Below are 57,671 nucleotides of genomic sequence, written 5' to 3'. Positions count from 1 at the left end.
GCATACGATCCCAGTAGTCCGATTGGGTGCTTCCTGAGGGAGTTGACGACGGGATGAACAAAGAGCAGAAGCGGGACGTCCGGGCGGCCATGGCCAAGGCGCAGCAGGCTGCCCAGCCGCCGCGCTCCCCGGGTCACGGCTTCGACGGTCCTGTACGGAGCAAGGTCAAGGGCGGACCGCACACCAAGGCGGCTCTCAAGCGGGCCGGCACTCCGCAGGGCGACCGCATCGGCGAACGCACCAGTGGCCTGAGCTGACCCCTCGCAGCTGCCCTTCCGGCCCCGGCCGGGAGGGCTTCGTGCGTCCTGCCGCCGTCGGCTTGCGCCTGCCGACGCCGCCGGGTCGTCCCTCCGCTCGGGCCGGAGCGCAGATTCCGCTCCCGCCTCCGGATCGGCTTCCGCCGGTGGCGCGCGAGCGGGTCCCGGTCCTGCTCCGGCTCCCGGCTCCCGGCCCGGTCCGGCCGGATCGCGTGGACTCCGGCCGGATCCCGCCGGTCACCCGCCGGGTCGGGCGCATTACCGTGACCTGACCATGAACGCATTGCAGCGCACAGCGCGGCGGCGGCCGCGCCCGCGGCTGCCCGCCTGGACCTCCACCCTGACCTGGAAGGCCGCGGTCTTCATCACCCTGATGTGCTGCGGCCTCGCCGCGCTGCTCGGCTGCCTCGTGCACGGTGCCATGACCCGGCAGACCGTGGGCACCGCCCGGGAGAAGGCGCTCACCAAGCTGGAGCGGTCCATGGCGGCCTACGAGACCGGCGCGCGCCTGCCCCGCGGCGAGGGCATCGACCCCGCGGGCCTGCCCCCGCAGCTGCGTGCCCTGGCGCTCGCCGGCAAGCGCGGCACGGCCGTCGGCAGCCACCGCGGGCGCCCGGTGATGTGGGCGGCCGCGCCCGCCGAGCGCGGCACCGCCCTCGCCGTCTTCGTGGACTTCCGCGGGGCCGAGCGGACCATCGCCGATCTCGACCGGGCCATCCTCGGCTCCTCCGGCCTCGCCATCGGCGTCACCCTCCTCATCGGCGCGGTCGGCGTCACGCGGATCACCCGGCGCCTGCACGTGACCGCCCAGGTCGCCCGCCGGATCAGCGCCGGCGATCTGGACGCCCGGGTCGGGGACCGGCCCCGCCACAAGGACGAGGTGGCCGCCGTGTCCCGGGCCCTGGACACCATGGCGTCGTCCCTCCAGGGCAGGCTGGAGGCGGAGCGGCGGTTCACGGCGGACGTCGCCCACGAGCTGCGCACCCCGCTGACCGGCCTGAACGCGGCCGCCGAGCTGCTGCCGCCGGGCCGCCCGGCCGAGCTCGTACGGGACCGGGTGCAGGCGATGCGCTCGCTCACGGAGGACCTGCTGGAGATCTCCCGGCTGGACACGCGCAGCGAGCGCGTGGAGCTGGACTCGTGCGACCTGGCCGAGCTGGCGGCCCGCACGATCCGGGCGTCCGGCACCGACACGGCGCTGACGGTGCTCGCCTCCTCGCGGGTGGAAACCGACCGGCGCCGCCTGGAGCGGATACTGGGCAACCTCGTCGCCAACGCGCACCGCCACGGTGCCGCCCCGGTCACGGTCACGGTGGACGGCCCGACCCTGACGGTGACCGACGCGGGGCCCGGCTATCCCGAGTACCTGATCACGAGCGGTCCGCAGCGGTTCCGTACGGAAGGCACGAACAAGGGCCACGGGCTGGGCCTGACCATCGCCGCCGGCCAGGCCCGTGCCCTCGGCGCCACCCTGGCCTTCCGCAACCGGCCGGAGGGCGGCGCCGAGGCCCGCGTCGTACTCCCGGGTCCCGCGGCCCCCGAACCGCCCGACCCCCTCGCCGACCGGGCCGCACCCCCGGCCCCCGGCCCGTGCCCGCACCGGGCAGGCTGACGCCCGCAGCGCCCACCACGCACAGAGGACCCCCGGCCGCAGTACGCGACCGGGGGTCCTCGACCGTGCCCTCGGCAGGATTCGAACCTGCGACACCGGCTTTAGGAGAGCCGTGCTCTATCCCCTGAGCTACGAAGGCGGGGGCCTTCGGCGGAGACCGCCTCATGACCGCTGACAGCCTAGCGGATCGTGCTGCGCGGATGCGCCCCCATAAGGGGCGGTCACTTGGGGCCGTGCCCCGGGAGGGGTACGAGCGGCTCCCGGGGCACGGTCGTGGGGGCGCGGGGCGCCCGGCGGATCAGTTCTGCTCGTAGAGGCCGAACATGTCGACCACGAGGTGGGTGGGGTCCCAGCCGCGGTTCCAGAAGTCGATGACGCCGGTCTTGCCGGTGGTCGCCTGCACCAGGTTCGGGACGGTCGTGCCCGCGGTCCAGTTCAGGTTGGAGGAGTTCGGCGGGGTGGGCTTGGCCACGGGGCCTGCCTTGTAGTCCGCCCAGAAGTGCGGATCCGGTGCGACCGACAGGTGGCCGTCGCCGCGGGTCTCGGTCACCGTCGTGTTCAGGACGTAGGCCGTGATCCACGGCTTGCCGTCCGCGAGCGGCAGCCAGCGGTAGTCCTGGCCCGGGACCGGGAAGTCCCACTCGCGCGAGTCGTGCAGGCGGGTCGGGTTCACGGGCCGGTAGGCGGCCTTGCTGCCGGGGCTGTAGTAGCCGACGACGTCCACGATCACGTCGGCCGGGTCCCAGGAGCCGTTCCGGACGCTGATCCGGCCGTCGGGGCCGACCGGGACGATCACCGAGTTGGCAATGGTCTGGCCGGTCCGGAAGTTGACGTTCGACGTGTCCGGGGCCGGCTGTCCACTTGGGAAGACGGTCAGGTGCCCCGCGCCGCGGGGAGCCGTGGCCGTCACGTTGAGGGCCACCGCGGTGACGCCGCTCGCCGGGACCGCGCCCCCGCCGGCGACCTGGACGTCGAACGTGCTCTGCCCGGCCACCTGACCCCAAGCGCCCTGGCCCGTACGGCTGTCGACGATACGGAACGGGTCGAGCGGGGTGTAGCCGCCGGCGGACGCGGACCGGCTGAAATAGCCGGTGACGTCCGCGAGCAGGTCCACGTCGCCGAAGCTGCGGTTGACGAGCTCGACGTAGCCGTCGGCGCCGACCGGGACGATGGTCATGTTCGGCACGGTCTGGCCCGCGACGAAGTTGACGTTCGAGGTGTCCGGCTGCTCCGAGCCCGACGGGTAGGCCGTGATGTGGCCGCCGGAACGGGCGTCGACGACGGTCACGTTGAGCGCGACGGCGGTCGCGTCGGCCGGAATGCCGCTGTTGCCGCCCACCTTCACGCGCGCCACGCCGTACGGGGCGACCGGCCGGTTGCTGCCGCCGATGCCGCTGCGGGTGTCCAGCAGCCGGGTCGGGGCGTGCGGGGTGAAACGGGAGCCGAGGGCCTGGACCTCCACGCTGTTGGTGGCGGTCACGTGGTTGTCCCGGTCGGTCAGGGTGACCGTGACCTTGTGCTTCCCGACTGCCGCGAAGGTGTGCTTCGAGGTCAGGAGCCCGGTCCGGGTGACCTGCTCGGTGTCGGTCCTGCCGTCGCCCCAGTCGATGTCGACCCGGACCGCGGAGCCGGCGGCGGTGGTGATCTGCGACTCCAGGGTGATGCCGTGCGCGCTGGTGCCGGAGGCCACCAGTCCGACGGAGAGGCCCGCGCCGTTCTGAGCCGCGGCGCCGGCGGACTTGCGGACCGTGCGCTCGGCCGGGCTGCGGAAGACGGCGGACTTCGCCGCCGCGGCCGTTGCCGCATCGATCCTGGCGGAGGCGCTCCCCTGGCGCTCCGTGGGCTGGTCGGCGGCCTGGGCCGCGGTCGGTACGAAGCCGATGGCCGCCGCTACGACGGCAGCCGAAATCATGACGCGGTGACGATGCACCGGTCCCCCCTTGTAATTGAACCAGTTCAGAAGTGAAGCGCCTTCAGCCTACGCATACCGCTCGGTCGAAGCGAACGTATTTTCGAAGCGCCGGAAGACCCTGCCGTGGGGGACGACGGGGCGCGCTCCGCGGTTGCACCGCACGTCATCGCATGGAGCGCGGCGGGCGGCGGTGGCCGACGCGCCTCGGGCCCGCGGGGCCGGATGTCCGCTTCGAGGTGGTCCTCCCCGCCTCCGGTCGGTCGGTTTCAAGCCGTTTGAATATGGCCGGAACGGTGTGGGTGTGCTGGCGAGAAATAGTCGTTCGAGCGCGGGGAGAGACGGAATCGGGTCATGACGGATGAGTGTGAGAAGTGGCCGATTCGTGGGGACCGTTCGCAATGCGGTGATTCCCTCTCGACACCTCAAGGGTTCCTCAGATGAGAGATGAGTGGCTTGACTCGATCTAGGTCCCCCATGAAAGATCTAGGGGTGCGGAGGGGGGCTGCACGTTGCAGGCCAGTTGTTCGCATCCCCTTCGTGGCGAGAGATCTACCAGGGGGAATGCCGTGAAGTTCCAAGTGCTCGGACCGGTTGAGATAGAGACAGAGGACGGGGCCCAGGTATCGCCGAGAGCGCTCAAGCTCCGCTCCCTGCTGGCCTATCTCTGTGCCCACCACGGCGAGGCCGTGTCCTCGGGCCGGCTCATCGAGGCCCTGTGGTCGGGCGCTCCCCCGCAGACCGCCTCCACCGCCCTGCACGTCTACGTGTCCAAACTGCGCAAGCACCTCCAGGGCCTCGATCTCGACGCGGCCGCCCTCATCACCACGCAGCCGCCCGGATACAAACTCCGGCTGATCGGGTGCGATCTCGACGTCTACGAATTCGACCGGCTGCTCGCGACGGCCCGGGAATTCCGCCGGGACGGGGAAAGGGAAAAGGCCTCCAGGACTTTCGAGCAGGCCATTTCCCTGTGGCGCGGACAGGCCCTCGAAGACCTGCGGAGCATTCCGGCGTTCGAATCACTCGGACGCCGGCTCGACGAGCGGCGCGCATTCGCTTACGAGCAGCGCTTCGAGCTCGAACTCGAACTCGGCAATCACAAGGCTCTGGTCGGCGAGATCTACGCCCTGCTGGATGACCGGTCGACCTGGGAGAACCTTTATGCCTACCTGATGGTGGCGCTCTACCGCAGCGGCCGGACCGCCGAGGCGCTGGCCACGTACAGCAGGGTCCGGCGCAACCTGGTCGAGGACCACGGGATCGAGCCCGCCCCGCGCCTCCAGCGGCTGCAGCACGCGATCTTGACCCACGCACCGTCCCTGGACGACTGTGGCGCGGATCAGCTGGTCGGCGTGAACGCCGCATGAGGGCGGCCGGGCCGCTGCATAGGCTGGCCACGGGTCAATCCGGATCCGGGTCCGGGTCCACGGAACGAGGAGAATCACTGATGGTCGGGTCCCGCGTCCTTTCCTTCGGGCACTATCAGCCGTCAAAGGTTTTGACCAACGCCGATCTGGAGCAAATGGTCGAGACCAGTGACGAGTGGATTCAGAGCCGGGTGGGGATCAAGACCCGTCGGGTGGCGGCCGAGGACGAGTCGGTTTCGGATATGGCAGCAAAGGCGGCTGCAAACGCTCTGGCGCATGCGGGTCTGACCGGAGCGGACATAGATTTCGTCATCGTGGCCACGTGTACGGCCCAGGACCGCTCTCCCAACATGGCTGCCCGGGTCGCCGCCGCCATCGGCGCCACGGCCCCGGCCGCGATTGACGTGAACACGGCTTGTTCTGGATTTCCACACGCAATGGCGCTGGCGGACCAGAGCATCCGCGCCGGTTCCGCCACGAAGGCCCTGGTCGTCGGCGTGGAGAAGCTGACGGACTTCGCCGACTGGACCGACCGCACCACCTGTGTGCTCATCGGCGACGGAGCCGGCGCGGCCGTCGTCGTCGCCTCCGAGGAGTCCCTCATCAGCCCGGTGGTGTGGGGGTCCGTACCCGAGATGGGGCACGCCGTCCGCATCGAGGCGCCCTCCCACACCTTCTCCCAGGAGGGCCAGTCGGTCTACCGCTGGGCCACCACCGCCCTGCCGAAGGTCGCGCTGGAGGTGTGCGAGCGCGCCGGGGTCAAGCCCGAGGACCTGGGCGGTGTCGTCCTGCACCAGGCCAACCTGCGCATCATCGAGCCGCTGGCCCGCAAGATCGGCGCGGTCAACGCCGTCGTCGCCAAGGACGTCGTGGACTCCGGCAACACCTCGGCCGCCAGCATCCCGCTCGCGCTGTCCAAGCTCATCGAGCGCGGTGAGATCGAGAAGGGATCGCCGGTGCTGCTCTTCGCGTTCGGCGGCGGCCTCTCCTACGCCGGCCAGATCATCCACTGCCCGTGACCGGGAAGGACCACGTGACCACGGTGAAGTCCTCGTCCACCGCCCCCTGGTGGCCGCCGCTGCGGCTCCAGGCGGCGGAGGTCGCGCCCCGGATGCGCCTGCTGGTGTTCCCGCACTCGGGCGCCGGACCCAACACCCTCTTCCCCCTCGTCGACCCGCTGCCCGACGACGTCGAAGTGCTCGGGCTGTCCCTGCCCGGCAGGGAGCGCCGCTTCGGCGAGACCCCCGGCTGCCGCCTCGACGAGGTCCTGGACTCCGTCACCGACGAGGTGCTCGGCCGCGACCCGCTGCCCACGGTCGTCTTCGGCCACAGTCTCGGGGCGCTCCTCGCCACCCGCACCGCGCACCTGCTCGGCCCGCACTGCCGCGCCGCCGTCGTCAGCGGCCAGGTGCCCGGCCGGACCAGGCGCCGGGCGCACGCCACCAGCACCGAGGAGGACGCGGTGCGGCTGCTGCGGGACGGCGGGGGCACCCCCGAGTGGGTCCTGCAGGACCCGGACATGCTCGCCCACGTCACCCGCGTCCTGCGGGCCGACATCGACCTCAGCAGGGAGGCCGCCGCGGGCTTCGAGGACATACGGCTCGACGTGCCCCTGCACGTCCTCGGCGGCACGGCCGACCCGCTGGTCCCGCACGAACCGCTGGACGGCTGGGCCGACCACACCACGGGCCCCTGCCGGGTCCGCCGCTTCGACGGCGACCACTTCTTCCTCCTCGCCGACGCGCACCGAGGCGCCGTCGTGGACGTCCTGCGCGAGGCCCTCGCGGCCTGACCCGACCGGCGGCCGCCACCGCGGGGGACCCCCCCGCGGTGGCGGCCGCCGTCGTCACGTCCCGTCCAACTCGGCCGCCACATGCGCGGCGAGGGACACCGCCGTCGGATGGTCGAAGGCCGCCGTCGCGCCCAGCCGCACCCCCGCGTCCGTACCGAGCCGCCCGGTCAGCTCCAGGGCGGTCAGCGAGTCCAGGCCCAGCTCCCAGAAGTCGCGGTCCGCGGCGACCGCCTCCGCCCCGGCGTGCCCCAGCACCTCGGCGACCCGGCGCCGCACGACCTCGACGAGCTCCGCCCGCCGCTGTGCCGGCGGCAGCGCGCGCAGGGCCTCCCGCGGGCCGTCCGCCCCGGCGGGCCCGGCCGGTGATCCCGCGCCGCCCCCGGCCAGGCCGCGCAGCAGCGCCGGCAGCCGCCGTACGTCGCCCCGCAGCGCCGCCGGCGCCAGGGCGACCGGCGCGACGACCGCCCGGTCGCCCGCGCACGCCGCGTCGAACAGCTCCAGGCCCTGCTCCACCGAGAGCGGCGCCAGCCCGATGCGGGCCATACGGGCCAGGTCGGCGGCCCCCAGCCGGCTGCCCATCCCGGGGCCGCCCCACAACCCCCACGCCAGGGACAGGCCCGGCAGGCCCCGGTCCCGCCGGTGCCGGGCGAGTGCGTCCAACTGGGCGTTGGCCGCAGCGTAGTTGCCCTGTCCGGCACCACCCAGCACACCCATGACGGAGGAGAACAGCACGAACGCCCGCAGCGGTGCGCCCGACGTCAGGCGGTGCAGGTTCAGCGCGGCCGCGGCCTTCGCCTCCAGCACCCGCTCCAGCCGGCGCGGGGTGAGCCCCGCGATCGTCGCGTCGTCGGTGACCCCCGCGGCGTGCACCACGGCCGTCACCGGCCGGTCGGCCGGAACGTCCGCCAGGACGGCGGCCAGCGCACCCGCGTCGGAGGCGTCGCACGTCACGACGGTGGCCGACGCCCCCAGCTCCGCCAGGTCGGCGACGAGCCGGCCGGCCCCCGGCGCCCGCGGCCCGCTGCGGCTGAGCAGCACCAGGTCGCGTACGCCGTGACGGCGTACCAGGTGCTCGGCCAGCAGGGCGCCGAGCGCGCCGGTCCCGCCGGTGACCAGCACCGTGCCGTGGGGGCCCCACGCGCTCCCGGACCGCTCCAGGCCGCCGCCGTCGCCGGCCGAGGCCCGGGCCAGGGCCGGGTGCAGGACGGTGCCCGCCCGGATCGCGGACTGCGCGGCACCCGAGGCCACGACCGAGGCCAGCGCCCGCGCGTCGACGTCCTCGTCCGGGGCCACGTCGACCAGCACGAACCGGCCCGGATGCTCGGTCTGCGCACTGCGTACCAGCCCCCACAGGGCGGCGCCGGCCAGGTCGCCGACCTCGTCCGCGTCCGTCGCGGCGACGGCGCCGGAGGTGACGAACACCAGCCTGCTGTCGCCCAGCCGGGTGTCGGTCAGCCACTCCTGGAGCAGAAGCAGGGTGCGCTGGGCGGCCGACCGGGTCGCGTCGGCGGTGTCCGGGGCCTCGCCGCGGGCCGTGACGAACACGACCTCGGGGACCTCGCGGGTCGCGGCCAGCCCCCCGTCCAGGGCGAGCAGGTCCACGAACGTGGTCACCGCGACGTCCCGCGCCTTCAACGCCGTGGCCAGCCCCAGACTGTCCGACCCCAGCACCGCCCAGCGCGCCCCGCCCACGGCCGCGGAATCCGGCTCCGCCGCGGACGCCGGCGACCAGTCGAGCACGAGCAGTCCGGCCGCCGGGTCGTCCCCGGCCGGGCGGGCCCGGAACACCACGGACTGCGCCGTCAGCAGCGGCCGCCCGGCTCCGTCCGTCAGCTCCAGCGCGAAACCGCCCGCACCCGGTCCGGGCTCCAGCCGCACCCGGGCGGCACCGGCCCCCGCGCCGTGCACCCGTACGCCGCGCCACACGAAGGGCAGCGGGGTGTCCCGGGCGCCCGATTCGAGGCGGTCCACCAGGAAGGGGTGGAGGGCTGCGTCCAACAGCGCGGGGTGCGCCGCGAAGGCCGCCCCGGCGGGCCGCAGCCCGTCCGGCAGGACCACCTCGCCCCACAGCACGCCGTCGGCCCGCACCGTCGACCGCAGCCCTCGGAAACCCGGGCCGTAGGCGAAGCCCAGACCCGCCAGCCTCTCGTACGTGCCGTCCGGCAGCGCGTGACCGCCCGCCGGCGGGCCGGCCTCGGCGGTCCTTCCGCGGCCCGGCGCAGGCCCGTCCTGCGCCGCCGGAGCCTCCAGCAGGCCACCGGCGTGCTCCGTCCACGGCTCCGCGCGGTCCGCGCCGACCGGACGCGAGTGCACCGTCAGCGTCCGCGTGCCGTCCGGGCCGGGGCCGCCGACCTGGCAGCGCAGGTCCACGGTGACGCCCGGGCCCAGCGCGAGCGGGCGGGACAGCACCAGTTCGGCGATGCCCGCCGCCCCGACGGCGGCGCAGGCCTGCAGGGCGATCTCCACGAAGGCCGTGCCCGGCACCAGCACGGTGCCCCGCACCACATGGTCGGCGAGCCAGGGATGGCTCTCCGTCGACAGCCGCGAGGTGAACAACAGGCCGTCCTGCCCGGGCAGTTCGATCTGCGCGCCGAGCAGCGGGTGCGCGCACGGCCCGATGCCCGCCGCGGCCAGGCCCCCGCCGGCCGGACCCGGCAGCGGCAGCCAGTACGCGGCGCCCCCGAAGGCGTAGGAGGGCAGGTCCACCCGCCGGGCCCCGCGGCCGGCCAGGACCCGGTCCCAGGCCACGGACGTGCCGCGGACGTGGAGTGCGGCGAGCGCGCCGAGCAGCGCGGCGGGCTCCGGGCGCCCCCGCCGGGTCGCGGCGGCCAGTACGGTCGCGTCCGGCTCGGCCAGGCACGCACGGGCCATGGCGCCGAGCACGCCGTCGGGCCCCAGCTCCAGGCACGCCCGTACGCCGTCCCCGGCGAGCGCGGCCACCCCGTCGAGGAAGCGCACCGGCAGGCGGACGTGCTCCACCCAGTACTCGGCCGTGCACAACTCGGCGGCCGACACCGGCCGGCCCGCGCGGTGCGCCACGACCGGGATCCGGGGCGGGTGGTACGTCAGGGACCGGGCGACGGCGGCGAACCGCTCCAGCATCGGCTCCATCAGTGGCGAGTGGAAGGCGTGGCTGACGTTGAGGAGCCGGCCGCGCCGGCCCGACTCCCGGCAGCGCTCCAGGACCTGCCGTACGACGTCCGCGTCCCCGGACACCACCACCGAGCGGGGGCCGTTGACGGCGGCGATGCCCGCGACGGCCTCGTGCCCGGCGAGCAGGCCGAGCACCTCGTCCTCGGGCGCCTGCAGCGCGGCCATGGCGCCGCCCTCGGGCAGCGCCCCCATCAGCCGGGCCCGGGCCGCGACCAGCGCGCAGGCGTCCGGCAGCGACAGCACCCCGGACACGTGGGCGGCGGCGATTTCGCCCACCGAGTGCCCGAGCAGCCGGTCCGGGCGCAGTCCCCACGCCTCGACCAGTCGGAAGAGCGCGACCTCGAAGGCGAACAGCGCCGGCTGTGTCCACTGCGTACGGTCCAGCAGCGCGGCCTCGGCAGTGCCCTCCGCGGCGAACATGACGGTCCGCAGCGGGCCTTCGAGGAGGCCGTCGAGGTGGGCGCACACCTCGTCCAGGGCCCGGGCGAACACGGGGAAGGCCTCGTACAGTCCCCGGCCCATGCCGGGCCGCTGGCTGCCCTGCCCGGTGAAGAGGAAGGCGAGCCGGCCGGGGGACGAGGCGGCGGTCCCGCGGTGCACGGCCGGGCTCGCCACGCCCTCCGCGAGGGCCGTCAGCGCCGCCGTGAACTCCTCGTGACCGGTGGCGAGGACCACCGCGCGGTGGGCCAGGGCGGCACGGCCGGTGGCCAGCGAGTGGCCGATGTCGGCCGGTGCGGGCGCCCGCCCGCCGGACACTGCGTCGCGCAGCCGGGCGGCGGCCCCGCGCAGCGCGTCCTCGTCGGCGGCCGACAGCGGCCAGGCGACGGGCACACCGGCCGGAACCGGAACCGGTACGGGGGCGGCGTCGGGGCCGGTCGCGGACGTCGGCGCGGACGCCGGTGCGGGCGCCGCTGCGGGCGGCTCCTCCACGATCACATGGGCGTTGGTGCCGCTGATGCCGAAGGAGGAGACGGCGGCCCGGCGCGGGGCGGCCGCCGCCGGCCAGGGCCGGGGCTCCTGCAACAGCCGTACGGAGCCCGCCGACCAGTCGATGTGCGGCGAGGGGTCCTCGGCGTGCAGCGTCCGCGGCAGCAGCCCGTGGCGCAACGCGAGGACGGTCTTGATGACCCCGCCGACGCCCGCGGCCGCCTGGGCGTGGCCGATGTGGGACTTGAGGGAGCCCAGCCACAGCGGCGACTCCTCCGGCCGGCCGCGGCCGTAGGTGGCCAGCAGCGCTCCGGCCTCGATCGGGTCGCCCAGCACGGTGCCCGTGCCGTGGCCCTCGACGGCGTCCACCTGGTGCGGGGCGAGCCCGGCGGCGTCCAGCGCCGCGCGGATGACCTGCTCCTGGGACGGGCCGTGCGGGGCGGTCAGCCCATTGCTGGCGCCGTCCTGGTTGGTGGCGCTGCCCTTGACGACCGCGAGGACCGGGTGGCCGTGGCGGCGCGCGTCGGAGAGCCGCTCCAGCAGCAGCAGGCCCGCGCCCTCGCTCCAGCCGGTGCCGTCGGCGTCCGCGGAGTACGCCTTGCACAGGCCGTCGGCGGCCAGGCCGCGCTGGCGGCTGAACTCGGTGAACATGCCCGGGTTGGCCATCACCGTGACCCCGCCGGCGAGCGCCGCGTCGCACTCGCCGCGCTCGACGGCCTGCACGGCCAGGTGCAGGGACACGAGGGAGGACGAGCAGGCGGTGTCCACCGTCAGCGCGGGCCCGCGCAGCCCCAGCACGTAGCTGATCCGCCCGGATATGACGCTGGGCGCGGAGCCCGTCAGCAGGTGGCCCTCGGCGTTCCTGGGTGCTTCGTGCAGCGGCGGGCCGTAGCCGGAGGGCATGGCGCCGACGAACACGCCGGTGCGGTCGCCGCGGACGGACCGCGGGTCGATGCCCGCCCGCTCGAAGGTCTCCCAGGCCAGTTCGAGCATGATCCGCTGCTGCGGGTCCATCGCGAGGGCCTCGCGCGGGCTGATGCCGAACAGGGCCGCGTCGAAGCGGGCCGCGTCCAGCAGGAAGCCCGCCCGGCGGGCGTACGTGGTGCCCGGCCGCGCGGGATCCGGGTGGTGCAGCGCCTCCAGGTCCCAGCCGCGGTCGGCGGGGAAGTCCGACATGGCGTCGCCGCCCTCGGTGACCAGCCGCCACAGGTCTTCGGGGGAGGCCACGCCGCCGGGGAAGCGGCAGGCCATCGACACGATGACGACCGGATCGGCGCCCTCCTGCGGGCCGGCGTCCTCCGGCCGGCCGGAGGCGTCCGCGTCCGCGGGAGCGTCCGTCCGGCCGCCGTCCAGCTCCCGCAGCCGCCGCGCCGTGGCGTGGGGCGTGGGGCAGTCGAAGAGGAGGGTCGCCGGCAGCCGCAGGCCGGTGGCCGCGGCGAGACGGCGGCGCAGCTGCACCAGGGTCAGGGAGCTGAAACCGAGGTCGCGGAAGGCGGTGTGCGGATCGACGTCCGCCGGGTCCGCGTACCCGAGCAGCGCGGCCGCGTGGTCGCGTACGAGGTCCAGGGCGCCCGCACCGGTCGGGTCGGCGCCCGGTACCGCCGCCGCAGCCGGGACCGGCTCGGGCCGCTCGGCCTGCCGGACCTGCTCGCCCGGTGGGGCAGCGGCCGCCGCGGTGGTGCGCGGCCCGGTGCGCAGCCAGTGCCGGCGCCGCTGGAAGGGGTAGCCGGGCAGCTCGACCCGGCGGCCCCCGGCGGCCCGGGCCACCTCGGCCAGGTCCGCGGCGGCGCCGGCCGCGTGGGCCTCGGCCAGCGACAGCAGGAAGCGGTCCGGGCCGCCCTCGTCGCGGGCGAGCGTTCCCACCACCGTGACCTCGGCGCCTTCCGCGGCCGGCCGCGACTCCAGGGTGTCGGCGAGCCCGGCAGCCAGTACGGCGTGCGGGCTGACCTCGACGAACAGGTCGAAGCCGGCGTCCAACAGGGTTTGTGCGGAGCGGTCGAAGCGGACCGTGTCGCGCAGATTGCGGTACCAGTACTCGCCGTCGAGTGCCCGGGTGTCGAGGAACTCCCCCGTGGTGCTGGAGCAGTAGGGGATCGGGGACGTGCGCGGCCGGATGCCGTCCAGAGCCGTGCGCACCTCGTCGGCGACGGCCTCGACCTGCGGGGAGTGCGAGGCGTAGTCCACGGGCAGGGTGTGCGTGCGGACACCGCCGTCCTCGCAGGCCGCGCGCAGGGCGGCGAGCGCCGCGGGGGAGCCCCCGGCCACGGCCGACGAGGGGCCGTTGACCACGGCCAGGGCCAGCTCGCCGGGGTGTCGGGCGAGCAGCGGCCGGAGCTCCTGCGGGGACAGGGCCACCGACATCATGCCGCCGGTGCCGGCGAGGCCGACGATGGCCCGGCTGCGCAGGGCCACGACGCGGGCGGCGTCCTCCAGGGTCAGCGCCCCGGCCACGCAGGCGGCGGCGATCTCGCCCTGCGAGTGGCCGACCACCGCGTCCGGCTCCACGCCGTGCGCACGCCACAGGGCGGCCAGCGACACCATCACGGAGAACAGCACCGGCTGGACCACGTCGACCCGGTCCAGGCCGGGCGCGCCCGGTGCGCCCCGCAGCACCTGCGTCAACGACCAGTCGGTGTACGGGGCGAGGGCCCGGGCGCACTCCTCCACGGACGCCCGGAAGACCTCCGAGGTCTCCAGCAGTTCCAGCGCCATGCCCTCCCACTGCGAGCCCTGCCCGGGGAAGACGAAGACCGTACGGGCCGGCCGGCGGACCCGGCCGCGCAGGAGGCCCGGCGCCGGGCGGTCCTGCGCGAGGGCCGCGAGCCCGGTCAGGAAATCCGCCCGGGCACCCGCCACGAGCACGGCCCGGTGCTCCATCGGGTCGCGGGTGGCCGCCAGTGTGTAGGACACGTCGGCGGGGGTGAGGCCGAGGTCGGCGGCGAAGCGCTCGCCGAGGGCCCGGGCCTGGTCGCGCAGCGCGGCGGTGCTGCGGGCGGAGAGCACCCACGGCAGGACGGCGTCCGCGGCGGCCCGCCGGGCCGGAGCGGAGGCGGGCCGCGGCGGCGCCTGGCCCAGGACCACGTGGCAGTTGGTGCCGCCGACGCCGAAGGAGCTGACCCCCGCCCGCCGCGGCCCGCCCGTGCCGGGCCACGCGCCGTGCTCCCGCTGGACGGCGAGCCCCAGCCGGTCCAGGGGCACCAGCTCGCTCGGCCGCTCGAAGTTGCGGCTGCGGGGGATCTCCCCGTGCCGGATGCTGAGGGCCGCCTTGAGCAGACCGGCGATGCCGGCCGCGCCCTCCAGGTGGCCGATGTTCGTCTTCACCGAGCCGACCCGCAGCGGGCCGACGCCCTCGCGGCCGGCGCCGAACACACCGCCCAGCGCCTCCGCCTCCAGCCGGTCGCCGCGCCGGGTGCCGGTGCCGTGCAGTTCGACGTAGCCGATGTCGCGGGCCGGGACGCCCGCCTGCCGCAGGGCGGCGCGGATGACGTCGCCCTGCGCGTCCGGGTTCGGCACGCCGAGGCCTTCACCGCGGCCGTCGTTGTTGACCGCGCTGCCGTGGATGACGCAGACGATCTCGTCCTCGTCGGCCAGGGCCCGGGCCAGCGGCTTGAGCAGGACGAGGGCGGCGCCCTCGCCGCGTACGAAGCCGTTGGCGCGGGCGTCGAAGGTGTAGCACTCGCCGTCCGGGGACAGCACCCCGAACTGCGCGGCGCGCACGGCGCTCTCCGGGATCAGGTTGAGGTGCACGCCGCCGGCGAGGGCCAGCTCGCACTCGCCGCGGCGCAGGCTCTCGCAGGCCAGGTGGACGGCGACCAGGGAGGACGACTGGCCGGTGTCCACCGTCATGCTGGGGCCGGTGAGGCCGAAATGGTGCGAGAGGCGGTTGGCGACGAGTGCCCGCTGCAGGCCGGTGAAGGCGTACGGGCCGATCGCCTCGTGGCCCTGCTGCGCGAGCAGGGCCTCGTAGTCGGCGGCGATGGAGCCGACGAAGACGCCCGCGGCGCTGCCGCGGACCTGCGAGGGCCGCAGGCCGGCGTTCTCGAAGGCCTCCCAGCCCAGCTCCAGGACGAGCCGCTGCTGCGGGTCCATCGCCTCGGCCTCCAGGGGGGAGATCCCGAAGAACTCCGCGTCGAAGCCGGCCACGTCGTCGAGGAAGCCGCCGCGCCGCGTGGCCACGCCGCCCGGCCGGCGGCCGTCCTCGTCGCTGCACTCCTCGGCGCTCCAGCGGTCGGCGGGGACGTCCCGGACGGCGCTCGCCCCGTCCCGCAGGAGCCGCCACAGCTCCCGTGGCCCGGCCGCGCCCGGCAGGCGGCAGGCCATGGCGACCACGGCGATCGGTTCGGCCGGCGCGGGGTGCTCCGGGTGGCCGGCTGGGGTCCCAGGCTTGCTGCTCATCGCTCTCTCTCGTCCGATCGTCCGCGGTGGCCGGTCTGTTCGGTCGGCCGGCCCGCCCCTGTGCGCCGCCGCCCGCCGGGTCAGCCCTTGAGGAAGTCCAGGACCCTGCCGACGACCTCGGGGTCGCCCAGGATCCGGCGGTGCCCGAGCTTGCTCGTGACGAGCAGCTCCGCCCGGTCGCCGTAGCTCGCGGCCAGCCGCCGGCCCTGGTCGACGCCGACCTCGCGGTCGTCCTCGTCGTGGACGACGAGGATCCGCGCCGTGATCTCCTCCGGCCGGTGGTCGGCGGAGAAGCGGTTCCAGACGTCGTGCTCGGGGGCGAAGAACAGCTCCGAGCGGCGCCGCAGTTCGGCGGCGAGGGCGGGGCGGAGCCCCAGCTGGCCGCAGAAGGTCTCCGGCAGCGAACCGAAGTCCGCCACCGAGGACAGGGAGACGAGCCGCTCGGTGACCAGGCCGCGGCGCACCGCCAGGTAGGCGGAGGTGCCGCCGAAGGAGTGCCCGACGACCGCGTGGAAGTCGCCGTACCGCTCCTGCACCGCCGTCATGACGGCGCCGTGCTCCAGGATCGTGCAGCTGGAGCCGCCCGACGAGCCGTGGCCGGGGGCGTCGTAGGCGACGGCGGTCAGGCCGAGGGCCTCGATGCCCTGGACGAAGCCGGCGAAGTTCGCGGCGCGTCCGCCGACGCCGTGCACCAGCAGGACGGGCCTGCCGCCGTCGCCCCAGCGGTAGGTGCGGATCTCGCGGCCGCCGACGGTGAGGGTCTCCTGCACGGCGCGGTCGTGGGCCTCGCGCTGCTCGGGCCGGACCGGCGTACGCGGCGGTGCGCCGTGGAACAGCTTCCACGCGGGGATCCCGGCCGCCTTGACGGACACGTACGACACGGCGTTGATGACGTTGCGTATGGTGCTGAGGGAAGCCATCCGGCTGCCTGCCTTCTCGCTCGATCGGGTGGGCTGGTGGGGGAACAGGTGGCAACGCCCGGGCGTACGGGCTCAGTTGACCCGGCGCTCCCGGTCCTGCCAGAAGCGGTCGCGCAGTTCCCGCCGGAGGATCTTGCCACTCGGGTTGCGCGGCAGCGTCTCGATGAACTCGAAACCGGACGGAATCTTGAAGTCGGCCAGCGTCCCCTTGAGCGAGAGCACCAACTGGCGCGGTGTCACCTCGTGGCCGGGCCTGACCACGACGAACGCGTGGACGGCTTCGCCCCACCGCTCGTCCGGGACGCCCACGACCGCCGCCTCCACCACGGACGGGTGGCGGGCGAGCGCGTTCTCGATCTCGGCCGGATACACGTTCTCGCCGGCCACGATGATCGTGTCCTTGATCCGGTCGCAGAGGAACACATAGCCGCCCTCGTCGAGGTAGCCGGCGTCCCCGGTGTGGATCCAGCCGTCCACGAGGGTCTCCGCGGTGGCTTCGGGCAGCCCCCAGTACGAGAGCATCCGCGACGGCGTCCGCAGGCACACCTCGCCGACGGCGCCCGTGGGCAGCTCCCGCCCCGCCCGGTCGACGACCTTGGCCCCGAACCCCGGGTAGGGCCGCCCGGCCGCCTTCAGCCGGGAGCCGCCGGCGACGTGCTCGTGCGGCGGCAGGCACACCGCGGTGTTCCCCGTCTCGGTGAGGCCGTAGATCTGCGCGAACTCGCAGCCGATCCGCTCCAGGCACTCCTGGAGCAGGCTCTCGGAGATGGGCGAACCGCCGTAGACGATCTTGCGGAGGGTTGCGAAGTCGGCCCTGCCCGCGCCCGGTTCGGCCAGCATCATCTGGAGCATCGCCGGGACGAGGCAGGTGGTGGTGACGCCGTGCCCGCGGATCAGCCGCACCGCCTCGCCGCTGACGAACATCCGCATGGCGACATTGGTGACGCCCGCGTTGAAGCCCTGGGTCGCCCACCAGAGACCGCCGATGTGGAAGCCGGGGATGCCGATGAGGCTGACGTCGTCCTCGTGCCAGTCGATCCACGCGAGCCCTTCGGACGCCAGGGCGTCGCGGACCTTGAAGAAGCTGCGGTGCGCGAGCACCACGCCCTTGGGCAGGCCCGTGGTGCCGCTCGTGTAGATCTGGGCGACGGGGTCGTCGGGGTCCGCGGCCGACTCCGGGTCGGCACCGGAGTGCCCCGCCTGCCAGGCGGTGAAGCCGGTGCCGGGGCCCGCCGGGCCGTCGAGGGCGACGATCCGCACCGGGGTGGACAGTTCGGCGGCCGCCTTCCGCGCGACGTCCAGGAACTCGTCCTCGACGAAGAGCAGCGCGGTCCCCGAGTCGCGCAGGATGTGGTCCACCTCGGGGGCCGTCAGCCGCCAGTTGATGGGGACCAGCACCGTACCGGCCTTCGCGCAGCCGAAGAGGATGTCGTAGTAGTGCTCCGACTCCTTGCCCAGGTACGCCACCCGGGAGCCGCGCACCGCCCCGGCGGAGTGCAGCGCCCGGGCCGTCCGGTTGCTGCGCCGGTGCAGTTCGCCGTAGCCGACCTCGCGGCCCTCGCAGACCACGGCCGTCCGGTCGGGCCGCTCGGCGGCGTGGAAGGCCACCGTCCGGTCGAGGGTCTGCAACTGCGGGTGGTACATGTCCGCCTCCTCGCTCCTCAAGTCCACTGGTTGCCCTCCGGCCAGTACCGCCGGCCGCGTACGGGAGCGGGCCCCGGCGCCTGCCGCGGGGTCCCCTCCACGCCCTCCATCAGGACGTGCGCGTTGGTCCCGGTGAAGCCGAACGCGCTGACCCCGGCCAGCCGCCGCGGCCCGTCCGGCCACGGCGTCGAAGCCGTCGGCACCCGCAGCGCCAGGCGCTGCCACGGGATCGCCGGGTCGGGCACGTCGAAGCCGGGCTGCACGGGAACCGTGCGGTGGTTCAGCGCCAGCACGGTCTTGATCAGGCCGGCCGCGCCGGACGCCGTCTCCAGGTAGCCGAGGGTGCCCTTGGCCGAGCCGACGAGCAGCTCGGGCGCGTCCGGCGCGTCCCGGCCGTAGACGCCGGCGAGGGTCTCCGCCTCGATGACCCCGCCCAGCTTCGAGCCGTTGGCCTGCGCCTCGACGTACTGGACGGCGTGCGGGTCGATGCCCGCGGAGCGCAGCGTGTCCGCGATGACCCGCCGCTGGCCCAGCGCCGACGCGGCGGCCATCGCGGGCCGGTCGCCGTGCTGGTGGATGCCGCTGCCGCGGACCAGGGCGTACGGGACGTCCCCGTCCGCCCTGGCATCGGACTGACGCTTGAGCACCAGCACCCCGCAGCCCTCGCCGCGGACGTGCCCGTCGGCCGCCGCATCGAAGGGCCGGCTGCGGCCCGTCGGCGAGACCATGCCCGCGCGGGCGAACACCGCCGCGGTGAACGGCGCGAGGAGCAGGTGGCAGGCGCCCACGACGGCGAGGTCGCACTCGCGGGCCCGCAGCGCGTGCGAGGCCAGGTGCAGTGCGGTCAGCGCGGAGGAGCAGGCGGTGTCGACCGTGAGCACCGGCCCGCCCAGGCGCAGCCCGGTGGCGACGCGGGCCGCGGTGGCGCTCAGCGCGCCGCCGGTGCCCATGTACGGGGACAGACCTTCGGGACCCACCCCGTTGCGCAGGCAGGCGTAGTTGTACTCGACGGTGCTCACTCCCGCGAACACGCCGACCCGGGCGTCCGTGCCGGGTTCCGCTCCGGCGTCGGCGAGGGCCTCGGCGGCCACCGTCAGCAGCAGCCGCTGCTGCGGGTCCATGAACGCCGCCTCCTCCTCGCCGATGCCGAAGCGCTCGGCGTCGAAGAGGTCGATGTCCGCCAGGTAGGAGCCCTGTGCGAGCAGCGTGGCCAAGGGGGCCAGGTCGGGGGCGGCCACGTTCCACCGGGGGCGGCCGGCGGAGTCGACGGGTATCGCGCCGCCGCCGGCCACCACGCGGCCCTCCCGCAGCGCCTCCCAGTACTGCCGGGGGCTGTCCAGACCGCCCGGCAGGCGGCAGGCGAGGCCGGTGACGGCGATGCCCTCGCTCTCGCGCAGCCGCTGCCGGGCCAGCATCAGGACCAGCTGCTTGTGGGAGAGCCCCGACAGGGACTCGATGTACTCCTTCACCGCGTCACAGATCCATCAGCTCGGCCAGTTCGGCGTCGGCGTCCGCGTCCGACAGCTCCCTGACGTCCGCCGGGTCCCGGCGTGCGGCGCCCTCGTCCGCGGCCGGCGGCGCGATCTCCTGGTCCAGGTACTCGGCCAGCAGCAGGATCGACGGGTGGTCGAAGACGATCGACGTCGGCAGCGGCACCTGGAAGCCCGCCTCCAGGGCGTTCTTCAGCTCGACCGCCACCAGGGAGTCCAGCCCCAGCTCGGTGAACTTCGCGTCCGCCGGGACGTCGTCGGCGCCCTCGAAGTGCAGGAGCACGGCGATCCGTTCGCGGATCAGTTCGTTGACCGTGGCCCGGCGCTCGGCGCGGGGCAGGGCCCGCAGCGCCTCCAGGTCGACGGTGCGCACCGCCGCGGCCGACGCCCGCGCCACCTCGCGGTAGAGCGCGCTCACCGCGGGCCGCCCCGACGCGTACCGGTCCCAGTCGAACTCGCCGACGGTGACGTGGGACTCGCTGCCGGCCAGCGCCTTGAACAGGCACCGCGCGCCGTCCGTCGGCTTCAGGAACCGCATGCCCTGGCCCTCGATGCCGCGGATCAGGTCGGCGCCCAGGTTCGCGGCCATGCCCACCTCGGCCCAGGGGCCCCAGCCGATGCTGAGGCCGGGCAGGCCCGCCGCGGAGCGCCACTGCATGACGGCGTCGACGAAGGCGTTGCCCGCCGCGTAGTTGCCCTGCGCCACCGGTCCCAGCACCGAGGCCACCGAGGAGTAGCCCACGAGGAACGGCTCCTCGGGGAAGGTCCGCAGGACCCGGTCGAGCTGCCAGGTGCCGAACACCTTCGCCTCGAAGACCTTCTCGATGCTCTCCCAGTCCATCGCCGAGACCGGCATGTCGGCCAGGACGCCCGCACCGTGGAAGACGCCCGCCAGCGGCCTGCCGGACGCCTTGAGGTCCTCGGCGATGCGCCGTACGTCCTCGGTGCGTGCGATGTCGCCCTGGTAGGCGGTCACGGACACGCCGTCGCCGAGGCCGGCCGCGATGGCCGCCGTCCGCTCGGCGGACACGGCCCGCCGGCTGACCAGGCCGATGTGCCGGGCGCCCAGGGCGACCAGGCGTTCGGCGGTGACGGTCCCGATGGCGCCCAGGCCGCCCGTGATCAGGTACGTCCGGTCGGCGGCGATCTCCACCGGGCGGGCCGGGCGGTCCCCCGGAGCGGTGAGGTCGAGGACGAGCTTGCCGATGTTCGCGCCCCGGCTGAGGACGCCGAAGGCCTCCTCGATCTCCTCCAGGGTGTACGTGGTCGTCGGGAGCGGCCGGATCTCCTCCCGCTCCAGGAGGCCGGCGACCCTCTCCAGGATCTGCTTGTTCACCGCGCGCAGCTCGTGCTCGGGGAACTCGCTGAGGTCGAAGTTGTGGTACGCCACGTCCGGCCGCGCCTCGCGCGCCTGCTCCGCCGACCAGATGCCGATCTTGCCGAGCTCCACGAAGCGGCCGCCACGGCCCAGCGCCCGCATGCCCTCGGCGATGTACTCCTTGTTCAGGCTGTTGAGGACGATGTCGACGCCCGCCCCACCGGTGATCTCCAGGACCCGCTCGGCGAACTGCGGGGAGCGGGAGTTCAGGACGTGCTCGACGCCCTGGGAGCGCAGGAGGGCCTGCTTGCGGGGGCTCGCCGTCGCGATGACCTCGGCGCCGGCGAGCTTCGCCAGCTGCACCGCGGCCTGTCCGACCCCGCCCGCGGCGGCGTGCACCAGGACCGTGTCGCCGGCCTTGATGCCGGCCAGGTCGTGCAGGGCGTAGTACGCGGTCACGTACGCGGTGGCCAGGCCGGCCGCCTCGGCGAAACCGACGTTGGCGGGCTTGCGGACGGCCATGGCCGACGGCACCGTCACCCGGCGCTTCATGCACCCGAGGTGGCTGAGGACCACCTCGTCGCCCGGGGCGAACTCGGCGTCCGGGCCGGCCGCGAGGACCGTGCCGGCGCCCTCGAAGCCCAGGGGCAGCCGCTGGTAGGGCACTCCGGTGTCCTCGGCGTGCTGCTTGAGCAGGCCGAGCGCGTTGAGGACGTCCTTGAAGTTGAGGCCGGCGGCGTGCACCTGGACCTGCACCTCGTCCCCCTGGGGGGCGGCGTCGGCCAGCGGCACCGGCTTGATGTTCGCGAATTCGCCGTACTCGGTCACGGTGAGCTCGAAGTTCGCGTCGTCGGCGGCGGCCGGCTCCACCGGGCGCAGCCGGCGGACGTGGCGGTTGCCCGCCCGGTAGCCGATCTGGAACTCCTCGGCCTCCGCGGCCAGCCACTCCTCGGCCAGCGACTGCGCGTCGCCGCCCTCGGGCAGGTCGACCAGGGTGACCTTGTACGTCGGGTACTCGCTCCACAGCGACAGGCCGAAGCCCCACAGGGAGGACGCGGGCACGGCACCGGCGCCCGGCTCGGGCACGTCGCCCGGCAGCCGCTGCGCCCCCTCGGTGACCAGCCACAGCCGCTGCTCGCGGCCGAAGCCCTGCTGCTCCAGCGAGGCCAGCAGGGCCAGCAGGTCCCGGTAGTTGGCCTCGGACTCGGCGCGCAGCCGCTCCTCGGTGACCGGGCCGGGCCGGGCGCGCCAGAACCAGGCGACGTCGGTGGGCCGGCCCGCCAGGGTTGCGGCCGCGTCGGCGGCCGAGGCGGCGTCGGGGGCGAAGGCCAGGGCGGCGTCGGCCGCCGCGAGCTCGGGGACGGCTCCGGCGAGGTCCGCCTCGTCGCGGCCGACCACCAGGAACCGGCGTGCGTCCTCCGTACCGCGGCGCACCAGGGAGCGCTTGGTCCAGCGCGGGGTGTGGAAGAAGCGGCGGCGGGGGCCGTCGGCGGTGCGGGCGACGCGCTTGAAGCCGAGGCCGCGTACGACGAAGAGCGGCCGGTCGCCCTCCAGCAGCAGCAGGTCGGCGGTCAGCTCTCCGGCCGCGGCCTGCGCACCCGTGATGCGCGCGAGGCTGCGCAGGGCTCCCTCCTTGGGCTTCTTCAGCAGTTGGAAGGTGCCGAAGGCGACCGGGAGATAGGTGTGCCCGTCGTCCAGGACGGCCGCCAGCGACTGGATGACGTTGTCCAGGACGGACGGCGGCATGTGCTCCACCGCACCGGCGGGCCGGCCCCGCAGCTGCGCGACGGCCACGCCGTCGCCCTCGCGGGCCAGCAGCTCGATGCGCCGGAACTCAGGGCCGTACTCCAGGCCGAGGTCGGCGAAGTCGGCGTACAGGTCGTCCGCGCGGCGCGCCGGCGGGACCGGCCCGTCCGGGTCGGCGGCTGCCCGTGCGGACAGTTCGGCGGCGGCCCGCTCCAGCTCGGGCAGCGGGGTCCAGCCGGCGCCGATCCGGGCGACGGCGTGCCGCCGCTCGATGATCCGGCCCGAGCCGTCGACCCGGCTGGCGATCTCCACCTCGGCACCGCCGTCGGGCCGCAGGGTCAGGCGCGTGCGGACCTCGGTCGGCCGCTCCTCGGTGAGGATCAGCGGTTCGAGGATCTCCACGCCCTCCAGCGGCCGGCCCGTCTCGCCGTACACGGCGTCCTGCAAAGCCAGCAGGATCTCGACGTAGCCCGCTCCGGGGAACACCACCTGGCCCATGACCACGTGGTCGGCGAGCTGGGCCGGGCGGTCGGGGGCGATCGTCGCCGCGAACTCGCGCACGCCCCGCTCACGGCCCGCGGCGTCGGTGACCTCCTCGCCGAGCAGCGGGTGGTGGACGCGCGAGGCGTCGGCCACCAGCTCCTTGGAGTGCCGGACGCCGTTGATCGGGAGCCAGTAGCGCTTGCGGTCGAAGACCGTGCGCGGCAGCGGGACCCGGCGGTGCGGGCGGCCCGTGTGGTAGCCGGCCCAGTCGATGCGCAGGCCCGCGGCGTAGACGTCGGCGAGCGCCTTGCGGGCCGTGGCGCCGCCGGTGTCCTCGGCGCCCGTGCTGGCCACCCACACGTGGTCGCGGGCGTCGAGGATGCGCCGCCCCAGGCCCAGCAGCGTCGCGGCCGGGCCGACCTCGATGAAGGCGTGGCGGCCGCGGGCGCCGATGGTCGCCATGCCGGCGCTGAAGTCGACGGGCTCGCCGATGTGGCGCACCCAGTACTCGGGGTCGGCCAGTTCCGCCGGATCGGCGATGCCACCGGTCAGGTTCGAGACCAGGGTCAGCTCGGGCACCCGGAAGTCGATCGTGGAGACGACCTCGCGGAACGCGTCGAACACCTCGTGCATGAGGGGCGAGTGGAAGGCGTGCGACACCGGCAGCGCCTTCGTCCTCACCCCGCGGGCGGTGAGCGCCGCGGTGATCTCGGCGAGGGAGGCGGTGCCGCCCGAGACCACGCAGTGGCCGGGGGCGTTGAACGCGGCGAAGGAGACGTCGGTACGGAACTCCAGCAGCGGCGCCACCTCCTCCGCGGGCGCGGTCACGGCGACCATGCCGCCGGGGGCGGTCACGGACTGCATCAGCCGGGCGCGGGCGGCGACCAGCCGTACGGCGTCCTCCAGCGAGAACAGCCCGGCGATCGCGGCGGCGACGACCTCGCCGATGCTGTGGCCGATCAGGACGCTCGGCTCGATGCCCCAGCTCAGCCAGAGCTTCGCGGTGGCGTACTCCAGGGCGAACAGCGCGGGCTGCGTCCAGCGGGTCTCGTGGATCACCGCGGCGTCCTCGGCGGTGCCCAGGACGAGGTCCTTCACCGACCGGCCGAGGGCCTGTGCGAACAGGCGGTCGCAGGTGTCCAGGTGCTCCCGGAAGACCGGGTACGCGTCGTACAGGGAGCGGCCCATCCCCGGGTACTGCGCGCCCTGACCGGTGAAGAGCAGGGCGACCTTGCGCAGGTCGGAGGCGGCCGCCGGGGGCTTGTCCAGGAGCGCCTCCAGCTCGGCGCGGTCGCGGACGACGCCGGCGAGGCGGGTGCCGAAGTGGGCGCGGCCGATGTTGCCCGTGTAGCAGAGGTCGGCGAGGTCGGCGTCCGGGTGGTCGGCCAGGAAGGCGCGGTAGTTCTGCGTCTGGAGCGCGAGGGCCTTCTCGCCCTTGGCCGAGAGGGTGAAGACGTGCCCCGGGTCGGCCTGCGCGGGCCGGTCCCGGTCCTGCCGGGCGGGCTGCCCGGCGGGGGCGGGCGGCTGTTCCAGCACGGCGGAGGCGATGGTGCCCTGGAAGCCGAAGGAGTTGATCAGGGCGCGGCGGACGGGCGCCTTCCATGCGCGGCCCTCGGCGGGCACCTCGACGGGCATGGTCGCCCACGGGATGTGCGAGGAGGGCTGCTCCACGTGCAGGTGCGGGTAGATCTCGCCGTTCTGCAGCTGGAGCGCGGCCTTGACGACGCCGCCGATGCCGGCGGCGGCCTCCATGTGGCCGACGTTGCTCTTGAGCGAGCCGACGACCAGGGGCGCGTCCGCGGTGTGGGAGCGGGAGAACACCCCGTTGATGGCGCCCATTTCGATGGGGTCGCCGAGCGAGGTGCCGGTGCCGTGCGCCTCGACGTAGGAGACGTCGGCGGGCTCCAGCATCGCCGCGGCCAGCGCGGCGCGCATCACCTGCTCCTGCGCGGAGCCGTTGGGGACGGTCAGGCCGCCGCTCTCGCCGTCCTGGCGAACCGCCGTGCCGCGGACCAGGGCGATCACGCGGTCGCCGTCGCGCAGGGCGTCCGACAGCCGCTTGAGGACGACCATGCCGCAGCCCTCGGCGCGGCTGTATCCGTCGGCCGAGTCGTCGAAGGTCTTGCACATCCCGTCGGGCGAGAGCATGCCCGCCTGGGAGAAGACGATGTGGTTGCGCGGGTGGTGGATGGCGTTGACGCCGCCGCACAGGGCGATCTCGCACTCGCCGCGCCGCAGCCCCTCGACGGCGAGGTGCAGGGCGACCAGTGAGGAGGAGCAGGCGGTGTCGATCGCCATGCTCGGGCCGCGCATGCCGAGGAAGTAGGAGATGCGGCCGGCCGCGACGCTGTGGGCCGTGCCGGTGCCGACGTTGGCGTCCAACTCGTCGTAGGCCAGGTCGTCGATCTCGATGGTGTAGTCGACGCAACTGATGCCGACGTACACGCCGCCGTTGCCGCCGCGCAGGCCGGTCGGGTCGATGTTGGCGTGCTCCAGCGCCTCCCAGGCGGTCTCCAGTACGAGCCGCTGCTGCGGGTCGATGTACTGGGCCTCCTTGGGGGAGATGTTGAAGAAGCGGGGGTCGAACCGGTCGATGCCGTCGAGGAAGCCGCCGCTGTGCGGCAGGATCCTGCCCTTGGCGTTCTCGCCGCCGGAGGCGAACTCGGCCACGTTCCAGCGGGACTCGGGGATGGGCCCGGTCCCGACGCCGCCGGCGCGCAGGAACTCGGTGAAGCCCTCGGGGGTGTCGTTGCCGCCCGGGAACCGGATGCCGGCCCCGACGATGGCAATGGGCTCGTACTTCTCCAGCATCAGCTCCTTCAGGAGCTGTTTGTGCTGCTGGAGAGCCTCACGGGACGCCTCCAGCTCATCCTGCGTGTTGGGCACGGTCTTTCCTCCAGATCCGGCAGAGCCGCGGGGGCCCTGCCGGAGAGACGTGGTCAGGCCTGGTAGAGGTCGCTCAGCAGGTCGTCGACCAGGGACTTGCGCAGGTCGGCCGCGGGAGGTTCCACCGCCGGGCCGGGGCCCGGCCCGGGCGCCCGCGCCCCGTCGAGGGGCTGTGTGAGCAGGTGGTCCAGGAGCCGGTCGACCGTCGGGCTGCCGAAGAGCACGGACGTGTCGATCGAGACGCCGAGTCCGGCCTCCAGCCGCTGCTTGATCTCGGTGGCGCGCAGCGAGGTCAGGCCCAGGTCGAAGTAGTTCTCGTCGAGCGGAACGGTTTCGTCCCCGGTCATCAGCAGGGCCGTGCGGAACTCCTGGACCACGAGGGCCTCCAGCTCCGTCCGCCACTCCGACCGGGGGAGCCGCCGGAAGCGGTCGGCCGCACGGGGGTCGAGGGTCATGGTCGCACCGCAGTCGTCGCAGTCGTCGGATGGGTGATGGCGATCTTCACTTCGCCGTGGCAGTTGCCGCCGCTCGCGTCCCAGTACCGGCAGGCGGTGTGGACGACGAGCAGCGGCTCGCGCAGGTCGCTGCCCTCCCACTCCACGACGTCCAGGATCCGGATCTCGCCCGAGAAGTGGCGGCCGCGCATGGCCCGTTTGAAGGTGCTGCGGAAGTCGGTGATGAGGAAGTCGGCCAGCTGGCGCTGCCAGTAGTCCTCCATGGACCAGTGCGCGAAGGACTCCAGGAGCCCGTCCTGCACCGACTTCGCGATGACGTAGTACAGCATCTGGTTGTAACAGATGTTGAACTCGACCGAGTTGAAGTGCCCGGTGTCGTCGATGTAGCACGACTGCGGGATCTCGAACTCGCACCGGGCCAAGACCGGTCCGGCCGGCCCGTCGCCCCCGGCCGTCACCTCGCACGACTTCAGGTACCGGCAGTGCTCCCGGTAGGGCCTCAGCACCTGCGCCAGCAGGTCGGTGTCGGTCATGGTCAGTAGCGGATCGGGATGGCCTTGGGGGCGCGGATGAGGTACGCCTCGCGCCACTGGACCGAGTCGGCCGGCGCGGCCAGCTCCAGGTCGGGCAGGCGCCGCAGCAGGGTCTCGATGGCGATGGCGATCTCCATGCGGCCCAGCTCCGAACCGGGGCAGTAGTGCGGGCCCTGGCCGAAGGCGATGTGCGTGAGGTTGGGCCGGTCGAAGTCGACCTCGGCCGGGTTCTCGAAGCGTGCCGGGTCGCGGTCGGCGGCCGCCATGGAGCACAGGACGACGTCGCCCTTCTTGATCTGCACTCCGCCGAGGGTCATGTCCTCGACGGCGAAGCGGCGCACGCCGGTGTGCGCGGTGCCGTAGAGGCGCAGCAGTTCCTCGACCGCCGCCGGGATCTCCTCGGGGTTCGCGCGCAGCCGTTCCAGTTTGGGCCGGTCGTTCAGCAGGGCGAGCATGCCGCCGCCGATCATGCCCACGGTGGTGTCGTAGCCGCCGAGCAGGACCATGAAGCCCAGGCCGATCAGCTCGTGGTCGTCGAGGTGCTTGCCCTCGTCGTCCGTCCAGGCGATCCAGTCGGAGAAGACGTCCTCGCCGGGACGGGCGCGCTTGTCGTCGATGAGGCGCTTGAGGAAGCCCAGCATCGTGGCGCCGGCCTCGCGCACGATCTCGGTGTTGATGCCCAGCATGGAGTCGGTCCAGTACTGGAAGTTCTCGCGGTCGGCGTCCGGCACGCCCATGATGTCGCCGGTGATGGTGATCGGCAGGGGCAGGGCGATCGCCGTCATGAGGTCGGCCTCGCCGTGCTCGCCCATCGCGTCGATGTAGCCCTCGGTCAGCTCGACCACGCGCTGGCGCAGGGCCCGCACCCGCTTGATCGCGAAGGACTTGTTCATGAACTTGCGCAGCCGCATGTGCTCGTCGCCGTCCGTGGTGGCGACGGTCTTCGTGCGGAACTCCGCGGGCAGCGGGAGGTTGCGGTAGTCCTCACCGGCGTGCTCTATGTTCCGGGCCAGACGCCGGTCGGCGAGTGCGTCCCGGGTCTCCTCGAAGCCCGTGACCAGCCATGCCGGGAAGCCCTCCGGGGTCATGATGCGGTGGACGGGCCCTTCCTTGTGCAGCGCGGCGTAGGTCCCGTAGGGGTCGCGCATGTACTGCTGGTCGAACACCTCGTGGGCGACCGGGCACTGGGGAGCGGTCATTCTTCACCTCTGTTGGGCGGGACTCGTGGGGGCCTGCGGGGACGCGCGCGGCGTCAGGCGCCGATGCCCTCGTAGAAGGGGTACTGGTCGTACACGGTCACGCGGTGCGAGACGGCCGGCTCCGGGGTGGTGGTGTGCAGGGCGCGGTGGACGAGGCTGCGGTTGTCCCAGACGAGGAGGTCGCCCTGCTCGAAGGTCTGCAGGTGGATGTTCTCGTGCCGGAAGGTGTCGTCGAGCTGGCCGCTCGCCTCCAGGAGGGCGGTCAGCAGGGACGGGTCCAGCGCGTCGCCGTCCGCGTCGATGAGACCGGTGGTGAAGCCCTCGCTGATGTAGAGGACGGTCTCGCCGGTGGCGGGGTGCTTGAAGGCGGTCGGGTGCGGCGACGGCGGCGTCTTGGCCTGGATCTCGTCGACCAGTTCGCCGACGGGGCGGTAGACGTCCTCGGGGCGGATCTTGAAGTAGCGGCTGACGTTCTGGACCGCACGGGTGCCCTCGACGGCCTGCTTCAGCTCGTCGGACAGGCCCTCGTAGGCGCGGCCCATGTCGATGAAGTAGGTGCCGCGGTTCTTCTTGGGGACGACCTGCGGGTAGATCAGCGTCAGTCCGAAGGGGTTCGGCATGAACTGGTAGTCCGCGTGCCAGAACTTGCCCGTCTTCGGGACGCCGACCTGGGTGCCGTCCGCGCTCGCCACGTTGGAGGACACGAAGATCTCGGAGACCTCCGGGTGCTGGTACATGGGCTCGTAGTACGTCTCGACGGTGCCGAGACGGCGGCCGAGGTCGGCGAATTCCGGGGAGGACAGGTGCTGGTTGCGCAGCACGACGATCTTGTCGCTGTAGACGCGGTTCTTGATCTCTTCGAAGTCCGCTTCCGTGGCGGTGTGGAGATCGAATTCCTCAACGGTGACGCCGAACTTCTTGTCTTCCTGGCGGAGAATCTTCACGAGAACCTCTCTCGGGGGTCAAGTCGCGCTCGGACCGAGACTATCGGCGGCGGCTAAAGCCGTTCTTATTCCGGGCTTGCCGCCGCGGCCCGGGATTCTGCCGCAGCCCTGCTCTTGACGGTCGCGGCATACATGTCCACGTATTCCTGGCCGGTCAGGGCGGATATCTCCTGCGTGATCCGGTCCGTCACCGAGCGGCGCACCCGGCGGTCGTCCGCGCGCCCGGCGTGCTCGGGGAAGGTCATGGGGGCGCCGAAGCGGACGTCGAAGCGGGCGACATGGAGGCGCTTCGCGCCCGCCGGGTGCACCCGCTCCGTCCCGGTCAGCCCGCACGGCACCACCGGCGCCCCGCTGCGCAGCGCGAGCCACGCCGTGCCCGTGTTCCCCTTGTACAGGCGGCCGTCGGGCGACCGGGTGCCCTCGATGTGGACGCCGATCCCGTCCCCCTCGCGCAGGATCCGCAGGGACGTCTCCAGGCCCGCCATGGTCGCGGAACCGCTCGTGCCGTCCACGGAGACCATCCCGACGGCACGGAAGAACAGGCCCTGGAGCCGGCCCTTGAGGCCGGGCATCTCCAGCCACCCCTGCTTGCCGATGAAGTACAGGCGCCGCGGGGTGAGCAGTGCGACGAATATCGAGTCGAAAAAGGACAAGTGGTTCGCGGCGATGATGAAGGGTCCGGAATCCGGCACGTTCTCGACACCGCTGACGCGGGGCCGCAGGACGAGCTTGAGCGGAATGAGGAGAAGCCGCCTCAGCAGCATCCGGAGCATGCGCAGGTCTCCCTCTCTGAACGTCTCGGCCGAGCGTTCACCGGGGAATATAGGAGCGGTCGACGGGGCGGGCAAGACTGGTTTAGTGCCGCGGTCAGCCGGATGAAAGGATCGCTTTAGCGGGGCGTAGTGCGCCGGTTGTTAGGCTGCTGCGCGTTTCACTGCTCAGAAACCAGAGACGAGGATGTCGTGCCCCAGCCCGCCGATCTTGCTTCCGTCCGTGCCTTCGTCGAGCGCGAGCTCGTCGACTTCGGGGCGGAGCCCGACGCGATCACGGACGAGGCCAGGCTGGAGGAGCTGGAGATCGACTCGCTCGGAGTCGTCGAGCTCACCGCCTCCCTCAAGCGCGAGTTCGGCGTCGACGTACCCCTGGAGGCGCTCACCAAGGACCTCACGGTCACCGCGGTCGTCGCCCTGATCCGGCAGGCCGCGGCCGCCTGACCGGCCGCCTGACACGCCGGCACCGCGCAGGCAGGGCCGGCCCCGGATCGGCATCCGGGGCCGGCCCTTCCCGCGTACCCGCGGACGGGAGCGGTCAGCCCGCAGCCGGGCGCTCCGCGTCGAACGGCGCGTAGCGCCGCCGTTCCCACGGGTACGCCGGCAGGTCGGCGACCCGGCGCGGCAGGTCCGCGAAGCCGGGGGCCTCCTGCGCCGCGACCTCCCTCACCTCCGGCGCCGCCGCGCCCTCCGCGACGGCGGTCAGGGCGGCCGCCGCCCGGTGCCGGTCGGGCGCCTCGACCCGGATCCGCGTGGCCAGCGCCGTACGGCCGTGCGTGAGCGTGTACGCGAAGGCGGCGTACTCCTCGTCCTTGACGCCGGCCAGCCGGGCGGCCAGCCGCGCCGCGTACGCCCGCAACGCCGCCGGGGTCCGGGCCGACACCTCGAAGCCCCGCACGTCGACGGCCGGGGCGCCGGCCACCGGGTCCGGCGCGCCCAGCACGACGTGCGCGTTGGTACCGCTCATGCCGAAGGAGCTGACACCCGCGTACGTGCCCGCGCCGGCCGGCCACGGCTCCAGGGCGGTCGGGATCCGCAGGCCCGTCCCCGACAGGTCGATGCGCGGGTTCAGGGTGGTGAAGTGCGGTACGGGCGGCACCGCCCGGTGCCGCAGGCTGAGCACGGCCTTGATCAGGCCCAGCACGCCCGCCGCCGACTCGGTGTGGCCCAGGTTCGCCTTGGCCGAGCCGAGCAGCACCGGCGCGCCGCCGCCGGGCCGGCCCACGGCCGCGGCCAGCGCCTCCACCTCGATGGGATCGCCCAACGACGTGCCGGTGCCGTGGGCCTCCACGTGGCCGATGTCGGCCGGACCGAGGCCCGCCTCCGCCAGCGCCCGCTCCACCAGCCGGGTCTGCGCCAGCACGTTGGGCGCGGTGAAGCCCGAGGCCCGCCCGTCGTGGTTGACGGCCGAGCCGTGGATCACCGCGTGCACCCGGTCCCCGTCGCGCACGGCGTCCGCCAGCCGCTTGAGGACCACGATCCCGCAGCCCTCGGAACGGGTGAAGCCGTTGGCGCGCGCGTCGAAGGGACGGCACACCCCGTCCGGGGACAGGGCACCCGTACGCGCCGCGAGCGCGGTCCCGTGGGGGGACAGCACCAGGTTCACCCCGCCGGCCACCGCGATGTCGCACTCGCCGCTGCGCAGTGCCTGCCGGGCCAGATGGACCGTCACCAGCGAGGACGAGCAGGCGGTGTCCACGGCCATGGCCGGGCCGGTCAGGCCCAGCGTGTGCGCGAGCCGCCCGGCGGAGAAGCAGTGCCCGTTGCCGGTCGCCCAGTACGAGTCGGGGCCCTCGCGCATCCACTCGCGGTAGTCCTGGCCGGTGATGCCCACGTACAGGCCGGTGGCGGCGGCCGCCGCCCGGCCGGCGGGGATGCCGGCGTCGTCCAGGGCCTCCCACACCACTTCGAGCAGCATCCGGTGCTGCGGGTCCAGCGAGCGACCCTCGCGGGGCGCGACACCGAAGAAGGGCCCGTCGAAGTCCAGCACGTCGTCGAGGAACCCGCCCCGGTGCGGCACCTCGTCCCAGGCGTCCCCGAAGGGGGCCCGCCGGGACTCGGGGATCGGGCGCACCGCGTCCGTTCCCGACGCCAGCACCTGCCAGTAGCCGTCGAGGTCCTCGATGCCGCCGGGGGCGCGCAGGCCGATGCCGACGACCGCGACCGGCTGGGAGCCCCGCAGCGCCGCCAGCTCCTCGCGCAGGGCGCGGATGGTCTCCATGGCCCGGCCGACCGGCGTGGCGCGGGGCGCCGCCGCCCCGCCGCCGTCCTGCCCCTGCGCCGGCCCGCGCGTGTGCCCCTGCGTGCTCGTCCGCTCGTGCTCCACCGTCACGCCTCCTGCTCCGCGAGTCGCTCCACCAGCGCGCCGGCCAGCGGCCGCAGCGCCCCGTACGTCCACAGGAGCGTCGGCGACAGCCGCAGCCCCAGATCGGCCTCCAGCCGGTTGCGCAGCTCCAGGCTCATCAGCGAGTCCAGGCCGAGGGACTTCAGCGGCGTCTCGCGGTCGATGGTGTCCGCCGACAGCCGCAGCACCCGGCCGGCGAGCTGCCGTACGCGCTCCTCGACCACCGCGTGCCGCTCCTCCTCGGGGCAGGCGTCCAGCAGCTGCCGGAAGTCCCCGGTCGTACCGGAACCCGGTTGCCCCGCGGTGCGCAGCAGGCTCCAGCTGGGCCGCCCCGCCGCCGCCGGGTACGTCTCGAACCAGCGGCGGGTATCCAGGGCGACATAGCCGACGACGCTCTCGCCGTCGGCGAGGAAGGACTCCAGCGCCCGCCAGGCCTCCGCCGCCTCGAAGCCGTCCATGCCGCGGTCCGCGAGGCGCTCGCCGCGCTCTGCGGACCGGGCCGCCAGGCCGATCCCCTCGAACGTGCCCCACTGGACGCTGAGCGCGGGCCGGCCGGCGGCCCGCCGCCCCACGGCCAGCGCGTCCATGAAGGTGTTGGCCGCCGCGTAGACGGACTGGCCGACGTTGCCGACGAGCCCGGCGGCGGAGGAGAACAGCACGAACAGGTCCAGCGGGTCGTTCGCCGTCAGCCGGTCCAGTGCGGCCGCGCCGTCGACCTTCGGTGCCAGCACCCGGGCCGCACCCGCCGCGTCGAGGTGGCGCACGACGGCGTCCGACAGGACGCCCGCCGCATGGAACACGCCGCGCAGCACCGGCAGTTCGGCGCGTATCCGGGCGAGCGCCAGGTCCAGGGAGGTGGCGTCGGCGACGTCCGCGTGCACCACCGTGACCTCGGCGCCGGCCGCGCGCAGCGCCGCGATCCGGTCCGCCGCGTGCGGGCCGGGCTCCGAACGGCCCAGCAGGGCCAGGGCGGTGGCGCCGCGTTCCACCAGGTGCTCGGCCAGGGAGAGTCCGAGGTCGCCCAGCCCACCGGTGATCAGGTAGGTGCCGTCGGAGCGGAACCGACCGTACGGCAGCGGGTCCGCCACCACCCGGTCGACGGTCTGCGGGCCGTACAGCACGAACTTGCCGATGTGGTCGCCGTGCGACATGGCGCGCAGCGCCTCTGCCGCCTGGTCGAAGGTGTACTGGGTGACGGGCAGGGCGGTGAGCCGGCCGGCCTCCACCTCGTCCCAGACCGCGCGGAAGAGGCGGGCGAACCGCCGGGGCCGGCGCATGACGAGCCCCTCCAGATCCACGGCCGCGAAGCTGACGCCCTTGCGGAAGGGCGCGAGTCCCAGCGTGCGCTCCCCGTGGATGTCCTTCTTGCCGACCTCGACGAAGCGGCCGTCCTCGGCGAGCACCTCCAGGCCGCGCGGGATGGCGGCGCCGGTCAGCGAGTTGAGGACGACGTCGACGCCGCGGCCGCCGGTGCGTTCCATCACGGCGTCCGCCCAGGACAGGTCGCGGGAGTCGTAGACGTGTTCGACGCCCAGTTCCCGCAGGTAGGCGCGCTTGGCCGCGCTGCCCGCCGTCGCGATGACCTCGGCGCCCAGCAGCCGGGCCACCTGCACGGCCGCGAGGCCCAGGCCGCCCGCTGCCGAGTGGACCAGGACGGTCTCGCCCGGCTCGGTGCGGGCCAGGTCGTGCAGCGCGTACCAGGCGGTCGCCAGGACCAGCGGCAGCGCGGCGGCGTCCTCCTGCGTCATCTCCTCGGGCACCGGCCGGGCATGGTCGGCGCGGACGGTGACGTGGGAGACGATCGCGCCGAAGACGCACGCCACCACCCGGTCGCCGACACGGAACCCGCTCGTGCCCGGGCCCACCGAGACGACCCGGCCGGAGCAGTCGCCGCCGAGCAGCTCCTTGCCGCCGCCCTCGTCGGGGTAGGTGCCCACGGCCTTCATCACGTCGATGAAGTTGAGGGAGGCCGCGTCCACCTCGATCTCCACCTCTCCCGGCCCCGGCCGGCGGCGCACCAGCGGCAGGTAGCGCAGGGACTCCCACAGTCCGGGCCGCGGACCCGGGTGCAGCCGGAACGGCTGCCGGCCCGTGCAGGGCAGCGGCGCCGCGGAGTCGTCCGGGCGGTGCCCGCCGCGCTCCAGCCGACCGGCCAGGCGCCGCTCCCCGCGGACGAGGACCTGGTCCTCGCGCTCGGCGTCCAGCAGCTCCCGCACCACGGCGGCCGCCCACCCGCCGTCCCCCGCGGTGTCCACCAACCGGGCCGCCAGCCCCGGGTGCTCGCCCTGCACCACCCGTACGAATCCCCAGTACAGGGCCGCTGCGGGATCGGGCACCTCGGTGGCCGAGGCGGCCTGGGCCCGCGTGGTCAGCACCGTCAGGCGGGGCGCCACCGGCCGGTCCGCGCAGGCGGCGGCGAGCGCCCCGAGGGCCAGCAGGCCCGCCCGCTGCTCCTCCCCGCCCGCCGACCGGTCCGGGGCGACGAAGACGACCTCCCCACCGTCGGCGGCGCGCAGCGCCTCGGCCCAGGACCCGGTCTGCCCGGCCCGGGCCGGCGGCAGCGTCACGGCGGTCGCGTCGAGCGCGCCGGCCAGTTCGGCGGCGGCGGCGCGCGCCGAGTCCGGGCCGCACACCAGCCACGGCCCCCGCTCACCGCCCGGTCCGGCGTACGGGCGTTCGCGGAAGCCGAACCGGTGCACCCGCTCGGGGGCCGGCCCGCGGTCCCCGCCCGAGGCCAGGCGGCGCAGTTCGAGCCCGCTCACTCGGGCCACCGGCTGCCGGTCCGGCCCGAAGAGGGCCAGGTCGACCGGGCCACCGGGCCGGCGCACCGCGTGCACCCACAACTCCGTCAGCTCCGAGGGCCGCCCCGGCAGCAGCGCGAGCCGCTCGATCGCGACGGGCACCACCGTGTCCTCGTGCCCGCACAGCGCGAGGGAGACCTGGAAGGCCCCGTCCCACAGCGCGGGATGCAGGACGAACCGGCGGGCGCCGGGCCGGCACTGCTCGGCCAGGGTGACCCGGCCGAGGGCCTCCCCGCCGTGCACGCGCAGTTCGCGTACGCCCTGGAACGCCGGGCCGTACCGCAGGCCGCGGGCGGTGCAGGACCGGTAGAAGGCGGCGCCGTCGACGGCCGACTCCCGCAGCAGGTCGGTGGGGAAGACCGGCGGTTCGGCCTGCTCGGCCCGGTAGGAGGCGTGCGCCGTCACGTGACGGGTCCAGCCGTCGGCGCCGTCGGGCAGCGACAGCACCTCCAGGGCCGCGCCCTCGCCGGAGTCCTCCCGCCACACCCCGCCCAGGTGCAGCCCGCCGTCGGGAAGCGTCATGTCGCTGAGGAAGGACAGGCCGCGCAGCGACTGCGGGACCCCGCCGGTACGGGCGGCCGCCGTGCCCAGGCACAGCTCGATGGAGGCCGCGGCCGGTACGACGACGGCGTCGTGCACCTGGTGGTCGGCGAGCCACGGGTGGGAGCCGGTGCCGATCTCGGTGGTGCCGTGCCAGGTGCCGGCCTCGGTCGGCAGCGGGGCGAGGGGGAAGGCGAACGCCGCGGAACGGCCCGTCCCGCGCTGCTGCGCCCCGACCCAGTAGCTCTCGCGCTGCCAGGGGTAGGCGGGCACGCCCGCGTCCCGCGACGCCGGGCGCGGCCCGTACGCCGTCAGGCCGGCGACGTGGGCCTGCGCGAAGCTCTCGGCGAGGTCCTCGGGGGCGCCGCGGTCGCGGTGCAGGGTGCCCAGCACGGCCGGCGGCTCCTTGCGCAGCGCGCCGATCTGCTCCAGCGCCGGCACCAGGACGGGGTGCGCGCTGACCTCCACGACGTGGGTGACGCCCTCGTCGAGGAGGGTGTCGAGGGCCTGTGCGAAGCGCACCGGGCGGCAGAGGTTCTCCACCCAGTACGCGCCGTCCATCTCCGGGCCCGCCAGCTCCTCGGCGCGCACCGTCGACATGAGGGGGACCGATCCGGGGCCCGGCCGGACCGGGGCGAGGACCTCGTGCAGTTCCTCGGCGAGGTCGAGCATGAGCGGGCTGTGGGAGGCGTAGTCGACGTTGATCAGGCGGCAGTACGTCCCGTCCGCCTCCAGGAGCTCCTTCAGCAGCAGCACGGAGTCGCCGTCGCCGGAGAGCACGCAGGAGCTGGGCCCGTTGTGCACGGCCAGCGCCACGCAGTCCTCGAAGCCCTCCAGGGCGGCGGCGGCCGCGTCCGCGTCGAGGTCGACGGCGAGCATGCGGCCCGTTCCGGCGGCGGTGCGCAGCAGGACGGCGCTGCGCCGGGCGACGACGAGGGCGGCGTCCTCCAGGGAGAGGATCCCCGCCACGGTGGCGGCGGCGATCTCGCCCTGGCTGTGGCCGACGACGACGTCCGGCTCGACACCGGCCGCCCGCCAGGCGGCGGCCAGGGCGACGGAGACCGCCCACAGCACCGGCTGGACGATGTCGACGCGACCCATCCAGGCGTCGCCCGCGGCGCCGGTGAGCACCTCGGTCAACGACCACTGCGTGTGCGGGGCGAGCGCCTCGGCGCACCGGTCGACGACGGCGGCGAAGGCGGGGTCCTCGGCGTACAGCCGGGCGCCCATGGCGGCCCACTGGGAGCCCTGGCCGGGGAAGACGAAGGCGGTACGGCCGCGGTCCCGGGCCCGGCCGGCGGCGGTGCCCGACGAGGTGACCTCCGGGTCGGCGGTGTAGGCGTCGAGCGCCGCGCGCAGTCCGTCGCCGTCCGTGGCGACGAGACCCGCCCGGAAGGGGAACTGGTCGCGCTGCCAGCCGAGGGTGGCGGCGATCTCGCGCGGATCGGCGCCCGGTGCGTCGAGGGCCCCGCGCACGTCGCGGGCGCGCTGGACGAGCGCCGCCTGGCTGTGGGCGCTCAGTGGCAGGACGAAGGGCGCCCGGCCGCGGTCCCGCGGTGCGGCCCCGCCCGCCGGCCCGTCGGCCGGCGGGGCGGCGGTGATCACGGCGTGGGCGTTGGTGCCGCCCCAGCCGAAGGAGCTGACGCCCAGGTAGACCGGCCCGCCGTCGGTGGGCAGTGCCAGCGGCTCCCGTACGACCTCCAGGCCCAGTTCGCCGAAGGGGATGTCGGGGTTGAGCTCGGCGGAGTGCAGGCTGGGCGGCACGACGCCGTGCTTCAGCGACAGCACCACCTTGAACAGTCCGGCGAGCGCCGCCACCGGTTCCAGGTGCCCGATGTTGGTCTTCACCGACCCGATGCCCAGCGGGCGGCCGGCCCGCTCCGGGGCCTGTCCCAGCACCCGGCCGAGGGCGGTCGCCTCGACCGGGTCGCCCGCGCGGGTGCCGGTGCCGTGCGCCTCCACGTACGCGACCCGGTCCACGGGGATCCCCGACCCGGCGTAGACGCGGCGCAGCAGGTCCTCCTGGCCGGCCGGGCTGGGTGTCACGAGGCTGGTGCCGCCGCCGTCGTTGTTCGAGGCGGTGCGCACGATCACGGCGTGCACCCGGTCCCCGTCCCGGCGGGCCCGTTCCAGCGTCTTGAGGTAGACGGCCGCCACCCCCTCGCCGCGTACGAAGCCGTCCGCACCGGCGCCGAAGGCGCTGCACCGGCCCTTCGGGGAGAGGCCGCCGAAGTGGGTGAGGCCGATGGTCACGTCCGGGGTCAGCATCAGGTTGGCCGCGCCGACCAGCGCGCCGTCCACGTCGCCCGCCCGGATGGCCTGGCAGGCCAGGTGCAGGGCGACGAGGGAGGAGGAGCAGCCGGTCTCCAGGGTCAGGCTGGGGCCGGTGAGCCCGAGGAAGTAGGAGATGCGCGCGGACAGCATGTCGAGCGCGTTGCCGGAGATGGAGTGCTGGGTCGGACGGGCGCCGCGGTCCTCGCGCAGCCGTTCGTAGTCCTGCCACAGGCCGCCGAAGTAGACGCCGGTCCGGGTGCCGCTCAGGCTCGCGGTGGATATGCCGGCGTCCTCCAGCGCCAGCCAGCTGGTCTCCAGCATCAGCCGCTGCTGCGGGTCGAGGACCTCCGCCTCGCGCGGCGAGACCCCGAAGAAGGCGGCGTCGAACTCGTCGATGCCTTCGAGGAAGCCGCCGTGGCCCTGGATCTCCTTCTCCGGGTCCAGGGGCTGGTCGGTCCGCCACCGGGCCGACGGGATCGGGCGGATCGCGTCGCCGCGGTCCATCAGCAGGTCCCAGAACCGGTCCGTGTCGGGAGCCTCGGGGAATCGCCCCGCCATCCCCACGATGGCGATCAGCTCAGCCGGGTCGTGATGCACTTCCTACCTCCGTACGGCAGGGGCCGGAGCTCCGGTTCTCCCTGGTTCGTTCATGGGTTCTGGTACGCGGGCCGGGCGGGCCGGGCCTAGGCGGTGCGCAGCACCACGGCCGAGGCCTGGCCGTGCCCGTCGGTGGTCAGGACCAGCGCGGGCCCGGCCGGCAGGTCCCGCGGGAAGTCCGCGGTCGCGACGGCGGGCAGGTCCGGGTCCGGGCGGCCCCGGCCCGGCGTGGGCGGGGCGCACCGGTCGGCCAGGGCCCGGGCGGTCAGGGCGACCTGGAGCAGGGTGGTGGCGCCCGCGCAGTCCCCGAGCGCGCCGAAGGGGCTGTGGACGGCGGCGGAGCCGACGGCCGCGTGCAGCGTGAAGGCCTCCGCGCGGTCGGTGTCCGGGTCGCCCGAGGCGGAGGAGCAGACGAGGGAGAGGTCCGCGGCCACCACTGCGGCCTCGCCCAGGGCCGCGGCCACGGCGGGAGCGGCGGAGCCCGCTCCGTCGGGGCCGCCCCGCAGGGTGCTCAGGCCCGCGATCTCCGCGTGCACCCGGGCGCCCCGCGCCCGCGCCCGTGCGGCGTCCTCCACGACGAGCACCACGGCCGCCTCGCCCGGCGGTGCACCGGCCCGGTCCGCGCCGAACGGCCCGGCGGTGCCAGCCCGTTCGGCGGCGGCCAGCCGCAGCGGGTCCAGAACGTCCACGGCCGCCACGAGCACGGCCTGCGCCTGCCCGGTACGGACGTGGTCGGCGGCGACGGTCAGCGCGTGCGCCCCGGAGCAGCGCCCCGCCGTGACGGTGACGATGCTCCCCTGCGCGCCTGCGGCGATGGACAGGTCCGAGGCCGCGGCGTTCAGGCTGCCCTGCGGGCCGGCGTACGGGCTGACCAGCTCGGGGCCCAGGGTCAGGCCGTCGCGCATCACACGCAGGTAGCCCGTCAGACCGCCGGCGGCGGTGGCCAGGACGACGGCCGTCTCCTCCGGGTCCGGGGCGGTGCCCGGCCCGAATCCGGCGTCCTGCCAGGCGAGCGCCCCGAGGCGGGAGACCAGCAGGGACTCCCGGCTGAGCGCCCGCAACCGCTTGCGGTCGAAGGCCGGCTGGTCCGGAAGGTCGTCGGCGAGCGCACCGGCCGGGGCCTTCACGACACCCGGGTACAGGCCGTCGGTGGCGGTGACCGGCGCGAGGCCGACCCGCCCGGCCAGCAGCGCCTCCCAGGTCGCGTCGAGGCTGCCGCCGAGCGGACTGGCCAGCGCGATGCCGGTGACGGCGGCCGTGGGGCTCATCGTGCGCTCCCTGATGTGCTCGTGCGGGTGAAGACGGTGCATGCGGTGTTGCCCCCGAAGCCGAAGGCGTTGTTCACGGCGACCCGCACCGGCCTCTCGCGCGCCTGTCCGCGGACGACGTCCACGGCGCACTCCGGGTCCAGCTCGACCAGGTTGGCGGTGGGCGGGACCAGTCCGTCGCGCAGGGCCAGGACGCAGGCCACGGCCTCGATGGCGCTGGCCGCGCCCTGGGTGTGCCCGAGGGCCCCCTTCAGGGAGGTGACGGCGGGCGTGCGGGGACCGAAGACGTCCCGCAGGGCCCGGGCCTCCACCCGGTCGTTGGAGGGGGTGCCGGTGCCGTGGGCGCTGACGTGGTCGACCCGGTCGGGGGAGATGCCGGCGGCCTTCAGGGCCCGCAGCATGGAACGGCGGGCGCCGCTGCCCTGCGGGTGCGGGGCCGTCATGTGGTGGGCGTCGGACGCGGAGGCCCAGCCCGCCAGTTCGGCGTGGACGTGCGCGCCGCGCCGGCGGGCGTGCTCGTACGACTCCAGGACCAGGGCGGCCGCGCCCTCCGAGACGATCAGGCCCGCCCGGTCCCGGTCGAAGGGCCGCAGGACGTCGGGGGACAGCGAGCGGAGGCTGGCGAACATCATCATGATGCCGCTGGACAGTTCGTCGACACCGCCGGCGACCATCACGTCGGCGCGGCCCGCCCGGATGGTGTCCGCGGCGTGCGCGAGCGCGCTGTTGCCCGAGGCGCAGGCGGTGGCGACCGCCAGGCCCGGTCCGAGGAAGCCCAGTTCACGGGCCACCGCGTCGGTGAGGTCCGGTGCCCGCGTCGGCCCGGGGGGCGGCTCGGCGGCGCCGTGCCCGGCGCGGTGGAAGCCGGTGACCGCCGGTTCGAGCCCGGCGCGGCTGCCGAGGAGGGTGCCCAGGCAGACGCCGGCCCGGTACGGGTCGCCGGTCCACCGGGGGATCCCCGCGTCGGCCGCCGCCGCGGCCGCCGCTGCCGTGGCGAGCGCCAGGCTGCGCTCCCCGCCGGCCCGCGGCGCGTCGAAGCCGGTGACCTCCCCGGCCAGGGCGGCCGGGAAGTCGGCCGCGTCGGGACGGGTCAGCGGGCCCGTGCCGACCACCCCCCGGAGCGCGGCGTCCCAGAAGTCCGCCACGGTCGTCCCGATCGGCGTGAGCACGCCGAGCCCGGTGACGACCACCCGTGCGGGGCCCGACTGCGCTGTCGTCGCTGCCATCAACGCGCTCCCTCAGTTGCTGACGCCGCCATCGACCCGGATCACCTGGCCCGTGATGTAGGCGGCCCGGTCCGACGCGAGGAACGCCACGGTCTGGGCCACCTCCTCGGCGGTGCCGATCCGGCGCAGCGGGATCGTGGCGAGGACGCCGTCGCGGGCCTTCGCCGTCATCCCGTCGGTCATGTCCGTCGCGATCAGGCCGGGCGCCACCACGTTCGCGCGGATGCCGAACCGGGCCACTTCCTTGGCCAGCGACTTGGTGAAGCCGATGATCCCGGCCTTGGAGGCGGCGTAGTTGGCCTGCGTGGCGCTGCCGCACACACCCGCCACGGACGACACGGTGACGATGCTGCCCCGGCCCTGCTTCATCAGGGGGAAGACGGCGGCCCGGCACACGTGGTAGGTGCCGGTGAGGTTGGTGTCGATGACGCTGGTCCAGGCGTCCCGGTCCATCGTCACCAGCGGGCCGTCCTGGACGATGCCCGCGCTGGTGACGAGCGCGTCGATCGCCCCGAGCCGCTCCTGGGTCCGCTCCAGGAAGCCCCGTACGGCGTCGCCGTCGGTGACGTCCACGGACGCGTCGAAGACCCGGCCGCCGTGCTCGGCGGCGAGCCGTTCGACGGCGTCGGCGTCGGCGGGCCGGGAGCGGTAGCAGTAGCCGACGTCGTACCCGTCGGCCAGGAACCGCTCCACGACGGCCCGGCCGATGCCGCGCGACCCTCCGGTGACGACGGCGACCCTGCGCGTGTCGTGCGGCATCAGGCCGCGAGCTTCTCGGCCAGCAGGTCGTGGACGACCTTGAAGGACCGCATCAGCTGGAGGTTCGACTCCTCCATCTTCACCTGGTACTTGCGCTCCAGGGTGACGAGGATCTCCAGCGCCAGCAGGGAGTCGACGTCGAGGTCCTCCTTGAAGTCGGCGGTGTCGGTCACCTCGGAGGGATCGACGTCCAGGATCTCCGCGATGGTGGAGCGGAGCTCCTCGGTGTCGAGTGCGGTGCCGGCGGTCTGCTCGGGCATGGTCGTTTCTCCTGCTGTGAGTGGGCGTGGGTGTGGGGTGGGTCGGGGCGGGGCGGGAGGGTCAGACGAGGCCTTCGCCGCCGTCGACGTCGATGACGTTGCCGGTCATCCACGACGAGTCGGTGGCCGAGAGCATGACGACGGCCTCGGCGACGTCCTCGGGCACGGTCAGGCGGCCGTGCGGGTTGGCTCCCTCGGCGTAGCGGGCCAGGCCGTCGCTGCCGGGGATGCGCTGGAGCGCCGGGGTCAGGGTCAGGCCGGCGCGCAGGGCGTTCACCGCGACACCGGAGGGCGCCAGTTCGACGGCGAGCTGGCGCACGTGCGCGGCCAGGGCGGACTTGGCGGCGGACACGGCGCCGTAGCTGGGCATCACCCGGCCGTCGCCGCGGCTGGTCAGCGCGAACACCTTGGCCCCGCGCGGCAGCAGGCCGGCCACGTACAGGTCGCGCACCCAGTACACGAGGCTGTGGCCCATGACGTCGACGGTCATGTCCATCTGGCGCGGCGTGATGACGTCCTCCCGGCCCTCCTGCGGGAGGAAGGGCAGCAGGCTGCCGAAGGCGAGGGAGTGCAGCAGCACCCGTACGCCCTCGGGCCCGGCCAGCTCCTTGAGGACCGGCACCAGTTCGGCGCGGGTCTGCCGGGAGGCCGCGTTGCAGTTGTGGAAGGACACCTGCACACCGGTGGCGCGCAGCTCGGCCACCAGCTCGTCGGCCTCCTCCTGCTGGGCGGCCGTGCCGAAGTGGACGCCGAAGACGTTGGCGCCCTCCCGGGCCATGGCCAGGGCCGTGGCCCGGCCCATGCCGCTGGAGGCGCCCAGGATCAGGCACCAGGAGCCCTTGAGGGAAGTGAGCATGCGTACCTCTCAGTCGGTGTGTTCAGGGACGTGTGCGGTGGCGAGCGCGACGGTGCCCGCGCGGGAGGCCGTGACGACGAGCCGTCGGCCGGCATGCGCCGGGAGGGGCCGTGCGGCCAGCCGGACCACCGGGGCCAGCGCTCCGGCCCGCGCCCCCGACCACCGGGTGGACACCGGTACGCGGCCGGCGCACCAGGAGCGCAGGGCGTCGGCGACGGCGTCGCCCACGGCCGAGGGATCGGCGAGCAGCTCGACCTGCTCCGGTGGCGGGCCGGCCGCGCCGAGGGTGTCGAGGGCCCGGCGTACGCAGTCCCCTGCGCGTCGGCGGCCGTCCGCGGCCGCCAGGGCCGGCGGCGGGACGAACCGCAGCACGGTCCGCAGCACCGCGCCGCCGGCGGGCACCGGCCCGCCGGCCGGGCGGAGCACGAACAGCGCGGCGCCCGCCTCCGGTTCGGCGTCGCCGGCCAGCGGATCGGGCGCCTCGGCGGCCCCGGCCACGGTCACGGCGGCGCGGCCCGCGGCCAGTGCGCCGGCGGCCAGGTGCAGGGCCTCGATGCCGGCCGTGCGCGGCGAGGTCACGGTCAGGTGGAAGCCCTTGAGCCGGTGCTCGGTCGCCAGGCGGCCGGCGAGGAGGTTCACCGAGAAGTAGGGCACGCTCATCGGGCTCAGGGCGGCGGCACCCTCGCGGCGGACGGTGTCGTCGATGTCCGCGTGCAGCGCCGCCACGGCGCTGTCGGTGCCGATGACGGCGCCGCGCAGCTCCGGAGCGTGCCGCTGCATCTCCCCGCCCGACTCCGCCAGGGCGGTCCGGGCCGCCGCGAGCAGGTAGTGGCAGGCGGGCGGGAGGTACTTGTGGCCGCGGCCCAGCCGCGCTCTCTGATCGAACCAGGGCTCCGCCGGTCCGGTCCCCTCCGGCGGAAGGACCAGCGCCGTCCCGTGCACGACGGACTCGGCGACCCCGACGCGTCCCGTCACCGTTCCCCGCCCCCGAACACCATCGTGAAGTTGCTGCCGCCGAACGCGTACGCGTTGACCAGGACGTGGGGCTGCCGCAGCGGCGTCGGCCCGTCCTGCGGCAGCCGGACCGGGCACTGCGGGTCCGGCTCCGCGAGGGGGACGTTCGCCGGGATCCGGCCGTGCCGGGCCATGAGCGCGGCGGACACGGCGGCGAAGGCGGCCGCGGCGCCGGCGGTGTGCCCGATGAAGGCCTTCAGGCTGAACAGCGGGGTGTCCGCGACCCGGTCGCCGAGGACCTCCCGCAGCACCTGGTACTCGACCACGTCGTTCTGCCGGGTGCCGGTGCCGTGCGGGATGACGCACCCGACGTCGGCGGGACCGCACCCGGCCTCCGTCAGGGCCGCACGGGCCACCCGTACCAGCTGTTCGCCGCCCGGATCGGGCGCGGTGGGGTGGTGGGCGTCGCAGCTCCACGCGGTCCCCAGCACCCTGCCGTAGACGGGCCGGCCGGCCGCGGCCCGGGCGGACTGCAGGACCAGCACGGCGGCCCCCTCGCCGAAGACGGTCCCGCGGCGGCCGGCGTCGAAGGGCCGGCAGGCCTCGGGGTCGACCGCGCCCAGCCGGCTGAAGCCGGCCAGGGGCACCCGGGAGATGCCCTCCGCTCCTCCCAGCAGCACGGTGTCGGCCTCGCCCCGGCGGATCATGTCCACGGCGACGGACAGGGCGTATCCGCTGGCCGCGCAGGCGTTGCTCACGCTGATGTTCGTGCCGAAGGTGCTGAGTTCGGCGCCCACCGCGGCGGCGACGGAGAACATGGGCTCCCAGGGCCCGGCGGCCGCCGGCACGGCCCCGGCGCCCCCGCCGTCCCGGTCGCCCCCCTGGCCCGGGCCGCTCTCGCGCCCGCCGCTCTCGCCCACGGCCGTGCCGATCACCACGGCGGCCTCCGCGATCTCGGGCGCCGCGAGACCCGCGTCGCCGACCGCCTCGCGGGCGGCGCTCAGCGCGAAGCGCGCGGCCCGGCCCAGGGCGCCGTCCGGGGCGTCGGCCGGTCCGTCCGCGTCGGGCACCTGGTAGGCGCGTACGTCCGGCACGCGCTCGGTGAGCCCGCGCACCGGCGTGGGCGGGGCGGCAGCGGCCTGCAGCCCGGTCCAGAACGCGTCCGCGGTCGCACCGAGACAGCTGACGGCGCCGATCCCGGTCACGAAGACGTCGGCGGTGGCAGAGGGGCGCACGGGTCAACTCGCTCTCGTCGGAGCCGCGGACGGCGGCGTGGCCGCCGCGGCGATCAGCCGGTGCACGGCGTCGGCGAACGCCCGGGGCTGCTCGGTCATCGGGAAGTGCCCGCAGTCCTGCAGGAGTTCGAACCGTGCCCGGGGCAGTGCGGCGGCCAGCAGGGCGGCCTCCCGGGGCGGCGCGAAACGGTCGTGCTCCCCGGCCACGGCGAGGACCGGCAGGTCGAGGCCACCGAGGTCGACGAAGGGGCTGCGCAGGTAGCTCTCCCAGAACCGCCGCCAGCCGTACGGGCCGACGCGGTCGCGCACGAGCAGCGCCATGTCCCGCCGGGTCCGGGCGGACAGTCGCCGCGCCGAGGCGGCGCCCAGCGCCTCCTCGAACACCTCCTGGAAGATGCCGAGGTAGTGCCCCGCGTCGTCCCAGCGGAAGTCGGCCGGGTCGCGGCGGTGGAAGGGCGACACGGCGACCAGGGCGCGGGGCCGCACGGCCCGGGGCGCACGGGCGAGGTGCTCCACCGCGAGGACCGCCGAGAAGGAGTGCGCGACGAGGACGTCGGCCCCGCCGGGGACCGCGGCCAGGGCGCGGCCGATCCACTCGGCGGGGTCGCCGCGGTGGCTCCACGAGGTCGGCCCGCCGACGCCCCACGGCAGCTCGGCCGTCCACAATTCGACGTCGTCGGACGCGTGTTCGCCGAAGGCGGCCCAGGCGGTCGCGCTCGCGGCCAGTCCGTGCAGGGCGAGCACGCGCACCGGCCGGGCACCGCGGGCCGTCCGCTCCCTGCGGACCGCGAGACCGTCCCCGCCCATTCGCCCCCCGTTCCTGGATCATTGCGGCCCGTCCGTTCCTCGAAAAAGAGGTGGTGACGGCACCGGGAATTGCATTTCCCGCCGGGCCGACGGCGAGCGTACCGGGGGCTCGCTAAAACGACACTAAACAGTTCTGCCCGCAGGGCTCTTGTCAGGAGTGCAGGCAGAAGTTAAGGCGGGCTTTAGGGGGCTTTTTAGGGAGCGTGTTTAGGCTTTTGCGGAAGTCGAAACGAGGAGAGAGCGATGCTCGATAAGGTCATAGACCGGCTGCACGATCCAGCGGTCTACGCCCTGCCCGCCATGGCGTTGCTGATCGCGATCGAGATGCTGGCGATCAAGTACGGCGACGACCACGACGAGCGGCCCGGTTACGACCTGCGGGACCACCGGGCGAGCATCCTCACGGGCTTCGGCGCCCTGTTGTCGTCCACCCTGCTGCGGACCGTGGCGCTGGCGCTCTATCTGCTCGTCTACGAGTACGTGGCGCCGTGGCACCTGTCGTCCTCGTCCTGGACCACGTGGGTCGTGCTCTTCTTCGGCGTGGAGTTCCTCCTCTACTGGTACCACCGCGCCGCGCACGGCATCCGGCTCATCTGGGCCGGCCACCAGGTGCACCACTCCAGCCAGTACTTCAACCTCTCGACCGCGCTGCGCCGCAAGTGGGCCCAGTGGTTCGAGAAGATGATCTGGCTGCCGCTCCCGCTGCTGGGCGTGCACCCCGCACTGGTCTTCACGATGCACTCGGCCCACCTCGTGTACGGGCTCTTCGCGCACACCGAGAAGATCGGGAAGCTCCCGCGCTGGTTCGAGTACGTCTTCGTGACGCCCTCGCACCACCGCGTGCACCACGGCAACGACCCGGAATACCTGGACAAGAACTTCGGCAGCATCCTCATCCTGTGGGACCGGATCTTCGGCACCTTCCAGCCGGAGGTGCAGCGTCCCACCTACGGCCTGACCAAGCAGCTCGAGACCTTCTCCATCTGGAAGATCCAGGTCCACGAGTTCGCGAACATGTTCCGCGACGTGCGCGGCGCGAGCACCCTGCGCCACAAGCTCGGCTACGTCTTCGGGCCGCCCGGCTGGAAGCCCGCCGAGGAGGGGCCCGGCGGACGCGACGGCTCGGGCCGGACCACCACCGCGGCGCCCACGGGACAGCCGGGTGAACTCCTGACATGAGCGGGGCGACCGGACACACCGCGGCCGCGGAGGGGCGGGGCGGCGCGCCCTCCCCGCCGCGCCGCGGAGTGCGGGGCCACCCCTGGCTGACCCTGCTCACCCTGTCGGTCGGGGCCATGATGGTCTCGCTCGACGGCACCATCGTCACCGTCGCCCAGCCGGCCATGCAGGCCGACCTCGACGCGAGCCTGACCGGCATCCAGTGGGTGACGAACGGCTACCTGCTCGCCGTCGCCGCCCTGCTCATCGCCGCGGGCAGGCTCGGCGACCGCTACGGCCACCGCACCGTCTTCCTCATCGGCGCCGCGGGCTTCACCGCCACCTCGGTGGCCATCGGCGCCTCCGGCAGCCTGGGCTGGGTCATCGCCCTGCGCGTCCTCCAGGGCGTGTTCGGCGCGCTGATGCAGCCCGCCACCCTCGGCCTGCTGCGCACCGCCTTCCCGGCCGACCGGCTCACCATGCCGATCGCCGTGCGCAGCGCCGTCATCGCCGCGTCCACCGCGGCCGGCCCCGTGGTGGGCGGCCTGCTCGTCGAACACGCCTCCTGGGGCTGGGTCTTCTTCGTCAACGTGCCGCTCGGCGCGCTTGCCCTCGTCCTGGGCGTCACCGTGCTGCGCGACGTACGCGCCGAGCGGCCGCCCGGCCGGCTGGACCTGCCCGGCATGGCCGTCCTCGGCGCGGCGCTGTGCCTGCTCGTCGCAGGTCTGGCCACGGTCGCCGACCGGGGCCGACCCGACGCCCGGACCCTGGCGCTGCCGGCCGCGGCACTGCTGCTCGGCGCCCTCTTCACCTGGTGGGAGCGGCGCGCCCCCGACCCGCTGGTGCCGCCCCGGCTCTTCCGGTCGCGGCGGTTCACCGTCGGCGTCCTGGCCATGCTCGCCATGTCCTTCGTGATGTTCGGCGCGCCCTTCGTCCTCATCTTCTACTTGCAGAACGTGCTCGCGCTGACCCCGGCCGAGTCGGGCGTGCGCGTCCTGGGCCTGACCCTGCTGATGATCGTCGGAGCGCCGTTCGCGGCGATGTGGATCAGCCGGTCCGGCCCCCGGGCCCCGGTGGTCGCCGGACTGCTGGTGACGGCGGCCGCCCTGTGCGCCCTGTCCGGGCTGGACGCGCAGTCCGGGACGCTGGACACCACCCTGTGCTTCTTCCTGCTCGGGCTCGGCTTCAGCCCGGTCATGGTCGGGGCGACCAAGCTGGTCATCAGCAGCGCACCCGTCGAACTGTCCGGTGTGGCGGGCGGGATGCAGCAGACGGCGATGCAGGTGGGCGGCAGTCTGGGCACCGCGACCGCGGGCGCCCTCGTCGCCGCCCACGCAGCGTCGGCCCTGCCGGACCGTCTCGCCGCGCAGGGCGCCGGGATCGCCCCGGAGGACCTGGACGGGGCCGTGCGGGCGGTGGCCGTGGGCCTCGCACCGGACCCGGGGACCGCGGACGCCTCGCGGGCCGCCCTCACGGACATCGCCCAGGCGGTGTTCCTGGAGGGCATGCAGCACGCCCTGCTGGCCACCGCGGTGGTGGCCGCCCTCGGCGCGGTGGCGGGCCTCTTCGCGGGCCCGGGGCGCGCCGGCGCGGAGCACGGGGCCGCCCAGGACGGGGCCGACCGGGACGGGGCCGCGCAGGACGCGGCCGCGGAGCACGCCGGCGGGGGGCGTACGACGTGATCGAACGGATCCTCCCCGCCTGCGTGGCCAGCTCGGCCGAGTACGCGGACGTCCCCGGGGCCGAGGCCCGCCTGCACCCGGTGGAACGGGCGGCCGTGGCGCGCGCCGCCCAGGGTCGCCGGCGGACCTTCGCCACCGGGCGGCTCTGCGCCCGCCGCGCGCTGGACCGCCTGGGGGTGCCTGCGGGCCCCGTTCCCGTGGGCGGCTCCGGGGAGCCGCTGTGGCCCGCCGGGGTGGCCGGAGCCATCACCCACTGCGACGGCTACCGGGCGGCGGCCGCCGCCCGGTCCACGGAGCTGACGGGACTCGGCATCGACGCCGAACCGCACGTCCCGCTGCCTCCCGGGGTCCTGGAGGCGGTGGCGCTCCCGCACGAGCGCGTCCGGCTGCGGACGCTCGCCCGGTCCGGGCCTGGGCTGCACTGGGACACGGTCCTCTTCAGCGCCAAGGAGTCCGTCTACAAGGCGTGGTTCCCGCTCACCGGGCGCTGGCTCGACTTCACCCAGGCCGAACTGCGGTTCCACCCGGAACCGGACCCGGCCGCCACCGGCGGCGCGTTCCACGCCCGCCTGCTGGTGGACGGCCCGGAAGTGGCCGGCCGTACCGTCCGCCATTTCGAGGGCCGCTGGCTGGTGGCCGACGGGCTGGTCCTCACGGCCGTCACCGTATGAACAGGAATTCCGGGCCGCGGGCGGAATGCTCCGCCCCTCCATTCACCCCGACCATTTGAATTTCCGGCAATTGCATGGTGTGGGCCGCCCCGATGATGCTGCGCCCCCCTCACGCACGAATGCGGACAACAGGAGAATCGTCATGACCACTGGGACGACAGAGGCACGCGGGGACCACAGGACGACCGGAGCCCGGCGGCTCCGGGACCTCTTCGCCCGCCCGGGCACCGTACGCATCATCGGCGCGCACAACCCCCTCGGCGCCCGCCTCGCCGAACGGGCCGGCTTCGACGGCGTCTGGTCGAGCGGCCTGGAGGTCTCCGCCTCCCAGGGCGTGCCCGACACCGACATCCTGACCATGAGCGAACTGCTCGCGACCGCCGGCTCGTTGGCGGCCGCCGTCGACGTTCCCGTCGTCGCCGACTGCGACGCCGGCTACGGCAACGCCCACAACGTCATGAACATGATCCGCCGCTACGAGGCGGCCGGGATCGCCGGCGTGTCCATCGAGGACAAGCGCTTCCCGAAGGTCAACAGCTTCATCCCCGGCCGTCAGGAACTGGCGCCCGTCGCCGAGTTCTGCGGCAAGCTGCGCGCCGCCAAGGCCGCGCAGACCAGCCCCGACCTCATGGTCATCGCCCGGATCGAGGCCCTCATCGCGGGCTGGGGCATGGACGAGGCCCTGCGCCGCGGCGAGGCCTACGCCGCCGCCGGAGCGGACGCCGTACTGATCCACGCCAAGGGCAGCTCCCCCGAGCCGATCCTGCGCTTCCTGGAGCGCTGGACCCCGCCCACCCCCGTCGTCGTCGTCCCCACCACCTACCACACCATCACCGCCACCGAACTGGCAGAGGCCGGCGCCAAGATGGTCATCTACGCCAACCACGGCCTGCGCGCGGGGATCGCCGCCGTCACCGAGACCTTCGCATCGATCCTGCGCGACGACCGCACGACCGGCATCGAGGACCGCATCGCGCCCCTGTCCACGGTGTTCGACCTCCAGGGCATGCCCCTGCACAAGCGCCACGAGGCCGAGTTCATCACCCCGTACGCCGGCCGGGCCCGGGCCGTCGTCGTCCCCGGCCTGCCCACCGCCCCCGCCGCCGGCCTGCTGGCCGAGCAGAGCGCCGCACTGCGCCGGGCGGACATCGATGCGGTGTCCGCCACCGGGGACGACGACACCGCGCCGGCCCCGCAGGACGTCACCCTGCTGCCCGCCGGGTCCGACGCGGCCGGCACCGTCCTCGCCCTGGACGAGGCCTTCCCCGGTGCCACCGTGCTGGTCTCCGGCGACGTCTTCGTCGAGGGCGAGCCGCTGCGCCGCCTCACCGCCGCGGGCGGCGACATCGCCGTCCTCGTCGACGTGTCCGACGGCCCCGGCGCCGAGCGCCGCGCCGACGCCCTGCCGCTGACCCTGGACTCCGCGGCCCGCGGCGGCCGCCGGCTGGGCGGGGCCTCGGGCAGCGAGGTCCTCGCCGTGGCCGGCCCCGGTGCGGACGGGGAGTTCGCCGGCGCCGCGGTGTTCTCCGCCCAGGGCTTCGCCGCCCTGCGCCAGGTCGCCGAGAAGCGCCGCGCCGACGGCACCGCGGGCACCCTGGCCGACCTCCTCGCCGACCTGCTGGCGGGCGGGCACCGGGTGGGCGCGGTCGAGATCGGCTCCGGCTGGCTCGAACTGCGGACCGCACGCGACATCGCCCGGGCCACCGAGCTGTTCGCCACCCGGGAGGGCGGCCAGTGAGCGCCGGAGCCCTCCCGCCCCGCACCCTGGTCGAGTTGCTCCGGGAGCAGGGGCACGGCCCGTTCACCGGCGTGCCCTGCTCCTTCCTCGGCCCGGTCATCTCCTGCCTGGAAGCCGAGCACCCGCAGGAGTACGTCATCGCCGCCAACGAGGGCGAGGCCGTGGCCCTCGCCGCCGGCGCCGTCCTCGCCGGGCGCCGCCCCGTGGTCGTCCTGCAGAACTCCGGCCTCGGCAACACCGTCAACCCGCTGACCTCCCTGTGCCACACCCTGCGCCTGCCGGTCCTGCTCCTCGTCACCTGGCGCGGCCGTCCGGGCCGCCCGGACGAGCCCCAGCACGAGCTGATGGGCCGGATCACCCAGGACATGCTGACGTCGATGGGCGTACGCAACGAGGTGCTTCCCGACGAGCCCGCACTGCTCGCCGAGCGCCTCGACGTGGCGGCCGCACACATGGCGGCCACCGGACTGCCCTTCGCGTTCATCGTGCCCAAGGGAGCCGTCGCCCCCTACGAGGCTCCCGCCGCGGCCCCCGTCCCGGCCGCCCCCGCGCACCCGCCGCTGATGAAGCGCGCCGAGGCCATCGGCCACATCGTCTCCGCGATGGACCCGGACACCCTGCTCGTCGCCACCACCGGCAAGACCGCCCGGGAACTGGAGCGGGACTGGGACCGCCCGCAGAACCTCTACGTCGTCGGCTCCATGGGCTGCGCCTCCAGCGTCGCCCTCGGCGTGGCCCTGAACGCCCCCGGCCGCCGGGTCGCCGTACTCGACGGGGACGGCGCGGCCCTGATGCGGCTGGAGGCGATGGCCACCATCGGCCGGCACGCCGCCACCGACCTGTGCCACCTGCTGCTGGACAACGAGTCCTACGAGTCCACCGGTGGGCAGCCCACCGCTTCCGCCGGGGTGGACTTCGCGGCGATCGCCGCGGCCTGCGGCTACCGGGCCACCCACGACGTCCGCGACGCCGACGCCCTGCGCACCGCCGTCCTGCGGGCGCAGCACGACGGGGGAGCCCACCTGGTCCGCGTGCGCATCGCCCCCGGCTCGGACCCGAACCTCGGCCGCCCGGCCCTCGCCCCGCCCGCGTCCGCGGCCCGATTCAAGGAAGCAGTCGCCCGATGACCGACCGCACGCCGCCGCGTCCCGAACGCCTCGTCCTGATGAACCCCGGCCCCGTGATCACCGACGACCGGGTGCGCACGGCGCTAGCCGGACCCGACATGTGCCACCGCGAGCCGGAGTTCTCCGACCTCCTCACCCGCGTCCGGCACAAGACCACCCTCGCCGCCGGCGGCGACGACCGGCACACCTCCGTCGTCCTCACCGGCTCGGGCACCTCGGCCGTCGAGGCGGCCGTCGGCTCCGCCGTTCCCCGGGACGGCGGCCTGCTCGCCCTCGACAACGGGCACTACGGCGAACGCTTCTGGCACATCGCCGCCGCCCACGGCATCCGCGCCCACCGGCTCGAACTGGGCTGGGCCACGCCCGTGGACCTGGACGCCGTCGACCGGGCCCTCGCCGCGGATCCTGGCCTGACCCACGTCGGCGTGGTCCACCACGAAACCAGCAGCGGCATGCTCAACGACGTCGCCGCCGTCACCCGGATCGCACACGCCCACGGCCGCGAGGTCGTCGTGGACGCCGTCAGCAGCATCGGCGCGGAACGGATATCCCTGGCCGCCGACGGCGTCGACTGGCTCGCCGGATCCGCCAACAAGTGCCTCGAAGGCGCTCCCGGCCTCGGCTTCGTCAGCGCCGCCAGGGCCTCCTTCGAAGCGCTGGCCGGCCACCCCCGACGCGGCTACTACCTCGACCTGCACCGGCACTACGCCGCGCAGGAGAAGGCCCAGGCCCCCGCGTTCACCCCGGCCGTCCCCGGCTTCTACGCCTTCGACACCGCCCTCGACCTGGCCCTCGCCGAAGGCCGGCAGGCCCGCCACGCCCGCTACACCGCCCTGGCCGGGCGGCTGCGCGACGGCCTGGAGGCACTCGGCCTGCAGCTCCTGCTGCCGCCCGCACAGCGTGCCGCCTCCCTCACCGCCGTCCGCATCCCCGACGGCTGCCGCTACGCCGAGCTGCACGCCGGCCTGCGCGCGGAGGGCTTCGTCATCTACAGCGCCCAGGAGCAGTTGGCGGCCGACTTCTTCCGGCTCTCCACGATGGGACAGATGACGGAGCAGGACGTCGACCGGTTCCTCGGCGCACTCGCCCGCATCCTGCCGGGCCGCCGCTGACGGACGCCCCCGCGCCCCCGCCGTTCCCCCGATCACTGAATGAGGTGCCCGTGACCACCCCCCGAGCTGACGCATCCGGCCCGCCCGCGGCGACGCCAGAGCCCTACCGGCTCGCCGTCGTGGGGGGCGGTCCGCGGGCCACGTACGCCCTGGAGCGGCTGTCGGCGACGATCGACCGGCTGGGGGAGGGGCGCCGCCTGGAGGTGCACCTCTACGAGCGCACCGGCGCGTTCGGCGCCGGCCGGGCCCACGCCCCCGACCAGGCACGCACCAGCTACCTCAACCGCATCGGCGCCCAAGTGGGCTTCGCCGCCGACGAGACCGTGACCGGCGCCGGACCGCTGCGCCCGCCGGCCGAACGGCCCACCCTGCACCAGTGGTGCCGCCGCCGGTTCGAGCAGACCGGCGACCCGGACTTCGACCTCGGCCCCGAGGACTGGCCCCGGCGCTACGTCCACGGACTGGCCCTGCGCGACATGTTCGACACCTTCGCCGCGGACCTGCGCCGCCACCCCGGGGCGGCACTGCACCTGCACCACGCGGAGGTCGTCGACATCGCCCCCGCCGACGGCGACCGGCTGGAGGTCGTCACCGCGGACGGCGACCGCCGCACCGCCGACGAGGTGCTGCTGCTGACGGGCCACTCGTACCACGACCCGCGGCGCACCGCCGACGCCCGCCCCGCCATCGGGGAAGGCACCCGCCACGTCCCGCACCCGTACCCGCTGGAGACCGTGCTCGACGCCGGCAGCTGCGGACCGGACACGGTCGTCGGCTGCGCCGGCATGGGCCTCACCGCCATCGACACGATCCTGCACCTGACCGAGGGCCGCGGCGGCACCTTCCACCACGACGGCCGCCGCCTGGTCTACCGGCCCTCCGGCCGGGAGCCCGCGGCCGTCGTGGCGTTCAGCGGCTCCGGCCTGTTCACCTTCGCCCGCCCCGACAACCACAAGCCCAGCGACGGCGGCGGCGACCACCCCGGCACCTTCCTGACCCGCGAGGCCGTCGACCAGCTGCGCGCCCACGTCGGCCGGCCCCCGGGCGGCGACGGCACCGGGCGCCGGCAGCTCGACTTCGAACGCGATCTGCTGCCGCTGGTCGTCCTGGAGATGGCCCACCTGCACTACGTCACCCTCTTCGGCCCCGGCGCGGCCCTGCTGCTGACCCAGCGGGCCCTCCCGGGCCACCTGGCCTTCGTCACCGGCACGCCCGCCGACGGGCCCGGCGCCCTGGCCGCACCCCTGGAACGGGCCGTCGACGAGATCGCCGACGTGCTGGAGGGCGTACTGCGCGGCAAGTGCGCCCTGTTCGCGGCCCAGGCCGGCGTGTCCTGGCCGGTCCGCGACGTGCTGCTGCACTGGACGAGGACCGTGTACGGGACCTCGGCCGAGGCCGAGGTCCGCCGCTGCGTCGACCGCTCGCTGCCGCCCGGCCCGGTCACCGATCCGCTCGACTCCGAGTGGGGGCTGGAGACCTACCTCCACGGCAACCGCTTCGACTGGCACCGCGCCGTCGCCCCGGTCCCGCCCGCCGCTTCCCCCGAGGAATTCCGTGCGGCGGTCGCCGCGTTCATGGCCCGCGACCTGCTGTGGGCCCGCCAGGGCAACCTGCGGAACCCGCACAAGGCCGCCGCCGACGGCGTCTGGCGCGACCTGCGCCAGGTCATCTCGTACGCCGTGGACCACGCCGGCCTGACCCCCGCCTCCCAGCGCCACTTCCTCACCACCTACGTACGCCACCACAACCGGCTGGCGAACGGCGCGGCCGCGGAGGTCATGGCGAAGATGGCCGCCCTCGTCGACTGCGGTCTCCTCGACGTCGGCGCCGGACCGGGCGCCCGTACCCGGCTCGACGGGCCCACCGGCCGGACCGTGGTCGAAGGCCCGCACACCGGTCTGTCGCGGCCCGTCGACGTCCTGGTCGAGGCCCGCATGCACGGCTTCGACCCGCGCCTCGACGTCCTGCCGCTCTACCGCAACCTCCTCGGCCGGGGCCTGGTGCGGTTGTGGCGCAACGAGTCGGCGGACGGCGACGTCTTCCGGCCCGGCGGACTCGACCTGACCCCCCGGTTCCACCCCGTGGCCGCCGACGGCACCGCCGACCCGCGACTGACCGTTCTGGGCGTGCCCTGCGAGGGCGCCCGGTCCTTCCTCCTCTCCGCGCTGCGCCCCGACGCCGACCACTACGTCATGCGGGACACCCTCGTGTGGCTGGACGGCTTCTGGCCGCGGGCGACGGGGCGGCCGGCATCCGCCGGGCAGGGCGTCACGGGCGGGTGACGCGCACCTGGTAGCTGCCGTCGGGCCGTTCGCCGACCACCGAGATGCTGATGCCGGCCTTCTCGTCGGTGAAGGTCTCGCCCGGCCGGAACGGCGCGTCCGACAGCTCGGCGTGCACGTTGGGCCGCCGGGTGCACCCGCCGCTCGCGTCCGAGCTGTCCGAGACGGTCACCGGGCCGTGCCCGGTGTCCACCTCGGAGTCCACCTTGTAGATGAGGACGCCGGGGCGGCACACCGCCTCGTCGTTGCCGGCCTGCGTCCGCACCTCCACGGCGTACCCGACGCTCTCCGACAGCGGTACGAAGGCCAGCTTCATGCCGCCCTCCACCGCCAGCGGTGTCAGGACGTGGTCACTGGTGCCCGGCTTCGAGGCGCAGGAGATCTGCGTACTGTCCAGCCAGCCCAGCTTCCACTTGTGCCAGCCCATCAGGTCGTTGTTGGCGCCCCAGTCCTCGCTCATGATGTCCCAGTGCCCGACGGTGTTCCCGCCGTCGGAGGTGTACAGGTCGGGCAGCCCGAAGACGTGGCCGTTCTCGTGGGGGAGCACCCGGTAGCCGGTCTCCCGGTAGGTGCCGGAGCCGTCGTCCTGCCGGCTGTAGACGAAGGACGTGTTCGACAGCGGGACCCCGTCCGCCGTCGGCGCCTCGCCGTTGCCCGAGAAGGTCACCGACAGGACGGTGTCCAGGGCGGACGGTCCGGCGTTCGGCGTGACCAGGATGTTGACCAGGTCGTACCGGCTGAAGTCGACCTCGGGGTCGGCCGCCTTCGCGATGTGCTCGACGAGCCGGCGGTAGCCCGGATCGTAGGAGGACCCGCGCTCGATCCCGTACGCCGCGAACGGCATCGGCATCCGCAGCCAGGCCTTTATCGGGGTCTCGGCCCGGTAGGCCAGCCGGCCGTAGGAGCTGGTCCGGAACCATTCGGATGTCTGGGGGAAGAACTCCGCCAGCCGGTCCAGCGCCGTGCCCTCGCCCTTGGCGTCGGGGAAGTCGATCATCAGGTTCAGTGCCCGGACCTCACCCGTCGAGCGTGCGTACCCGGGCGGCGTCGGCATGCCCTCGGACATCTGCACACCCATCGTCCCGGCGATCCGGCACGGTGCGAGCGCCGACTCGACGGTCGTTCCCGCCGGCCCGGCGGCGGACTGGCCGCGGCCGGACATCTCCGTACTGGCGGTCGCGGTGACACCGATCGCCAGCGCGGTCAGCCCGATGTACGCGCCGGTCAGGCGTGGTGTGCGTATCCGGTGGCGGGTCTGCGTCATGGAGCTCGCCTTCGGGTCCGCGGCAGCCGGCCCTGTCCGGTCTGCGCCCTGTGCGCTCACCCTCCGCCGGGCGCGCCGCGCCCGCGCGTCGGGAGAGGCCAAACGGTGTCGAGGGACCCTCGGGTGCGTGACCCGGATCACACGGAGGAGTGAAATAACCGGGGAGGAGTTCCCCGTTTGCATGGGAGTCCCGTCAAGCGGGGAGCGGCTCCCCGTTTGGTGGGCCGGGCTCCCGTCCCGGCGGCACCGCCCGTACGCCAGCTCCGCCCGTCACCGCCAGGGAGGCCCCGCGATGAAGCGCCCCACCACGACCGCCGCGGCGGCTCCGCCCGCCCCGGAGCCGGCCGTGTGCCCGGCGTCCGCACCCTCGGGCCGCTCCCGCGTCTCCCGCGAGGGGGCCGTTCCGCGGCCGCGCGCCGACGCCGTCCGCAACCGGGAGCGGATCCTGGCGGCGGCCCGCGAGGCCTTCGTCGAGTTCGGCGCGGCGGCCCCCCTCGACGAGGTGGCCCGCCGGGCGGGCATCGGCAACGCCACCCTCTACCGGCACTTCCCCGACCGCGACACCCTCGTCCACCACGTCGTCCTCTTCACGACCGAGCGGGTCACGGCCTCCGCCGAAGCCTCTCTGGCCGAGGAGCCCGACGCCTTCGCCGCGCTGTGCCGCTTCACGCACACCGCCGCCGACGAGCGGATCGGCGCGCTGTGCCCGATGCTCGCCGACGGGTTCGACCGCGACCACCCCGAACTCCTCGCGGCGCGCACCGCCTTGGCGGCGGCCGTCGAGACCCTGCTGGCCGCCGGCCAGGAGGCCGGGCTGGTCCGCGCGGACATCGGCACCGGCGACCTGATGGTCGCCCTCTCCCAGCTCAGCCGCCCGCTGCCGGGCACCGCCTGCTTCGACACCGACCGCTTC

Annotated in this window: 36 protein-coding genes and 1 tRNA gene (1 of these 37 running past the window's edge); 14 read left to right on the top strand and 23 right to left on the bottom strand. The window is 74.6% G+C overall.

Going from position 1 to position 57,671, the window contains the following annotated elements; all coding sequences use genetic code 11:
* The first annotated feature begins 53 nt into the window (after positions 1-53).
* Positions 54-257 (top strand): hypothetical protein, encoded by a 204-nt coding sequence (locus IF89_RS0115535; protein ID WP_234327769.1) that lies wholly within the window; start codon positions 54-56, stop codon positions 255-257.
* Between the two features lie 274 nt (positions 258-531).
* Positions 532-1,869: an ATP-binding protein gene (locus IF89_RS0115525; protein ID WP_051807098.1), complete on the top strand. Its 1,338-nt coding sequence runs from the start codon at positions 532-534 to the stop codon at positions 1,867-1,869.
* A gap of 66 nt (positions 1,870-1,935) precedes the next feature.
* Here the strand turns inward: IF89_RS0115525 and IF89_RS0115520 are convergent.
* Together IF89_RS0115520 and IF89_RS40805 are read right to left on the bottom strand one after the other, a co-directional pair.
* Positions 1,936-2,008, bottom strand: a tRNA-Arg gene (locus tag IF89_RS0115520).
* Between the two features lie 159 nt (positions 2,009-2,167).
* Positions 2,168-3,781, bottom strand: a complete 1,614-nt coding sequence (locus IF89_RS40805; protein WP_051807097.1) for a PKD domain-containing protein — start codon at positions 3,779-3,781, stop codon at positions 2,168-2,170.
* Positions 3,782-4,347: 566 nt separating this feature from the next.
* Between IF89_RS40805 and IF89_RS0115510 the strand changes: the two genes are divergently transcribed.
* The 3 genes from IF89_RS0115510 to IF89_RS0115500 all read left to right on the top strand — a co-directional run bounded on the left by IF89_RS0115510 (position 4,348) and on the right by IF89_RS0115500 (position 6,940).
* Entirely contained in the window at positions 4,348-5,148 is an 801-nt protein-coding gene (locus IF89_RS0115510) for an AfsR/SARP family transcriptional regulator (RefSeq protein WP_051807096.1), read from the top strand.
* An 80-nt stretch (positions 5,149-5,228) separates the two neighbouring features.
* The gene (locus tag IF89_RS0115505; protein ID WP_030767222.1) at positions 5,229-6,167 is read left to right on the top strand and encodes a beta-ketoacyl-ACP synthase III; all 939 of its coding nucleotides are present in this window, start codon (positions 5,229-5,231) and stop codon (positions 6,165-6,167) included.
* On the top strand, positions 6,164-6,940 hold the full coding sequence (locus tag IF89_RS0115500; RefSeq protein WP_158717868.1) for a thioesterase II family protein: 777 nt from the start codon (positions 6,164-6,166) through the stop codon (positions 6,938-6,940). Before IF89_RS0115505 ends, IF89_RS0115500 begins: the two co-directional genes overlap by 4 nt.
* A gap of 54 nt (positions 6,941-6,994) precedes the next feature.
* On the opposite strand, the gene IF89_RS0115495 is transcribed toward IF89_RS0115500, so the two are convergent.
* From IF89_RS0115495 to IF89_RS0115450, 10 genes are all read right to left on the bottom strand, one after another.
* Positions 6,995-15,415, bottom strand: a complete 8,421-nt coding sequence (locus IF89_RS0115495; RefSeq protein WP_051807094.1) for a type I polyketide synthase — start codon at positions 15,413-15,415, stop codon at positions 6,995-6,997.
* Positions 15,416-15,495: 80 nt separating this feature from the next.
* Complete coding sequence (locus tag IF89_RS0115490) at positions 15,496-16,335, bottom strand: alpha/beta fold hydrolase (RefSeq protein ID WP_030767213.1); 840 nt, start codon at positions 16,333-16,335, stop codon at positions 15,496-15,498.
* 72 nt (positions 16,336-16,407) lie between these two features.
* Positions 16,408-17,979: a fatty acid--CoA ligase gene (locus IF89_RS0115485; RefSeq protein WP_030767210.1), complete on the bottom strand. Its 1,572-nt coding sequence runs from the start codon at positions 17,977-17,979 to the stop codon at positions 16,408-16,410.
* A 17-nt stretch (positions 17,980-17,996) separates the two neighbouring features.
* Positions 17,997-19,448: a polyketide synthase gene (locus tag IF89_RS0115480; protein WP_051807093.1), complete on the bottom strand. Its 1,452-nt coding sequence runs from the start codon at positions 19,446-19,448 to the stop codon at positions 17,997-17,999.
* 4 nt (positions 19,449-19,452) lie between these two features.
* On the bottom strand, positions 19,453-25,902 hold the full coding sequence (locus tag IF89_RS38015; RefSeq protein ID WP_199820508.1) for a type I polyketide synthase: 6,450 nt from the start codon (positions 25,900-25,902) through the stop codon (positions 19,453-19,455).
* 53 nt (positions 25,903-25,955) lie between these two features.
* The gene (locus IF89_RS41495; RefSeq protein WP_030767205.1) at positions 25,956-26,357 is read right to left on the bottom strand and encodes an acyl carrier protein; all 402 of its coding nucleotides are present in this window, start codon (positions 26,355-26,357) and stop codon (positions 25,956-25,958) included.
* A complete protein-coding gene (locus IF89_RS38010) occupies positions 26,354-26,890 on the bottom strand; it encodes an FcoT family thioesterase (RefSeq protein ID WP_051807092.1) in 537 nt (178 codons plus the stop codon). The genes IF89_RS41495 and IF89_RS38010 overlap by 4 nt, the downstream gene beginning before the upstream one ends.
* 2 nt (positions 26,891-26,892) lie before the next feature.
* Positions 26,893-28,089 (bottom strand): cytochrome P450 family protein, encoded by a 1,197-nt coding sequence (locus IF89_RS0115460; RefSeq protein WP_051807091.1) that lies wholly within the window; start codon positions 28,087-28,089, stop codon positions 26,893-26,895.
* 53 nt (positions 28,090-28,142) lie between these two features.
* The gene (scoE, locus tag IF89_RS0115455; protein WP_030767195.1) at positions 28,143-29,033 is read right to left on the bottom strand and encodes a TauD/TfdA dioxygenase family protein; all 891 of its coding nucleotides are present in this window, start codon (positions 29,031-29,033) and stop codon (positions 28,143-28,145) included.
* Positions 29,034-29,098: 65 nt separating this feature from the next.
* Positions 29,099-29,806, bottom strand: a complete 708-nt coding sequence (locus IF89_RS0115450; RefSeq protein WP_030767192.1) for a lysophospholipid acyltransferase family protein — start codon at positions 29,804-29,806, stop codon at positions 29,099-29,101.
* Positions 29,807-29,995: 189 nt separating this feature from the next.
* On the opposite strand from IF89_RS0115450, the gene IF89_RS0115445 reads away from it, so the two are divergent.
* Entirely contained in the window at positions 29,996-30,247 is a 252-nt protein-coding gene (locus IF89_RS0115445; RefSeq protein WP_030767188.1) for an acyl carrier protein, read from the top strand.
* 94 nt (positions 30,248-30,341) lie between these two features.
* Here the strand turns inward: IF89_RS0115445 and IF89_RS0115440 are convergent, their stop codons facing one another.
* From IF89_RS0115440 to IF89_RS0115395, 10 genes are all read right to left on the bottom strand, one after another.
* A complete protein-coding gene (locus tag IF89_RS0115440; protein ID WP_234327768.1) occupies positions 30,342-32,135 on the bottom strand; it encodes a polyketide synthase in 1,794 nt (597 codons plus the stop codon).
* Complete coding sequence (locus IF89_RS0115435) at positions 32,132-38,359, bottom strand: type I polyketide synthase (RefSeq protein WP_030767181.1); 6,228 nt, start codon at positions 38,357-38,359, stop codon at positions 32,132-32,134. The genes IF89_RS0115440 and IF89_RS0115435 overlap by 4 nt, the downstream gene beginning before the upstream one ends.
* Before the next feature lie 86 nt (positions 38,360-38,445).
* A complete protein-coding gene (locus IF89_RS0115430; protein WP_030767177.1) occupies positions 38,446-39,627 on the bottom strand; it encodes a beta-ketoacyl synthase N-terminal-like domain-containing protein in 1,182 nt (393 codons plus the stop codon).
* A complete protein-coding gene (locus IF89_RS0115425; RefSeq protein ID WP_030767174.1) occupies positions 39,624-40,853 on the bottom strand; it encodes a beta-ketoacyl-[acyl-carrier-protein] synthase family protein in 1,230 nt (409 codons plus the stop codon). Before IF89_RS0115425 ends, IF89_RS0115430 begins: the two co-directional genes overlap by 4 nt.
* Before the next feature lie 12 nt (positions 40,854-40,865).
* Positions 40,866-41,612, bottom strand: a complete 747-nt coding sequence (gene fabG, locus IF89_RS0115420) for a 3-oxoacyl-ACP reductase FabG (protein WP_030767172.1) — start codon at positions 41,610-41,612, stop codon at positions 40,866-40,868.
* Positions 41,612-41,872, bottom strand: a complete 261-nt coding sequence (locus IF89_RS0115415) for an acyl carrier protein (RefSeq protein ID WP_030767170.1) — start codon at positions 41,870-41,872, stop codon at positions 41,612-41,614. Before IF89_RS0115415 ends, fabG begins: the two co-directional genes overlap by 1 nt.
* Positions 41,873-41,933: 61 nt before the next feature.
* The gene (locus IF89_RS0115410; RefSeq protein ID WP_030767168.1) at positions 41,934-42,728 is read right to left on the bottom strand and encodes an SDR family oxidoreductase; all 795 of its coding nucleotides are present in this window, start codon (positions 42,726-42,728) and stop codon (positions 41,934-41,936) included.
* A gap of 9 nt (positions 42,729-42,737) precedes the next feature.
* The gene (locus IF89_RS0115405; RefSeq protein WP_051807089.1) at positions 42,738-43,703 is read right to left on the bottom strand and encodes a beta-ketoacyl synthase N-terminal-like domain-containing protein; all 966 of its coding nucleotides are present in this window, start codon (positions 43,701-43,703) and stop codon (positions 42,738-42,740) included.
* A complete protein-coding gene (locus tag IF89_RS0115400; protein ID WP_030767162.1) occupies positions 43,700-44,917 on the bottom strand; it encodes a beta-ketoacyl-[acyl-carrier-protein] synthase family protein in 1,218 nt (405 codons plus the stop codon). Before IF89_RS0115400 ends, IF89_RS0115405 begins: the two co-directional genes overlap by 4 nt.
* Positions 44,918-44,920: 3 nt before the next feature.
* Positions 44,921-45,724 carry an alpha/beta fold hydrolase gene (locus IF89_RS0115395; protein ID WP_051807088.1) on the bottom strand — a complete coding sequence of 268 codons (804 nt, stop codon included), beginning with the start codon at positions 45,722-45,724 and terminating at the stop codon, positions 44,921-44,923.
* 243 nt (positions 45,725-45,967) lie between these two features.
* Here IF89_RS0115395 and IF89_RS0115390 point away from each other — a divergent pair, with 243 nt between their 5' ends.
* From IF89_RS0115390 to IF89_RS0115360, 7 genes are all read left to right on the top strand, one after another.
* A complete protein-coding gene (locus IF89_RS0115390; RefSeq protein ID WP_063831300.1) occupies positions 45,968-46,903 on the top strand; it encodes a sterol desaturase family protein in 936 nt (311 codons plus the stop codon).
* Positions 46,900-48,564, top strand: coding sequence for an MFS transporter (locus IF89_RS0115385; protein ID WP_063831299.1), 1,665 nt, complete (start codon positions 46,900-46,902; stop codon positions 48,562-48,564). The genes IF89_RS0115390 and IF89_RS0115385 overlap by 4 nt, the downstream gene beginning before the upstream one ends.
* Entirely contained in the window at positions 48,561-49,235 is a 675-nt protein-coding gene (locus tag IF89_RS0115380; protein ID WP_030767150.1) for a 4'-phosphopantetheinyl transferase family protein, read from the top strand. Before IF89_RS0115385 ends, IF89_RS0115380 begins: the two co-directional genes overlap by 4 nt.
* A gap of 142 nt (positions 49,236-49,377) precedes the next feature.
* Positions 49,378-50,973 carry an isocitrate lyase/phosphoenolpyruvate mutase family protein gene (locus tag IF89_RS47640; protein ID WP_063831298.1) on the top strand — a complete coding sequence of 532 codons (1,596 nt, stop codon included), beginning with the start codon at positions 49,378-49,380 and terminating at the stop codon, positions 50,971-50,973.
* Positions 50,970-52,100 (top strand): phosphonopyruvate decarboxylase, encoded by a 1,131-nt coding sequence (gene aepY, locus IF89_RS0115370; protein WP_234327767.1) that lies wholly within the window; start codon positions 50,970-50,972, stop codon positions 52,098-52,100. The genes IF89_RS47640 and aepY overlap by 4 nt, the downstream gene beginning before the upstream one ends.
* A complete protein-coding gene (locus tag IF89_RS0115365) occupies positions 52,097-53,212 on the top strand; it encodes a pyridoxal-phosphate-dependent aminotransferase family protein (RefSeq protein ID WP_030767141.1) in 1,116 nt (371 codons plus the stop codon). Before aepY ends, IF89_RS0115365 begins: the two co-directional genes overlap by 4 nt.
* 50 nt (positions 53,213-53,262) lie before the next feature.
* The gene (locus IF89_RS0115360) at positions 53,263-55,494 is read left to right on the top strand and encodes an FAD/NAD(P)-binding protein (RefSeq protein ID WP_051807087.1); all 2,232 of its coding nucleotides are present in this window, start codon (positions 53,263-53,265) and stop codon (positions 55,492-55,494) included.
* Here the strand turns inward: IF89_RS0115360 and IF89_RS0115355 are convergent.
* Entirely contained in the window at positions 55,481-56,758 is a 1,278-nt protein-coding gene (locus tag IF89_RS0115355; protein ID WP_030767135.1) for a M6 family metalloprotease domain-containing protein, read from the bottom strand. The two genes, IF89_RS0115360 and IF89_RS0115355, sit on opposite strands and share 14 nt — an antisense overlap.
* Positions 56,759-57,050: 292 nt before the next feature.
* On the opposite strand from IF89_RS0115355, the gene IF89_RS0115350 reads away from it, so the two are divergent.
* Positions 57,051-57,671 carry the 5' portion of a TetR/AcrR family transcriptional regulator gene (locus IF89_RS0115350; RefSeq protein ID WP_078628314.1) on the top strand. Its footprint extends 108 nt past the window's final position, so 621 of the gene's 729 nt are visible here — the first part of the coding sequence; the start codon lies at positions 57,051-57,053; its stop codon lies beyond the right edge, outside the window.

This window comes from Streptomyces sp. NRRL F-2664, assembly GCF_000719345.1.
In the GTDB taxonomy this organism is placed as follows: domain Bacteria; phylum Actinomycetota; class Actinomycetes; order Streptomycetales; family Streptomycetaceae; genus Streptomyces.
This window is presented reverse-complemented; position numbering and strand designations above follow the sequence as displayed.

What these genes read in the sequence shown, in the direction of transcription:
- IF89_RS0115535 (WP_234327769.1), top strand. Translation starts at nt 54, where the DNA reads ATGAACAAAGAGCAGAAGCGGGACGTCCGGGCGGCCATGGCCAAGGCG.
- IF89_RS0115525 (WP_051807098.1), top strand. Translation starts at nt 532, where the DNA reads ATGAACGCATTGCAGCGCACAGCGCGGCGGCGGCCGCGCCCGCGGCTG.
- IF89_RS40805 (WP_051807097.1), bottom strand. Translation starts at nt 3,781, where the DNA reads ATGATTTCGGCTGCCGTCGTAGCGGCGGCCATCGGCTTCGTACCGACC.
- IF89_RS0115505 (WP_030767222.1), top strand. Translation starts at nt 5,229, where the DNA reads ATGGTCGGGTCCCGCGTCCTTTCCTTCGGGCACTATCAGCCGTCAAAG.
- IF89_RS0115495 (WP_051807094.1), bottom strand. Translation starts at nt 15,415, where the DNA reads ATGAGCAGCAAGCCTGGGACCCCAGCCGGCCACCCGGAGCACCCCGCG.
- IF89_RS0115490 (WP_030767213.1), bottom strand. Translation starts at nt 16,335, where the DNA reads ATGGCTTCCCTCAGCACCATACGCAACGTCATCAACGCCGTGTCGTAC.
- IF89_RS0115485 (WP_030767210.1), bottom strand. Translation starts at nt 17,979, where the DNA reads ATGTACCACCCGCAGTTGCAGACCCTCGACCGGACGGTGGCCTTCCAC.
- IF89_RS41495 (WP_030767205.1), bottom strand. Translation starts at nt 26,357, where the DNA reads ATGACCCTCGACCCCCGTGCGGCCGACCGCTTCCGGCGGCTCCCCCGG.
- IF89_RS38010 (WP_051807092.1), bottom strand. Translation starts at nt 26,890, where the DNA reads ATGACCGACACCGACCTGCTGGCGCAGGTGCTGAGGCCCTACCGGGAG.
- IF89_RS0115460 (WP_051807091.1), bottom strand. Translation starts at nt 28,089, where the DNA reads ATGACCGCTCCCCAGTGCCCGGTCGCCCACGAGGTGTTCGACCAGCAG.
- IF89_RS0115450 (WP_030767192.1), bottom strand. Translation starts at nt 29,806, where the DNA reads ATGCTCCGGATGCTGCTGAGGCGGCTTCTCCTCATTCCGCTCAAGCTC.
- IF89_RS0115430 (WP_030767177.1), bottom strand. Translation starts at nt 39,627, where the DNA reads ATGAGCCCCACGGCCGCCGTCACCGGCATCGCGCTGGCCAGTCCGCTC.
- IF89_RS0115425 (WP_030767174.1), bottom strand. Translation starts at nt 40,853, where the DNA reads ATGGCAGCGACGACAGCGCAGTCGGGCCCCGCACGGGTGGTCGTCACC.
- fabG (WP_030767172.1), bottom strand. Translation starts at nt 41,612, where the DNA reads ATGCCGCACGACACGCGCAGGGTCGCCGTCGTCACCGGAGGGTCGCGC.
- IF89_RS0115415 (WP_030767170.1), bottom strand. Translation starts at nt 41,872, where the DNA reads ATGCCCGAGCAGACCGCCGGCACCGCACTCGACACCGAGGAGCTCCGC.
- IF89_RS0115410 (WP_030767168.1), bottom strand. Translation starts at nt 42,728, where the DNA reads ATGCTCACTTCCCTCAAGGGCTCCTGGTGCCTGATCCTGGGCGCCTCC.
- IF89_RS0115395 (WP_051807088.1), bottom strand. Translation starts at nt 45,724, where the DNA reads ATGGGCGGGGACGGTCTCGCGGTCCGCAGGGAGCGGACGGCCCGCGGT.
- IF89_RS0115390 (WP_063831300.1), top strand. Translation starts at nt 45,968, where the DNA reads ATGCTCGATAAGGTCATAGACCGGCTGCACGATCCAGCGGTCTACGCC.
- IF89_RS0115385 (WP_063831299.1), top strand. Translation starts at nt 46,900, where the DNA reads ATGAGCGGGGCGACCGGACACACCGCGGCCGCGGAGGGGCGGGGCGGC.
- IF89_RS47640 (WP_063831298.1), top strand. Translation starts at nt 49,378, where the DNA reads ATGACCACTGGGACGACAGAGGCACGCGGGGACCACAGGACGACCGGA.
- IF89_RS0115365 (WP_030767141.1), top strand. Translation starts at nt 52,097, where the DNA reads ATGACCGACCGCACGCCGCCGCGTCCCGAACGCCTCGTCCTGATGAAC.
- IF89_RS0115355 (WP_030767135.1), bottom strand. Translation starts at nt 56,758, where the DNA reads ATGACGCAGACCCGCCACCGGATACGCACACCACGCCTGACCGGCGCG.